The 57671-nt window shown below is 41.6% G+C and carries 44 protein-coding genes and 1 pseudogene; 16 read left to right on the top strand and 29 right to left on the bottom strand.

From position 1 onward, the window contains the following. Positions 1-151 precede the first annotated feature (151 nt). From lon to BM386_RS11450, 3 genes are all read left to right on the top strand, one after another. Entirely contained in the window at positions 152-2629 is a 2478-nt protein-coding gene (lon, locus tag BM386_RS11460; protein WP_091694024.1) for an endopeptidase La, read from the top strand. Positions 2630-2741: 112 nt separating this feature from the next. Then, complete coding sequence (hslU, locus tag BM386_RS11455; protein ID WP_091694021.1) at positions 2742-4136, top strand: ATP-dependent protease ATPase subunit HslU; 1395 nt, start codon at positions 2742-2744, stop codon at positions 4134-4136. Positions 4137-4165: 29 nt separating this feature from the next. Next, positions 4166-4897, top strand: coding sequence for an SDR family NAD(P)-dependent oxidoreductase (locus tag BM386_RS11450; RefSeq protein WP_091694017.1), 732 nt, complete (start codon positions 4166-4168; stop codon positions 4895-4897). A 141-nt stretch (positions 4898-5038) separates the two neighbouring features. Here the strand turns inward: BM386_RS11450 and BM386_RS11445 are convergent, their stop codons facing one another. Beyond that, positions 5039-5530: a SixA phosphatase family protein gene (locus tag BM386_RS11445; protein ID WP_091694014.1), complete on the bottom strand. Its 492-nt coding sequence runs from the start codon at positions 5528-5530 to the stop codon at positions 5039-5041. Positions 5531-5618: 88 nt separating this feature from the next. Between BM386_RS11445 and BM386_RS11440 the strand changes: the two genes are divergently transcribed. Next, positions 5619-5810 carry a cold-shock protein gene (locus tag BM386_RS11440; protein ID WP_057935595.1) on the top strand — a complete coding sequence of 64 codons (192 nt, stop codon included), beginning with the start codon at positions 5619-5621 and terminating at the stop codon, positions 5808-5810. Positions 5811-5850: 40 nt separating this feature from the next. Here the strand turns inward: BM386_RS11440 and BM386_RS11435 are convergent, their stop codons facing one another. Beyond that, positions 5851-8409, bottom strand: coding sequence for a mechanosensitive ion channel family protein (locus BM386_RS11435; RefSeq protein WP_091694011.1), 2559 nt, complete (start codon positions 8407-8409; stop codon positions 5851-5853). Positions 8410-8769: 360 nt separating this feature from the next. Here BM386_RS11435 and BM386_RS11430 point away from each other — a divergent pair, with 360 nt between their 5' ends. Together BM386_RS11430 and BM386_RS11425 are read left to right on the top strand one after the other, a co-directional pair. Beyond that, positions 8770-10269 carry a trypsin-like peptidase domain-containing protein gene (locus BM386_RS11430; protein ID WP_091694009.1) on the top strand — a complete coding sequence of 500 codons (1500 nt, stop codon included), beginning with the start codon at positions 8770-8772 and terminating at the stop codon, positions 10267-10269. 128 nt (positions 10270-10397) lie between these two features. Next, on the top strand, positions 10398-11681 hold the full coding sequence (locus tag BM386_RS11425; protein WP_091694006.1) for a serine hydrolase domain-containing protein: 1284 nt from the start codon (positions 10398-10400) through the stop codon (positions 11679-11681). A gap of 187 nt (positions 11682-11868) precedes the next feature. On the opposite strand, the gene BM386_RS11420 is transcribed toward BM386_RS11425, so the two are convergent. From BM386_RS11420 to BM386_RS11390, 7 genes are all read right to left on the bottom strand, one after another. Then, the gene (locus tag BM386_RS11420) at positions 11869-13398 is read right to left on the bottom strand and encodes a SulP family inorganic anion transporter (protein WP_091694509.1); all 1530 of its coding nucleotides are present in this window, start codon (positions 13396-13398) and stop codon (positions 11869-11871) included. A gap of 195 nt (positions 13399-13593) precedes the next feature. After that, positions 13594-14985, bottom strand: coding sequence for a DUF6600 domain-containing protein (locus BM386_RS11415; RefSeq protein ID WP_091694004.1), 1392 nt, complete (start codon positions 14983-14985; stop codon positions 13594-13596). Positions 14986-15484: 499 nt separating this feature from the next. Further along, a complete protein-coding gene (locus BM386_RS11410) occupies positions 15485-15850 on the bottom strand; it encodes a DUF2200 domain-containing protein (RefSeq protein ID WP_091694002.1) in 366 nt (121 codons plus the stop codon). Positions 15851-15874: 24 nt separating this feature from the next. Further along, positions 15875-16303 (bottom strand): DUF1801 domain-containing protein, encoded by a 429-nt coding sequence (locus BM386_RS11405; RefSeq protein WP_244545511.1) that lies wholly within the window; start codon positions 16301-16303, stop codon positions 15875-15877. A 15-nt stretch (positions 16304-16318) separates the two neighbouring features. Further along, positions 16319-16792 (bottom strand): dihydrofolate reductase family protein, encoded by a 474-nt coding sequence (locus BM386_RS11400; RefSeq protein WP_091694000.1) that lies wholly within the window; start codon positions 16790-16792, stop codon positions 16319-16321. Between the two features lie 114 nt (positions 16793-16906). Then, a complete protein-coding gene (locus tag BM386_RS23805) occupies positions 16907-17110 on the bottom strand; it encodes a hypothetical protein (protein ID WP_091693997.1) in 204 nt (67 codons plus the stop codon). Positions 17111-17215: 105 nt separating this feature from the next. Further along, the gene (locus tag BM386_RS11390; protein WP_244545510.1) at positions 17216-19363 is read right to left on the bottom strand and encodes a family 10 glycosylhydrolase; all 2148 of its coding nucleotides are present in this window, start codon (positions 19361-19363) and stop codon (positions 17216-17218) included. Between the two features lie 301 nt (positions 19364-19664). Here BM386_RS11390 and BM386_RS11385 point away from each other — a divergent pair, with 301 nt between their 5' ends. Beyond that, complete coding sequence (locus BM386_RS11385) at positions 19665-20180, top strand: hypothetical protein (protein ID WP_091693993.1); 516 nt, start codon at positions 19665-19667, stop codon at positions 20178-20180. A 484-nt stretch (positions 20181-20664) separates the two neighbouring features. Then, positions 20665-21106, top strand: a pseudogene (tnpA, locus tag BM386_RS11380) (IS200/IS605 family transposase). A gap of 626 nt (positions 21107-21732) precedes the next feature. On the opposite strand, the gene BM386_RS11375 reads toward tnpA, so the two are convergent. Then, the gene (locus BM386_RS11375) at positions 21733-22143 is read right to left on the bottom strand and encodes a helix-turn-helix domain-containing protein (protein WP_091694504.1); all 411 of its coding nucleotides are present in this window, start codon (positions 22141-22143) and stop codon (positions 21733-21735) included. 241 nt (positions 22144-22384) lie between these two features. Here BM386_RS11375 and BM386_RS11370 point away from each other — a divergent pair, with 241 nt between their 5' ends. Together BM386_RS11370 and BM386_RS11365 are read left to right on the top strand one after the other, a co-directional pair. After that, positions 22385-22642 carry a hypothetical protein gene (locus tag BM386_RS11370; protein WP_091693991.1) on the top strand — a complete coding sequence of 86 codons (258 nt, stop codon included), beginning with the start codon at positions 22385-22387 and terminating at the stop codon, positions 22640-22642. A 286-nt stretch (positions 22643-22928) separates the two neighbouring features. Next, positions 22929-23576: a DUF6266 family protein gene (locus BM386_RS11365; RefSeq protein ID WP_091693990.1), complete on the top strand. Its 648-nt coding sequence runs from the start codon at positions 22929-22931 to the stop codon at positions 23574-23576. A 468-nt stretch (positions 23577-24044) separates the two neighbouring features. On the opposite strand, the gene BM386_RS24140 is transcribed toward BM386_RS11365, so the two are convergent. The 10 genes from BM386_RS24140 to BM386_RS11320 form a co-directional block, all read right to left on the bottom strand. Then, a complete protein-coding gene (locus BM386_RS24140; protein WP_425285310.1) occupies positions 24045-24275 on the bottom strand; it encodes a hypothetical protein in 231 nt (76 codons plus the stop codon). Further along, positions 24235-24861, bottom strand: a complete 627-nt coding sequence (locus BM386_RS11360; RefSeq protein WP_425285309.1) for a KilA-N domain-containing protein — start codon at positions 24859-24861, stop codon at positions 24235-24237. The genes BM386_RS24140 and BM386_RS11360 overlap by 41 nt, the downstream gene beginning before the upstream one ends. Positions 24862-24984: 123 nt before the next feature. Continuing rightward, complete coding sequence (locus BM386_RS11355) at positions 24985-25959, bottom strand: DUF3887 domain-containing protein (protein ID WP_091693988.1); 975 nt, start codon at positions 25957-25959, stop codon at positions 24985-24987. Positions 25960-26399: 440 nt separating this feature from the next. After that, positions 26400-26831 (bottom strand): DUF1801 domain-containing protein, encoded by a 432-nt coding sequence (locus tag BM386_RS11350; protein ID WP_091693985.1) that lies wholly within the window; start codon positions 26829-26831, stop codon positions 26400-26402. A gap of 359 nt (positions 26832-27190) precedes the next feature. Then, positions 27191-27985: an SDR family NAD(P)-dependent oxidoreductase gene (locus BM386_RS11345; protein WP_091693982.1), complete on the bottom strand. Its 795-nt coding sequence runs from the start codon at positions 27983-27985 to the stop codon at positions 27191-27193. 340 nt (positions 27986-28325) lie between these two features. Then, positions 28326-28517, bottom strand: coding sequence for an addiction module protein (locus BM386_RS11340; RefSeq protein WP_091693979.1), 192 nt, complete (start codon positions 28515-28517; stop codon positions 28326-28328). A gap of 144 nt (positions 28518-28661) precedes the next feature. Continuing rightward, on the bottom strand, positions 28662-29663 hold the full coding sequence (locus BM386_RS11335; RefSeq protein ID WP_091693977.1) for a Gfo/Idh/MocA family protein: 1002 nt from the start codon (positions 29661-29663) through the stop codon (positions 28662-28664). A 60-nt stretch (positions 29664-29723) separates the two neighbouring features. Beyond that, a complete protein-coding gene (locus BM386_RS11330; protein ID WP_091693974.1) occupies positions 29724-30233 on the bottom strand; it encodes a heme-binding domain-containing protein in 510 nt (169 codons plus the stop codon). 247 nt (positions 30234-30480) lie between these two features. Next, positions 30481-30714: a sialidase family protein gene (locus BM386_RS11325; protein WP_091693972.1), complete on the bottom strand. Its 234-nt coding sequence runs from the start codon at positions 30712-30714 to the stop codon at positions 30481-30483. Positions 30715-31019: 305 nt separating this feature from the next. After that, positions 31020-32480: a Gfo/Idh/MocA family protein gene (locus BM386_RS11320; protein WP_091693969.1), complete on the bottom strand. Its 1461-nt coding sequence runs from the start codon at positions 32478-32480 to the stop codon at positions 31020-31022. Between the two features lie 588 nt (positions 32481-33068). Here BM386_RS11320 and BM386_RS11315 point away from each other — a divergent pair. The 3 genes from BM386_RS11315 to BM386_RS11305 are packed head-to-tail and all read left to right on the top strand — an operon-like array spanning position 33069 to position 35882. Beyond that, entirely contained in the window at positions 33069-34193 is a 1125-nt protein-coding gene (locus tag BM386_RS11315) for a Re/Si-specific NAD(P)(+) transhydrogenase subunit alpha (RefSeq protein WP_091693966.1), read from the top strand. Between the two features lie 19 nt (positions 34194-34212). Then, positions 34213-34500, top strand: coding sequence for an NAD(P) transhydrogenase subunit alpha part 2 (locus BM386_RS11310; protein WP_086501027.1), 288 nt, complete (start codon positions 34213-34215; stop codon positions 34498-34500). After that, entirely contained in the window at positions 34497-35882 is a 1386-nt protein-coding gene (locus BM386_RS11305; RefSeq protein ID WP_091693963.1) for an NAD(P)(+) transhydrogenase (Re/Si-specific) subunit beta, read from the top strand. The genes BM386_RS11310 and BM386_RS11305 overlap by 4 nt, the downstream gene beginning before the upstream one ends. A 62-nt stretch (positions 35883-35944) precedes the next feature. Here BM386_RS11305 and BM386_RS11300 read toward each other — a convergent pair whose 3' ends face one another. From BM386_RS11300 to BM386_RS11285, 4 genes are all read right to left on the bottom strand, one after another. Continuing rightward, on the bottom strand, positions 35945-36871 hold the full coding sequence (locus tag BM386_RS11300; protein ID WP_091693961.1) for a dihydrodipicolinate synthase family protein: 927 nt from the start codon (positions 36869-36871) through the stop codon (positions 35945-35947). Positions 36872-36889: 18 nt separating this feature from the next. Continuing rightward, positions 36890-37891, bottom strand: coding sequence for a sialidase family protein (locus BM386_RS11295; protein ID WP_091693958.1), 1002 nt, complete (start codon positions 37889-37891; stop codon positions 36890-36892). A 98-nt stretch (positions 37892-37989) separates the two neighbouring features. Further along, positions 37990-38346, bottom strand: coding sequence for a helix-turn-helix domain-containing protein (locus BM386_RS11290; protein ID WP_091693956.1), 357 nt, complete (start codon positions 38344-38346; stop codon positions 37990-37992). Positions 38347-38389: 43 nt separating this feature from the next. Beyond that, on the bottom strand, positions 38390-40186 hold the full coding sequence (locus BM386_RS11285) for a BamA/TamA family outer membrane protein (RefSeq protein ID WP_091693953.1): 1797 nt from the start codon (positions 40184-40186) through the stop codon (positions 38390-38392). 781 nt (positions 40187-40967) lie between these two features. Between BM386_RS11285 and BM386_RS11275 the strand changes: the two genes are divergently transcribed. Further along, positions 40968-44036 carry a SusC/RagA family TonB-linked outer membrane protein gene (locus BM386_RS11275; RefSeq protein WP_091693946.1) on the top strand — a complete coding sequence of 1023 codons (3069 nt, stop codon included), beginning with the start codon at positions 40968-40970 and terminating at the stop codon, positions 44034-44036. Between the two features lie 47 nt (positions 44037-44083). After that, the gene (locus tag BM386_RS11270) at positions 44084-45829 is read left to right on the top strand and encodes a RagB/SusD family nutrient uptake outer membrane protein (protein ID WP_091694502.1); all 1746 of its coding nucleotides are present in this window, start codon (positions 44084-44086) and stop codon (positions 45827-45829) included. Between the two features lie 482 nt (positions 45830-46311). Here the strand turns inward: BM386_RS11270 and BM386_RS11265 are convergent, their stop codons facing one another. Together BM386_RS11265 and BM386_RS11260 are read right to left on the bottom strand one after the other, a co-directional pair. Continuing rightward, positions 46312-48141 carry a metallophosphoesterase family protein gene (locus BM386_RS11265; RefSeq protein ID WP_244545508.1) on the bottom strand — a complete coding sequence of 610 codons (1830 nt, stop codon included), beginning with the start codon at positions 48139-48141 and terminating at the stop codon, positions 46312-46314. Positions 48142-48157: 16 nt separating this feature from the next. After that, entirely contained in the window at positions 48158-49231 is a 1074-nt protein-coding gene (locus tag BM386_RS11260) for a phosphatidylinositol-specific phospholipase C1-like protein (RefSeq protein ID WP_091693944.1), read from the bottom strand. Positions 49232-49483: 252 nt separating this feature from the next. Here BM386_RS11260 and BM386_RS11255 point away from each other — a divergent pair, with 252 nt between their 5' ends. Further along, entirely contained in the window at positions 49484-51298 is a 1815-nt protein-coding gene (locus BM386_RS11255; protein WP_170857084.1) for an alkaline phosphatase, read from the top strand. A 390-nt stretch (positions 51299-51688) separates the two neighbouring features. Here BM386_RS11255 and BM386_RS11245 read toward each other — a convergent pair whose 3' ends face one another. The 3 genes from BM386_RS11245 to BM386_RS11235 form a co-directional block, all read right to left on the bottom strand. After that, positions 51689-52336 (bottom strand): TetR/AcrR family transcriptional regulator, encoded by a 648-nt coding sequence (locus BM386_RS11245; protein WP_091693941.1) that lies wholly within the window; start codon positions 52334-52336, stop codon positions 51689-51691. A gap of 123 nt (positions 52337-52459) precedes the next feature. Continuing rightward, positions 52460-54178, bottom strand: a complete 1719-nt coding sequence (locus BM386_RS11240) for a RagB/SusD family nutrient uptake outer membrane protein (protein WP_091693937.1) — start codon at positions 54176-54178, stop codon at positions 52460-52462. A 13-nt stretch (positions 54179-54191) separates the two neighbouring features. Further along, positions 54192-57500 (bottom strand): SusC/RagA family TonB-linked outer membrane protein, encoded by a 3309-nt coding sequence (locus BM386_RS11235; protein ID WP_091693934.1) that lies wholly within the window; start codon positions 57498-57500, stop codon positions 54192-54194. Between the last annotated feature and the right edge of the window lie 171 nt (positions 57501-57671).

Here is a 57671-nt window from a genome sequence, read left to right as displayed (position 1 = left end):
TTTGATCTCTCTTACTTCAATTATAAACTGCCATTCTGACCACTTCGGTCTCTTGGCATGCACCTTGACCTTTTAGGAAGAACCTTCGTATTTTGAGGGTTCTTCTTTTATTTTAGCATAAAACCGACAGCTTAGCTGTCATTCTGTCTATATGAGCCAATTCGAAAATTCTGTGTTTCAAAACTTAATGGTCGGTGAATTTGCCGGAGAGGGAGATCTGATCCAGTTGATTACCGACGAAGAGGATGATTCACAAGGAAAGGAAGTTCTTGAAGAAGAGATTCCAATACTTACAGTTAGAAACACAGTTCTTTTTCCAGGAGTCGTTATTCCTATTACAGTAGGGAGGCAGCGATCTATTCGTCTGGTGAAAAAAGCCCAAAAGGGAAATAAACTAATCGGAGTTTGCGCTCAGATCAATCCAAACATAGATGATCCAGGATGGGAAGATATCTACCAAGTAGGTACACTCGCCAAGATCATCAAAATGATTGTGCTTCCTGACGGGAACACTACGATCATTATTCAGGGTAAAAAGCGTTTTAAAGTCAGTGAGCAAATCACGGATGATCCTTATTTTATTGCGAAAGCAGAATATCTGGAAGAGAATTTTCCTAAAAGCTCCAAGAAGATTCAGGCGTTAGAAGAATCACTGAAGGAGTCTGCTACGCGTATTCTTCACTTGAATCCAGAGATTCCCCGTGAGGCTCAGGTTGCTTTGGATAATATTGACAACACTGCATTCCTAACTCATTTCCTTTCTTCCAATATCAATGCGCCAGTAGAGTCAAAGCAAAGATTATTGGAAATAAACGATGGCGTTGAGCGTGCGACACTTTTGCTTGAATTCATGATGAAGGACATCCAGATGCTGGAGCTGAAATCTGAAATTCAAAAGAAAGTACATACTGATATCGATCAGCAGCAGCGGGATTATTTCCTTCGCCAGCAGATGAAAGTCCTTCAGACCGAACTTGGTGACGAGGGGCCAGAGAAGGAAGTGGAAGATTTGCGCCTTCGTGGAGCTAAGAAAAATTGGCCTGCAGAGGTGAAAAAGCATTTCGACAAAGAACTGGATAAGATTCTTCGAATTAACCCTTCTGCTGCGGAATATCCGATTGCGCTGAATTATGCTGAGACTATGGTTGAATTGCCATGGAATGAGTTTACGCAGGATAATTTTGATCTGAATCACGCTAAGAAAGTATTGGATGGAGATCACTTTGGTCTGGAAAAAGTCAAAGAAAGAATCATAGAATACCTTGCTGTTTTGAAGTTGAAGAATGATCTGAAAGGTCCAATTCTTTGTCTTTACGGCCCTCCAGGCGTGGGTAAAACGTCACTGGGGAAATCAATCGCCGCAGCACTTGGCAGAAAATACATCCGAATGTCTCTTGGAGGCATGCACGATGAAGCTGAGATCCGTGGCCACCGTAAGACGTATGTTGGTGCAATGCCTGGTAAGATCATTCAAAACATGAAAAAGGTGAAAATCTCAAATCCGGTTTATGTGCTGGATGAGATAGATAAGCTTTCTTCGGACTTTCGAGGTGATCCTTCTTCAGCCTTTTTGGAAGTGCTTGATCCTGAGCAAAACAATGCCTTTTTGGACAATTACCTGGAAGTTGAATATGACTTGAGTAAGGTTCTTTTCATTGCGACAGCCAACTCTTTGGATACTATTCAGCCAGCTCTGCGGGATAGAATGGAAATCATAGAAGTAACGGGCTACACGCAAGAGGAAAAAGTAGAAATTGCGAAGCGCCATTTGGTACCAAAGCAGCGTAAGGAACATGGATTGAAATCCAAGCAGATTACCTTCGAAAAGGCGGCTTTGGTGAAGTTAATCGAAGATTATACCAGAGAATCCGGTGTGAGAAGCTTGGAAAGAGCTATAGGTAAAGTGGTGAGGAATATCGCCAAATCCATAGCGATGGAAGAGGAGTATTCTCCGAAAATCACTGCAGCAGCAGTAAGGAAAATCTTGGGTTCAGAGATCTTTGACAAGGAATCTTACACTGACAACAGCATTGCCGGCGTGGTGACAGGCTTGGCTTGGACTAGCGTGGGTGGTGAGATCTTATTCATTGAAACCAGTTTGAGTAGAGGCAAAGGAAAGCTTACCCTTTCTGGACAGCTTGGTGATGTGATGAAGGAATCTGCAATGACTGCCTTGTCCTATTTGAAGTCAAAAGCTGATAAACTTGGAATCGATCATCGCGTATTCGACCAATATGATCTACATATTCACGTGCCTGCTGGTGCAGTTCCAAAGGACGGCCCTTCGGCTGGTATTACCATGCTGACAGCAATGGCATCTGTTTTTACACAGAGAAAAGTCAAAGCTAAGGTTGCTATGACTGGTGAAATCAGCTTAATTGGTAAAGTGATGCCGGTAGGTGGAATCAAGGAAAAAATCTTGGCAGCCAAAAGAGCTGGGATCAAGGAAATTATCCTGTGCAGCAAAAACAAGCGTGACATCGAGGAAATCGATGAGCAGTATGTAAAAGGCGTTGATTTTCACTTTGTAAATAGAGTGGAAGAAGTGCTTGATATTGCGTTGCTTAAGACTAAAGTGGATCACCCGCTTCACTTTAATCTTCAGTCTGAGAACGGAAAAGAAAACTAAATTTAATAAAAGTGCTTCCTTTTCAGGAGGCACTTTCCTTTAACTAACATACCACAAAGCCTTTGATCGGAAATTAACCACTATCGATCTGAGCGCATTTTAATCTAACAACATGGAAAAAATACTTTCACTTACTCCGAGACAGATTGTCGCTGAGTTGGATAAATATATTATTGGACAGCACGACGCCAAGCGCAACGTAGCGATAGCATTGAGAAACAGAATTCGTCGCTTGATGGTCAAGACCGATATTCAAAAGGATATCGTTCCAAATAACATCCTCATGATCGGTTCTACGGGTGTTGGTAAAACTGAGATCGCCAGAAGATTGGCCAAGGTGGCTCATGCGCCATTTACCAAGGTGGAAGCTTCTAAATTCACCGAAGTAGGCTATGTAGGGCGTGATGTGGAAAGCATGGTTCGTGACTTGGTAGAGCAATCTGTAGCTTTGGTCAGAGAGCAGAAAAATGAGTCTGTAAAAGAAAAAGCAGCCGAAGCCGTGGAAGAACTTATCTTGGATATTTTGATTCCGCCTGTGAAAAGTGCAGGTTTTACCAGAGCAATTCCAGCGGATACAGAAGAGTCAGAACCAAGCAACGATGCTGAGCTGAACGAGAGAACGCGGGAGCGATTCAGAGAGAAGCTCCGAGATGGAGAATTGGATGAACGTAAAATCGAAATCAGTGTGAAAGCTGGTTCTCCGATGGGCGTGGGAATGATTGGAAACGGAATGATGGACGATGCCAGTATGGCAGGCCTTCAGGATATGATTTCCAACATGATGCCCAAAAAAGTCAAAAAACGTAAAGTCAGTATTTCTGAAGCCCGCAAGATTTTGCTGGAAGAGGAGATGTCCAAATTGGTTGACTTTGAAGAAGTAAAGGAAGAAGCCATCAAACTGGCAGAAAATAACGGGATCATATTCATCGATGAGATTGATAAAATAGCTTCCAAGTCTGGCAAAAATGGTGGTGGACCAGATGTAAGCAGAGAAGGCGTGCAGCGTGATTTGCTGCCCATCGTGGAAGGTTCTGCTGTCAATACCAAATATGGTGTGATCAATACCGATCACGTGTTGTTTATAGCTGCTGGAGCTTTCCATGTGGCTAAGCCATCTGATTTGATTCCTGAATTGCAGGGTAGATTCCCGATCCGTGTAGAGTTGCAGAGCTTGACACAGGAAGATTTCTCCAGAATTTTGCGTGAGCCCAAAAATGCACTTACTAAGCAATACCAAGCACTTTTTGAATCTGAAGAAGTATATCTTGAGTTCAATGACGAATCGATTGAAGAGATCGCCAGACTGGCATTTTTGATCAATCAGGAAGTGGAGAACATTGGAGCTAGAAGACTGCATACGGTGATGAGTCACTTGCTAAATGACTTCTTATTTGAAGTTCCAGATACGATCACCGCCAATTCCAAAATCATGGTGACAAAAGAAATGGTGCAGGATAGATTGAGTTCTCTGGTTCAGAACAGAGATTTATCCCAATACATCCTTTAACGCTATCTTGAAATAAAATCCAACAGGAAATGAAGTCGCTTCTCATACTTACAGGTCACAGCAAAGGTCTCGGACGGGCTATTTTGAATACTTATTTGGAGAAAGATGAGTTTGAAATTATAGCAATTTCCAGGACAAGATTGGAATTGAACAAGCCAAACCTCACCGAAATCAGCCTTGATTTCGGTGAATTGGATGTCTTGGAAAATGAACTTTCCAATTTATTTCCATCGGGAGATTTCAACGAAATCATTCTGATCAACAATGCAGGATGGATAGGGGAGATCAAGCCCGTGGGTAGTCTTCAGGTGAAGAGCATGCGAACTCAGATCAATATCAATCTGCTCGCTCCTATGTATCTGACGAATGCTTTTGTTGCGGCTTACAAAGACTCAAAAGCCAAGAAGATTATTTGTAATATTAGTTCTGGTGCAGCTTCCAAGCCTATGGAAGGCTGGGGTGAATATTGCAGCACCAAAGCTGCTATTGCCATGTTTACCAAAGTGGCGGCAAAGGAAAATCAGGATTCTGAATTTAGATTTTTCAGTGTGGCTCCCGGAATAGTGGATACGCAGATGCAGGATGAAATCCGACAAGCTGATGAATTGGATTTTCCACAGATTGAGCGGTTTAAAAGTTACAAGACGAACGGGGATTTGTCTTCACCAGAAATGGTCGCAACCAAGATTAGTTACCTGTTGGAGCATGAAAGTGAATTCCAGGATGTGATTCAGGATGTGAGAAACTTTGATTTGCCTTGATAAGTGTGGAATTATTAACTACGAAGGAAGTAGAATTTTGTGCATAGGGAGCCTTGATTAAAAGCTTCTAATTTCTTCTTGATCGTTTTAATACTTCAAATTTCTCTACTGCGACTGAATACTGTGACTGATTACTAATTTTTAAACTCGTTTCTTCGGATAATCCACAAACCAAGTTTTTATATTATCAGGACGAAGCTGGATCCAATGCTCAGTATCGACTATCCAGCCATATAATCCGGATGTGGGCAAATTATCAAATGTCCCGCTGAAAAAATCTATGAAATCATTCATTCCAGGATTGTGACCTACTACAAAAATCAGTTCGTGTGCATCATCCTGCCGTTGGATATATTTTAAAATCATGCCTGAAGACGCATGATAAAGATTTCTCTCGTAAAGTATTTTTGATTTCGGAATGTGAAGAACTTCTGCAAGGATTTCTGCCGTTTGAGAAGCACGAGTGGCAGTAGAGCTTAAAATAAGATCAGGAACAATTCCTTTTTCTTTCAATCTTAACCCCATTTCCGGTACATCAGTCAGGCCACGATCGGCCAAGGGTCTATCGTGATCACTCAGATTAGGGTTGTCCCAAGCTGATTTTCCGTGTCTCACCAAAATTATTTTCTTCATTTCCTGAAAATAAGAATGATTATTTTGTTTTTTTTAATTGAATATTTACTTTTAACGCTCTTTCAATTCCAATTTATCACAAATTATTATGTTTACCGGAACAGTAAAATTTTACAACGAAGCCAAAGGGTTCGGATTTATCGTTGACGATGAGTCTCAAAGCGAAGTATTCGTACACGCTACAGGCCTAGTGGATCAAGTCGCACAGAATGACAAAGTAACTTATGACATCAAAGATGGCAAAAAGGGACCTAATGCTGTCAATGTCAAAAGAGCTTAAAAAAGATCTTTTTTGCTAGCGAGAAATTATCCCCTGAAGTTTATTCTTCAGGGGATTTTTTGTTATCGTCGGTTGAACCATCATCAGATTCAGAATCTAATTTTTTTGGACTGATGTCTTCACCGGGTTTAGAGATATTTTCCCGCCAGTTTGATGGCACTGATTTTAGGTAGAGATCTCTTTTTGGGAAAGGGATTTCAATGTCATGCTCAGCAAATTTTTCAAAAATAGTACTCATCACCTCACCTCTCACATCGATCCAGATGTCCATACTTTCTACCCAGAAAAGCACCCGGAAGTCCACAGAGCTATCGTTGAAAGTCTGCATGTAAACACGCGGCGCGGGAGCTTTTAGGATTCTCTCTCCTTTCATTACCTCTTCAAGCACAGATTTCACAAGCTTCATATCTGATCCGTATCCCACGCCTATGATCAATTCCACCCTTCGTTTTTTGTCGGAAAGAGTCCAGTTGATCAGACTCTGTGAGAGTAAGTCGCCGTTTGGTACCACGATTTCGGAGCCGTCATAAGCCTGAATTTTACTTGCACGGATACCAACGTCTTTTACCGTACCGGCATTCATCCCCACTTGTATTTCATCTCCGATCTGAATCGGACGCTCGAAGGCTAGAATAATTCCCGACACCAGATTGTTGATAATGGTCTGAAGACCAAAGCCTATACCTACCGATAAGGCACCCAAGACAATGGCTATTTTATCAAAAGGTATTTTGGCTGCGGTCATACCTATCAAAAAACCAATGGTCAAGACTGCAAGCCGGATTAGCAGCACAGAGCTTCCAAGTCGCTGTTTTCTTGATGATGCGTTTTTTTGATCTTTGACTGATGCGAAATAGGCAATGTTATTTGCGAGGAAGGTAGAGATATAAAGAACCGTAATGAACAGGAGGATGCTGCCATATTGAAATACAGTGTCGCCGAGCATTCTATCTTTCAGCAGGAATTCCTGCACTCCTTGATAGGCTTGGTCAAAGAAACCCAGATGCCAGACTAACCCATAAAGCCAAATTGCAGCAGCAAATACGTAAAGAATCCCTTTCATCCTTTTTTGCAAATCCTGAAAATCAAAATAGGAGGTAAATACGTCGCTCTCTTTTTTGCTATGCTCAATGAATAGATAAATGGCCTCTAAAAAAACATTGACAAATAAGAATAAGCCTATGCCTCGATAGAATAGTATTACGCCGGTGACCGAGTAGGTTTTCGAAAGGCTGAATCTCCCTAAAATATTGCTGAAAAAGGCAAAAGCTTCAATGATAATAAGGAATATGGCAAGGTATTTTAAAAAGGTAAACTGCTTTTCTTTATTGGTTAAAACCTCCCTCAAAACTAGAAACCCCATACCTACGAATGCCAACGATGACAGTAAAATGTACGATCTTTCCTGATAAACTACTATCCAATTTAAACTGCTTATTGCCAGTGCTATGTAGGGAGTAAGGAAGCCAAACCATATTTTATTGATTTTTTGACCAAACTGTTCCTTGATTAGAAAACTGGAAGCAATGACTAAGCACAAGGACAAAACAGAAATAAAAACCAAAGGAGGTTTGCTGAAGATTATTAAAAAGATGGGTATGAGGATTATTAGCGTAGAAAAAAACGTGTGCTTATTGAAATACTTCACCCGATCTAGAATGAGGGATGCAAAATCCTTTTGACTGTTGATTTCTTTGATTGTTGATTTGATCTTCCAATAGATCAAACCGAAGATTAGTGTGCAGATTATAAACGTATATAAGTTGCGATCTACATAAGCTTTCATCAGGTCAACGTTAAGCTCAAGGGATCTTTTGGCTCTGGTAGGCAAATCATCAAATACCTCATAGTTCCTTGGTTCCCAGGCATAGTTGATTTCCTTAGTCCAATACTGTCTGTCAAGTTTTTTCTTTGTCTCATTGAGGTATTGCTTCAGAGACAGAAAAGCCATGGCATTTTCAGAAACTTTTGCCTGAAATCTCGCAGCGAGAATCTCCTGCTCTATGTAAATGCTGTCTATATTTCTCAATGATTCTCTGAGCATATTTAGCTCAATATTAATGGCAGGAACCAAGGTGGAATCGCGTAGCGTCATTGCAAATAATGAATCTGACTTGATGGAATTAAGTCTATCTCCCACTGTGTAAAGTTGATCTACTCTGTCTTGGATATTCTTCTGAATAGCCATGTTTTCGTCCACTACAGTGGAAACTAGGTTTTCCATACCCATCAAGTACCGGTGGTTTAGATACCCGGAATCTGATTCAGTTTTGGCTTTGACTCGCTTGGCTACTATGTTGATTATGGTTAGCCTTTCAGACATTGCTGCGGTGTCTAGACTCTCCGCCAACTCTATGTTGAGTTCGCTCAGATCGTAGGCATATCGCTGTGCCTTATTGATTACCTGAGTCAATAGTGCACCGCTGGACTTTGGTTTTGTAGGATTGAGATTTACCGAATCCGAGAAGATAAAAAGACTGTCTATTAATTCAATGCCTGTGCCTGCTTCCGAAGAATTGCTTTCCGAAGTTGTGCCTTGAGCAGCGGCAAAATTTAGTGCCTGCGTGAATAATAGAAGTGCTACCAGTGATTTGTACATAAAGCTGGGTTTGAAAATTTAATATTAACCAAAAAATACCAGTTGAAAGGAGCTAAAACAAGATGAACTTTGAATGAGTTGTTACTTTGGAAATACCCGCGATCAGTTCTTCAACTCCTAAAGAACTGTCAGTCCTGAATTCACGTGTAATCTTATGTCAAAATTTCAGTATTCACGGTACTCTTTGTCTGGTTATAAAGAATCGGCAGGCAAATAGTGGGGGGGAACATAATATTGCTTAATAACTGAAGAAATTGGTTAATTCCTGTTAATTTGGACAGCTAGCCACTTTTCAGGAGTAATATTTGGTTCTTTTCCAACATCACTCAGATAAAATATTAAAAATAAACCTTAAAAAATATGAGCAAAAAACAATTCTTTCTTGGAATGCTTCTTGCCTCTTTGATCGGAGGCATTGTCGCCTTGGCAGGTGTCAGCTTTCTCGTACAACCACAAAATGCCACTAGCTTTGATGAAAAACAACAAGCAAGCTTTGTAAACCTTCTTTCTGGCGAGGATTTCACAGTTCCCGATGGGATTAATTTCGTGGCTTCTGCTGAGGCTGTCGTGCCTGCGGTGGTACATGTAAAAAGTCAAATGACCTACACTGGAAGTAGTAGAGGCAGAAGAGACCCCTTGCAGGAGTTTTTTGGAATACCTCCAAGAGATGATCAAAGAGGTGGCGAAGGTAGAACTATGATGAGCTCCGGCTCAGGGGTGATTATCTCCCCTGACGGCTATATAGTCACCAATAATCACGTGGTGGAAAATGCCAATAGACTGGAGATCTCTCTTGACAACAATAAACGTTATGTCGCTAAAGTAATCGGCACTGATCCCACCACAGATTTGGCTTTATTGAAAATTGACGGAGAAGATTTGCCTTACGTAAGATTCGGAGATTCCGACAAAACAAAAATCGGTGAATGGGTTCTTGCTGTTGGTAATCCCTTTGACCTGAACTCAACAGTAACGGCAGGCATCATTTCTGCCAAGGCTAGAAATATCAGAATTCTGGAGAACGTAGAAAACGGCTTGGCTGTGGAAGCATTCCTTCAGACAGATGCAGTAGTGAACCCTGGGAATTCCGGTGGTGCGCTGGTCAATCTCGCAGGAGAGCTGATCGGTATCAATACTGCCATCGCAAGTAGAACAGGAACATTCAATGGCTATTCCTTCGCAGTGCCAAGCACCTTGGTGAAGAAAGTGATGGATGATCTAATGAAATATGGTACAGCCCAAAGAGCCTTACTTGGTGTGAACATACAGAATGTGAGTCCTGAACTCGCGGATTATTTAGATAAGGAATTTCCTGTAGAGCAAGGGGTATATGTAGGCGGAGTAAATGAAAATAGCGCTGGCGAAGATGCTGGACTTAAGCCTGGAGACATCATTATTGGCGTGGATGGCAGAATGACTAATAATGTCGCTAATCTTCAGGAAATGGTCGCCAGAAAAAGACCTGGTGATGAAATTGAAGTGGAGTATATTCGTGACGGTGAAACTTATAAGGTTAAAGCTACTCTAAAGAACTTCTCAGGTACAACTGATGTGGTGGAAAAAGTGATTCCTAAAACGTATGATTTTCAAGGGGTAACCTTTGAAGAGGTGCCAAGTCAGGTAAAAGAGGCACTTGAGATCACTGGCGGAGCATTGATTTCTGACGTAATTGGTGAGAAGTGGGGTAGAGCCGGTGCTAAGCCAGGATTTATTATTACTTCTGTAATTACCGAAAATGCCAGGATCAGAATTTCTAATGTAGAAAATCTACTTGAAGTATTAAACGAAACCGAAGGTGAAGACATCGTGGTTCTCGGGATGTTCCAGGATGGGACAGAGTATTACTTTGAAGTGAATTGATCCAAAATTAAATAGTAGAATAAGACAGGCCGATGAATTTTCATCGGCCTGTCTTTTTTGATTCATTTGAGCAGGGTAGATTTTTACGAGAGATTTCCTAATTTACTCTTCAATCAAACCCACAACCTATGAAAAAGCACCTCGGCTTATTTAGCTGCTTAATGCTATTGAGCGTAGCTATTTTTGCTCAAAGCCCATCCACTATTCTTACTCCAGTTGGGAAACAACCGCTTTCAGGTGTTTCTGCTGAGCGCTTGGATAGAATTGATCAGATGCTGGATCAAACCCTTGCTGATAATCAGGTTCCTGGACTTGTCGCTTTGATTGTCAAAGACGGCAAGATTGTCTATCATGAGGCGAAAGGTTTGGCAGATGTATCTTCTGGAACCAAGATGGCCAAAGACCAAATCTTTAGAATTGCCTCCCAGTCCAAAGCGATTACTTCTACTGCTGTCATGATGCTGTGGGAAGAAGGTAAATTCAGGTTGGATGATCCTATCTCTAAGTATATTCCTGAGTTTGCCAACCCTCAGATTTTAGTAGGATTTCGGTATGGAGATTCTTCCTATTCTACCAGACCCTCTCCACGTGAAATTACCATCAGACATCTCATTACTCATACATCTGGGATCGGTTATGGGATGATTGATGGGAATGAGCAGATGAAAATGATCTACCAAAAAGCTGGGATCGTTGATCTTTTCACTACAGAGCCTGTGAAAATTGGCGATAACATTAAAAAGCTCGCTAAGTTACCACTTCATCATGAGCCAGGCACCAAGTACACCTACAGTGAAGGACTGGATGTGCTGGGCTATTTCATAGAAGTTGTTTCAGGAATGCCATTTGATGAGTTTCTTCAAACGCGGATTTTTGATCCTATGGGAATGAAAAACACTGGTTTTTACCTCAATGAAGCTCAAGGAAAAAAGCTAGTGACAATTCATAGAAAAGTGAATAATAAGTGGGAGGCTTTTCCGGTGACTTTCTATGATCCTGATTATCCAAAAACTGGTGCAAAGACATTTTTCTCCGGGGGAGCAGGCCTTTCATCTACGGCAGAAGATTATGCGAAATTTCTTCAAATGTACCTGAATGGAGGTTCCTATAATGGTACTAGATTCCTGAGTCCTACGACCATAAAGGCAATAATGAGCAACCAAGTTGGTGATTTGCTCGGAAATGGGGGTAAAGATTATGGGCTAGCGTTTGGACTGGTAGATGAAAATGGTGTAGCTCAGGGAGGAATTGGAAGTCTAGGGACTTTTGACTGGGGAGGATACTTCAATACACAGTATTTTGCGGATCCAGTGACCAATACGATTGGCATTTTGATGAAACAAACCCAAGGTGGTACGGGGGATGAGTCTGGATGGAAATTCAGGCAGATGGTTTTTGCTGCGATTGAATAGTAGGCCGGTTTGGGATTCGAGAATAGGTTTTTTATTCTTAATCCGTTCGTGTGACACGAACGGAGGCTAAAAAAGCAAAAAGGGAAGTCGATTGACTTCCCTTTTTGCTGTTATTAGTTTACCTGCGTATAAGGATACTCGTTCTGTGCCCTCTGCGAAATCCTCTGCGAATCTTTGCGGTTAAAAATCAAACCTTATCAACCGCTAACTTATACGTTGGATCTTCGATCACATTGATGTCGATCAGCTCGTCTGCATTTTCCAAAAGCCTTCTACAATCAGGGCTAAGATGCTTTAGGTGGACTTTTTTGCCAACCTTATGATATCGCTCAGTCAGTTTGTTCAAAGCTTCAATCGCTGACATATCCACTACACGGCTTTCCTGGAAATCAATAATCACTTCTGCAGGATCGTTTAGCACATCAAATTTCTCGTTGAAGGCAGAAATAGATCCAAAGAAAAGTGGACCAAACATCTCGTAATGTTTCACTCCGTTTTCATCGATATTCTTTCTAGCACGGATTCTTTTCGCATTATCCCAAGCGAAAAATAAGGCTGCCAGGATTACGCCTACCAATACTGCCAAAGCTAGATTGTGAAGGAAGGCGGTAATCAGGGTTACCAAAACCATCAAGAATACGTCTGATTTTGGCATTTTAGTGAAGGTTCTAAGACTAGCCCATTCGAAAGTTCCGATAGATACCATGATCATCAAACCTGTCAACGCAGCCATTGGAACCTGCTCGATCAAACTTGAACCAAACATGATAAATACTAGCAACATCACCGCTGCCACAATTCCGGAAAGTCTCGCTCGTGCTCCAGAAGAAATATTGATCAAACTCTGACCGATCATCGCACATCCACCCATTCCTGAGAATACACCTGAAAGCATGTTAGCAATACCTTGAGCTATTGCCTCTTTGTTTCCACGACCTCGGGTTTCGGTGATTTCGTCGATGATATTCAGTGTCAGCAAACTCTCTATCAAACCAACTCCAGCTACGATCGCTGCATATGGGAAGATGATTTGTAAAGTTTCCCAGGTTAAAGGAACCGCAGGAAGGTGAAAAGGAGGGAAGCCACCTTGTATGCTGGCCATATCTCCTACAGTTTTTGTATCAAGATTTAGCAGACTAACTACTCCAAATACCACTAGAATTGCGGTAAGGGAAGAAGGTACTGCTTTGGTGAGTTTTGGTAAACCCCAGATGATTAACATGGTCAGCAATACCAATCCTACTAGAATGTACATGGTATTTCCGGTAAGCCAGTTGCCATTTCCGTCTTTGAATTGATCCAATTGAGACATGAAAATGATGATCGCAAGTCCATTGACAAATCCGAAAATAACAGGATGTGGCACCAAACGCATGAGTTTGCCAAGCTTCAAAGCTCCAGCAGAAACCTGTAAAATTCCTGCTAAAACTACAGCGGCAAATACATATTCCACTCCATGAGTAGCAGCCAAAGTAACGATCACAACAGCGACTGCACCAGTTGCTCCAGAGATCATACCTGGTCTACCGCCGAGAATTGAGGTTACCAGCCCCATCATAAATGCGGCGTAAAGTCCTGTAAGCGGAGAAAGTCCAGCGATAAAAGCAAAAGCTACTGCCTCAGGAATCAAGGCCATGGCTACGGTAAGTCCAGAAAGAACTTCCGTTTTATAATCTACTCTTTGGCTGAAATCGAAAAGGTTGAAGTATTGTTTCAAGGTGTGAATAGGTTTGGCGACTGAAGCCGCGTTTGTTGAAAACAAGCTGCAAAGATAGACAAAAAGCTCAATTCGGAATTTTATTTGGCTAAATGGGTTGTTGTATTCCCTCCAAATATTCTCAAGATGAATAGTCAATAAACAAAAAAAAGGATAGCCATGTGGCTACCCTTTTCTATTAGGTTTGGTTTGAGCTTAATTATTTCCTCTGGAGTTTCCACTGCTTCTAGATGAAGAACTACTGCTTGTTCTGCTACTACTCTTAGTAGGAGTAGAAGATCTTGAAGGAGTACTTTTTACCTGCGGCGCAGATCTACTTGAAGACGGCTGAGTTCTAGACTGCGTAGATCTAGCAGGAGCGCTCTTTACTTCAGGAGCCTTTGATCTAGAAGGAGCAGACTGCGTTCTCGGTTGTGTCGAGCGCTGTGCCGGAGCAGATTGTGTTCTCGGCTGTGTTGACCGCTGGGTAGGTGCAGGCTGAGTTCTAGATTCATTGGATCGTTGAGTCGGAGCTGAGCTCTGGGTTCTCGCAGGCGTTGATCTAGTCTGAGGCTGTCTGCTAGACGGTGCAGTAGATCTGGTTTCAGAGCTTCTGGAGTTGTTCAGAGTTCCTGCGCTTTGTCTAGTTGGCGCCGTAGATCTAGTTTGACTTCCTGAGTAAGGCTCAGTTTTAAACTCTCCACCTCTTGATGAAGGAGTTACAGTTCTCACACCCGAATTATCAGATCTTCCAGATACAGATTCCGTTCTACTGTTTCCTCTTGATGGAACATTTGCAGGTTGAGTTCTAGCTTGTCCTGAAGATAAAACTCTAGAAGGTCTGGCCGCTGTGGTAGTTCCTCTTGCGGTTTGCAAATCAGGTCTGTAAGCACTCACAGCATTTCTTGAAGCTACAGTTCTTCCAGGAGCCCTGCTGTTTTCTATTCTGCGCTCAGGATATGATCTTTTGGTCACACGCTCTATTTCCCTTCGTGCTGGTCCGCCATAGTATCTGTTGTTGTTATACACAATGGTGTTATTAATGATAGTGGTGTTATTATAGATATTCACACGTCTGGCTCTTGGTACGCAATAGCTATAAACATTGTGGTACACGAATCTATTTTGAGGAACAAAAACCCAATAGAAGGATGGCATGTTTATTCTTACGCTAACAGTGAAGCCAGGTCCCATTGGCGCCCAACCGTAGTATCCGCCTCCAGTTCTCCAGTCCACCCAAGCAGGTCCCCAGTCGTAATCCGGAATCCATGCCCAGCTCTGATAGTTGTCATCAAAATACCATCTTCCGTAGTGGAATGCTGCCCAGCCCCAGTCGTAATCAGAGACCCAGGTATTGCCGTAATTAGTCATTACCCAGTGACCGTTTGTTCCATACGGGTGGAATTCATTATGAACCGCTGGTAGCCATACATAACCATACCGGGCGTCTTTCACCCAATCCCCATAAGGCATCAGCTCGTCATAGAAAACTTGAAATGAGACACCGTTCATCTCATCTGCTGAGGCTTGAGATGGGCTAAGCCAAAGCAAAGCGACGAAGCCCATCATCAAGTTTCTCATCCATTGTGGTACTTGTAGCGTTTTCATAATATGTGGTTTTAGTGATTAAATAATTGGTTCGGTACTTCTTTCAGGTAGTTGGCTTTCTAAGGCTTCCTCTTAAGTAGATGCAAATTTCTATAAAAAGGATGCATGCATACTAAAACCAAAACCACGCCAACTTTTAAAGACTTATATCAAAAGAACTAGTCCTTGTGATGCTTTTACGTAAAAAAATAAGGCAATGGTTGCGTTAAATCTTAATAATGTCTTAATAATGCTGATAAAAAATCACTACTTATATAAAAAAATTAATTAATAGCTTTTGAGCTTTTGAATATTTTATCTGATAGTTCTTGGCTTTTGCCAGAAAAACAGACGCAGATCACCAGATTTTTTTCTAGAAAAAAAGTTGCAGTACATTAAAATTATTTTCGAAGGTCTAAAAAATGGTAGGTTAGCCTTGGAGAATTAGTGATTCTGGCTCCGAACTAGCACTTATTTTAATTGGGGAAATATGCTGCTAAAAACAACTGGTTCTACTTACTTATTCCGATCTCAAGATTTTCTCCATTTTTTTGCCTTTTGCCAGCTCATCCACCAACTTATCCAAATACCTGACTTGCTGAGTGAGCGGAGTCTCGATTTCCTCTACACGATAGCCACAGATTAATCCTGTGATCAGGCTTGCATTCCGGTTCAGCTTGGCTTCGGAAAAAAAAGTAGCAAAGGTGACTTTGGCTGTGATCAATTCTTGGATTTTTTTCTCATCAAATCCCGTCAGCCACTCGATGACCTGATGCAATTCCTCTTTGGTTCTGCCTTTTTTTTCAACTTTGGTGACATAGTGCGGATAAACAGAAGAAAAAGTCATTTTGGCCATCCGCTCGTCGTGTTCTGGTGTCGTTACCATAGGTTAAGTTTTAATTTGAACTAGCTATTTGAGCTTCTCAAGAAGCCCTTTTCTTTTTACAATGTTTTTATAATCCCACTGGATATCCCGTGATTTCCTTAGCCAATTTCGTAATTCATTCACTTCAATTTGTTCTACTAAATTATAAAAAATGGAAGCATCTTTGAATTTACCAGTGCCTGCTTTCAGCTTTTTCTCACCAAAATCCGCCCCGCTCCAAAACATCAAACGGATTCCGGCTTTTTGTTTGCTGTATCCCACAATTGGATTTCCATCCAAAAACCAAACGGGATGAGCATGCCAAATCTTGCTTTCCGCATCGCTCAATTCCTCATCCAGAGTTTTTGCCAAAAGATCACAAACCTTTCGATCTTTGGTTGAAAGCTTTTGGTGGTAATCTTGGATCGCAGGATTCATGGTATTGGGAAGTGGGGTTTTATTATGGGGTATCATTCTTATAATCTTTTTTTATTTCTTCTTCAGCATGTATCTCAGGTGTGTGGTAAGATCTGATGGGATGACTTCAGTGATTTCGAAATCATAGATTTCAGGGTTCATTCCCTCAAATAGCCGGATACCTTTGCCTAAGAATACAGGTGCAATATGAATGAAAAACTCATCCACAAGTCCTGCATTCAGGAATTGCTGAATGGTTTCGGCGCCACCTTGAATCCGGATATCCTTTCCATTGGCAGATTGTCTTGCTTTTTCCAACGCGCTATCCAATCCGTCATTGATAAAATAAAACGTGGTTGAGCCCTTTTGAACCCATGGTTCCTGCTTTTCATGTGTCAGTACATACACATCCGCTTCATAAAGATCCTCTGCCCAGACGACCTCGCCTTCTTCAAACATCCGTTTTCCCATAATGTAAGCGCCGGTGCGAGCAAACACCGCATCGATCAGTTCACTGTCCTTGCCGGATTCTGTTCCGCCTTCCATTTTGATGTGTTTCCAAAAGGCCTTTTGTTTATACCCGGACTATGCATTAGGATTCGTAGCGAGGGTTCAAACTGCAAGAAAATCAGTTACTTTGGAGAACGAGTCGTAGCACCGCTACGGCGAGAGCGAAAAGTGAAGCATAGCGACTGATTTTGAAGCGGTTTGAAGCCGTAGTAGATTTGCTAATGCATAATGCGGGTTATGCATCCAACCATGGATTTTCGGAGAGATTCCGCCCATAGGATTGCTTGGGCTTCTGTCTTCCCCTGCAAAAAAACCGTCAAGGGAGATTGCACTGTCAAAGATTACTTTGCTCATGTTGGTGGGTGTTGTTTGTTAAAGATAAAAACAAAACAAATAACGCCGAGGCCTGCGCCTGGTCTATTCTGAGGTTTAAAGTTTCCTAGTACTTAGCTTCTATCATTAACGCTCGATCACGATGCCTTCATAATCTCCCAGTTTTTCCACCTCAAATGAAGTGTAACCATCCTCATAACTGAAGATAATATCGTTCCCATCAATCATACTCCATATCCGGCTGGGTGCAAAGCCGGTTTTAATCTTAAAGTTTGTTTGGTAGATGGGTAATGGGCTGAAATACGTATTGCCACTGAATCCTGTGAGATTAACTAAATGAAGAATCATCCCTTCCATGGTTTCGCTAGCATGATTTTCCGGGATATTCCGGGCATACTCTTGTAATATGGCTTCTACACGTTGATGTGAGTCGGTGACGATCAAGTCATTTACCTCAGGAAAGGTATAGTCAATCAGATCCAATAGAATATTTTTATGCTGCTCATACCCATGTAGATAATACAGTTTACCCAGATTGATCGGCAGAAGAATGGCGTTGCTTTTGGCGTGTTTTTTTATGCCAACTGCATGATAGCCTGAGGGTTCGTGGCCACCGATTTTCTCTGGGGGACCAGGTCTTCCCGGAGTGTAGATAGGCAGTTTTTGCTCATCCGCGGATTCAAAGTCATATAATCCCAGATTGAATTTCCAGAATAGCAGTTCTTGCTGCTCAAATCTGGTGAAGAGTTTTTTGTCTGTGGGATTGAGGTAATAGCCGCTGCCTTCATGATCAAGTTGCTTGATTTTGGCTCCAAACAGACGCTTAAGCGCTTCAGGATGTGCAGACAAAGACCGATTGGTAGCTATCAGATTGGTGCCGGATTCATTGATCCGGATAAGTGCTTCCAAGGATTCTGCATCTAGATCTGTGATTTCGGGCAGGATCAGCAGCTTGTAGGTTTTGAGCTGATCTTCCTGATTCGCAATCTGGCTTTTCTCTACGATATCAAATTGGATATGGGATTCTTTGAGCATCAGCTGAATGCCACGATACTCTTGGGCGGCATCGCCTGAGGGCCATGACCCGGGAGCTATTACTGCTATCTCAGCTGGCGAATTGTAGTTTCCAAAATAGGGCTCATACTTCTTGTGCAGTGCATACACCTTCCGGTATGTATCAAAATTACGCTCATCCTCATAATCACGGAAATCTCCCATAATGCTCATATCCAACCCTGAGCCATTGGCGATATTTTCGTACAACCGGATAGCTACCTCCTCCGGCTCCACGGCATTGTATCTGGACTGAAAGGAAATCTGCTGAATACTGGCATTGCTGACAATATGATCTGGGTAGGAATGGAGGGTGCTGTTCACATTGTCCGAAGCATTGTATGGCCAGTAAGGCAGGGAATTGGTCTGAGACTCATGGCGGATGATATCCACGTAGTTCTCAGAGTAGGTGCAGATGGCGATTTGCTCGTTTTTGGATTTGACTAGCTCATGGACACGGCGTATCAGGTCGTCAGAGGTGTATTGCTTGAACTCTTGATATTTGATATAAACCGGATCGCTGGAGTCTTCCTTTGTTGGCAGCTTCATCCCGTCGCTGTATTCCGCAAAGCGTTTCATATCATAGGGATTCTGATCAATCCCATGATATTCCCCGGTATATGCATTTTTGGTAGCGTATCCCGGCATATTGATAAAAATACCATCGATAGGGTAAAGGTCAATTACTTCTTCGACGATGTTGAATAGCTGCTCTTGCTCATAAGGAGCATTGATGGAGATCACATACATATCGTCATTCACGATCCTTTTACCTTCAGGAGAGAGGTAAAACCAATCGGGTTGCTTATCAAAAATACTTTTATGCGCACGGCTGAAATCGAATCTCACGATCACCTTAATTCCATTTTCATGGCATTTGGCGATGACATCACCCAGCATGTTATCCTTCATGTAGGGATTGGTGTACTGATATTCCAGTTGGGTAGGGTAGAAAGCCATAATTCCCCCCGCATTGATAATAAGCGTGTTGGCAGAGAGGCTTTTAAGATCAGCGATCAGGGAATCCGCATCAAGAGTTTCCGCCTCATAGGAAGGCAGATTGGTCTGAATTACCCGGAGGTTATTTGCCTTCCACCAAGGAATACTGTCAGGCCAGGAAGAGGATTGGGCCAGGGAGCTCAATGGAATCAGTAGAAAAATCAATCCGTAAATCAAGTCTTTACAGACCCGGCGCATCGAAAAATAAGAAATCCGTTTCATTCAGTAGGTTAGTTATAGGGTTGATGAACCAATATACTATCCCGAGGATTAAATCTGCCGTTTTGGTGGGGTCTTTTATGTTTTTACTGTTCTCAGTAGCCAAAAAAAATCCCAGACAATTTCCGTCCACAACATCAAAACTGCTTTTCGTTTTCAGGTAAACTGATATCTTTAGGGGAAAGAATCAAATGAAAAGATTACAAATCAAAATCACCCGCCTCGACTACGAAATCAACATCTTGGTGTATGAGTTGTGTTGCTTGACAGAGGAGAAGATTAGGATAGTGGAAGGGGGTGAGGGATGAGAGATTTTTTAGAAATATTTGTTCCTGTAATTCTTCCAATAGTTTCCCTTTTTATTGGTGCTTATATTCAAAGACAGAGGGATAAACTTAACTTAGAACAGGAGGCCTTTTTCCAGAAAAAAAGAGAGAATTATTTTAATGTTATATCACCCTTAGTTCTTATGATTAGTAATGGGTCAAATAAAAGAGAACAAGAAAAAATTATTACCAAAATTCTTTCAAATGAATATAGGAAAGAAGTACTCGCTTTGAGTTTATATGGAAATGATGAAGTAGTTAAATCATTCAATAACTTATTTCAATTTATCTATAATAGAAATGATATTCCAGATTACACTGATATTATGATGCCTCTTCTTGGTAAAATTCTTCTTGAAATGCGGAAGGAGTTGGGTAATAAAAGCACATCTCTAGATGAATATGGGATTTTAGAATTTTTAATCAAGGACATAAAAGAAGTTAAAATTAAGAGCATTAAAGATTATAATAACTACTTGAAAAATAACTCATAAAATGTTTTTCTAAAGTCTAATAATTGCCCTCGCCACACCTCGAGCTAATCTATTGTCTTTTAGGTTTGAGTGGTGGCTAAGCGTAGTCTGCGATAGCTATCCGGACCATCTACGCTTTTATATCTTTTGGAATCCCGCACAGCTGTAGTGAGTAATTCCTCCCGATTCCTATCGTGGGTCCCACAAGTTCAACCCTTTCAGGGTTGGGACTCACCATTATAAGTAGGTTTCCATTGTCCACGGGTTTCACCCGCGGTTATTGAGAAGTTAGACGGCTTCACCGTCCAAAAATAGATATATCTGATCACCATTTTTTCCAATTGCTGACCACGAAGTGGTCAAACCTCTCAATAACCATGGGTGCAACCCGTGGATCCTGAGCTCAAAATACCTTTATACCTCCCGACCCTGAAAGGGTCGAACTTACCTTGACATCTTTTCAGAAATTCCCGATCTTCCTCTCCTTTACTAAACCCCATTTTTTATGAGCACATATACCCAGTTGATGTACCACATAGTTTTCTCTACCAAGCATCGGGAGCCCACACTAGTACAGGATCAGAAAAAGCGCCTTTTTGCCTACATCCACCAACTTCTGACCAATAAAAATTGCCATCTCCACCGAATCAATGGCGTGGAAGATCATATTCACATATTGACGCATGTACATCCTACGATTGCTATTTCATCATTGGTAAAAGATATCAAATTGGCAAGTGATGATTTTATTAAAAGAGAAAGGCTTTTTCCAAAATTCAAAGGCTGGCAGGATGGCTATGGGGCTTTTTCAGAATCCATCAAAGCAAAGGCTGATCAACTATATCCGAAATCAGGAGGAGCACCATAAGAAGGAAAGTTTTTTGGAAGAGTATAAGAGATTGCTGGAAGAACATGAAATTGCTTTTGATGAGAAATATCTACTCTGAGTTTAATCATAACCTAGACGTATGCTATTCTACAAGTTCAACCCCATTCGGGGTTGGCATGCACATCCTCGTTTACATATTTCCCTAGGTTGCACCTAGGGTTATTGAGAGGTTCGACGGCTTCACCGTCGTTTTTCACTCAGTGATACTTATAGGCAATTTTTCCGACCCCGAACGGGGTCAAACTTCTCAATAACCGCGGGTGAAATCCGTGGATTACGAAATAACGATACGATCCCCACGACCCCGAAGCGACAGTCCCGATAAGCGTAGCGGTTTCGGGAGGTGTCGAACTTTTTCCCGAATAGAATTCCATATCATCCATGCCTACGGCATTTTTAAAAACTATCCAATCCTTCTGATCCAGCCAATGAATTGGCTGGCTATATAATCGGACATGCCTACGGCATTTTTGCGAAAAAAAATTCCTTGGGTTTAATTCCCTTTACAGTCCCATAGGGACGACCCATATTCTTGCCAGCCGTTTTAACGGCTGGATAAAAAAGGATAAGAACTAGTTTGAGAGTCCCGTAGGGACGGGACATATTTCAATCCAGTCATTTCTTTTAAAAATAAAAAGTCCTTCTGCGTCACAGAAAGGATAATATTCAAAAACCGTAAGGATATTATTTATTTAACAACTTCTCCAATCTCCCCATCATCTCATCCTTTTCCTTCAACATCCGCTCGTAAAGGGTGATTTTTTCTTCGTGGAGTTTTTTGATTTCTTCAAGTGGATTGATGTGGAATGTCGGTTTGGAATTACCAACAAAAGCATCCTTTTCAATATTGAAAGTGTTTGCAATTATGTTGACAGCCTGTTCCTCATCAAAATTCTGAAAAGCTTCCACCGGAATCCGAAGAATCTCACCCACTTGACGCAGCAGTTCTTCTTCGACTTCTTCCTTTTGTTCGAGTTGGCTGATCTTCTTTTGCGACCAGTCATCCCCGAGTTCGTGGGCCAAGGCTTCCTGCTTGATGCCCATCATTTCCCGGAATCGCTTGATATTTCTGCCGTGGTGGATTTTCTCGTTCATAGTCTGAATATTGTCATTGGAAAAATAGGGAATTCCCATGAGAAGGAATAAACTAAATTATCCCATTGGATAATATGATCCAAGAGACAGTGAAAATTGCCTGACATTTTTTGTCTGAAAGGTCTCAAGCAGGCCATTCATCAGAATAGTTTATTCCATTTGCCTTTCTAATTCATCTTTTCCTGGAATAGGCTATTCCGCTGATATCCTGGAAATTGGTCTGAAACAAATCAAAAAATCTATGCAACCATTCGTATTTCATCTAGGTAATCTTTGTGACTCTCCTCTCAACATCACCGGAGATATTCATTTCCACCTTTCTGAATCTGATTCCAGGATGATGGACTTGTTGCTGAAATCCCTGGAAATCAACCGAAAGCTCGTTTCGGGATTCTGTTCCCAATGGGAAAATGAAGAAGGACTCTATCGGGAGATTCAAATCCTTATCGAACAGCAAAAAGCGCTTGAACTCCAAGTTGCTCAAACTCTAAAGCCTTAAAAATCCCAAATCCAAGGACTAGGACAACTCAAATCAACATCCCTTGAGCTTGAAAAACTACATGCGTTTTCATCAAAAGGTCTCCCAAAGTAGTGCCAATCCTATGCAAAAAACAGCCTAAATACGGGCATAATTCGGCCTAAATTCAGGCTTTGTACCCTAGTCTCTGGAATTTACCCCGACGCAAAATTGTACAAAAACCGCATATTCCGCACGTTTGGTGGCGGGAAGTACTGTCGTTCTGTTTTTTTAGGTCATAAATATTTGACACTTAAACAGCAGGATTATGGCAAAATTACTAAGTTTTGGAGGGCTCAGACTCCAGGGAAAATCAGGAGGATTTACCTTCTACCAGATGGATGGACAGACCATCATGAGGAAACTTCCTTCTCCCAATCATCGAAACAAAACTCATCCCACACCACTTCAATTGCTCAACAGACAGCGATTCCGGGAAATCAATGCATTTCTAAAGCCTTTCAAGGAAGTCTTAAATTTCGGTTTTCAGAATCAATCTACTAAAAGCAGGAAGGGAATGCATTGCGCTTTCCGGGATTTGGTCAATAAAGGCTACACCTTCGGGCAGGAACCTCGTATTGATCCTGCTTATCTCAAAATCAGCGAGGGACCATTATTGGGACCCGAGGGAGCTCAGGTAATTCGAAGCGGCAAGCTTATCCAAATCAACTGGGGCGATAATTCAGGGCAGGGGAGTTCTTATTTTCCAGACTACTGCATGGTTTTTATCCTCCATCCGGAATCAGGCAAATACTATTGGTTTAAAGAAGCCGGTACCAGATCAGGCTTGCAGGCAGAGATTTCAATTTCAGAAAAGGATTTGGGAAAGACTTGGTGTGTCTATCTAGCGTTTTATCGGAAAAAGGGGGCTAACTCCTGTTTATTCTCAGATTCCAGTTATCTGGGAAGAGTTTGAGAATTCGATATTGGATTCGATACGCTACACAGGACGGGTTGTAAGAGTTCAATCCCCAGCTCGGCGAAGTCTATTGCGCTCTCTGGGTTTAGTAGAAAGTTTGAGGTTTATGCTGGGTGAAGTTCTGGGTGAAGTTTGCAACTTCACCCTTATATTATGATCAATTCCTAATTGATTTTGATACGGATCAGCAATGAGAAATTGGACTGGATATAAAGGTAGGATCGAGCGTTTAAAACAGCTTTAGAAAAGCTGTTTAGTAAGAGGCCAGGATGCAGGGTTGTCAAACTGCGCCTTGCAGCCTTAACGCCTGTTTTACGCTCAGATGGGGGTATTTTATTCCATTGTCGAAAAAACAAGACAGAGGGTGTCGGATGTATTTAGATTGGACTGCTGTAAGAAACTACGTCTAGCTTACGCTCAATGGAGAATTAAGGATTAACACTTAGTATTTAGAGACAGGATGGCTTATTTAAGTTTTTTCATTGAATTACTACTCAGCAATGACTTCATTTGACTAATCGCCATTTTGTTTAATTGTATCAATCGTTCATTTTGGGATAACCCTTGTTCTATAAAAATGGCATTGATGCTTTCCATATTACTCAAAATCACCAATTGCTCAATAGTAGATTGATCTCTTATATTTCCTTTTGCTTTAGGATTTTCGTCTCGCCCACTGCTTGGCGGTTTTTCCAAAAAGTGCCATGTTTAGCATATCAGCTTCATTAGCATACACCAAGCCAGTTTGCGTGTTAGTCAATTCCTTGGGAAGAAGATTCGCTTTGATAGCATCCGTATGAATCACATAATTAACCTTGGCTAAGGTACGTTGCAAATTCCAGTCGAGTTTTAGTCGGTCATTTTCATCCGCTTTAAGTCGTTGGAATTCTTTGATCAGGTAAATTTTGAATTGCGGACTAATCCACATTCCAAACTCAAAAGCAATATCTGGATGGGCGTAAGTTCCACCATATCTGCCTGCGGTGGCTTTCAAACCGATTGCATTTGTTTTTGTCACCCATTCTTTTACACTTAGTTTGTAGCTATTCAGTCCCGCCTGACTTTTAATTGTGGCGAATTCGCCATAATTAAAATCAGAATTATAAACTGATTCCCATATTCCGAGATATTCTACCGTGTTCCTATTCCTTAGCCAATCAGAAATAAAAAAGTCGCCATCTTTGGCTTTAAGCATATCTGTCAGGGAAATAAATTCCTTTTCACCGTCAAAAAGAATGGTTATCTCTTTGCCTTCAACCTGAATCTTCTTGTTCTGTGCCATATTCTTTTGTAAGATACAAATTCGTGAAAAGAACAGACTGATATATTAGCACTTAGGCAGTTTTAGGGATGAACTTGTAAAGAGCTGACTAAAAAGTATCCATGCCTTAGACAGCTTATGGTTTTAAGGATTTTTGATTTTCTCCCCTTTTATGGGTGAGTAATCCGTTTTCAATTCTCCATTCACCATTATTTCCTCAAAAAAGGCTTTCGCTCCGGTAGCTTTGGTCATGTCTTCTACATTCTGTATATGGAAATGTAGGTGGGCTTCTGAAGAATTGCCCGAATTGCCACAAAGACCTAATAACTCGCCTTGTTTTACTTGTTGACCTTGTTTTACTACAATGGAGTTTTGTTTGAAATGTGCAAAGAATAAGAATTCATTGTTTGCAGTCTTTAAAATAACCGTATTACCGGGTATGTAAATCGGATTCAGCTCACCTGGCACATTGTCTTTGACACCATCCACGACCAGCACAACTTCTGCATCTGCAGGAGCAATCAGTTCTTTGCCAAAGGCATAGTAGTCTTCATTTTGCTTCCCGTCTGTTTTATAGGATTTCCCACTTTCGTCTGTGATCAAGATGTCAAAAGCATTTTTCTGAGCGACATTTTCTACATGATAATTCAATTCCTTGGTGTCGCCACCCCAAAACACCGTCCATTCCCCCTTGAATGGCAGGATTAATTGGGTTTCGTTCCGAGCAAGGGTTGGGAGTTTATTTTCTTGATAAGGCTTTACAAACAAGCCATTTATTTTATTATCTCCGTCAACCGAAATATTGACAGCAAAAACGGCTCGCTCAAAATTTGTCTTATACGAAGCATAGGTGCCATTTTCGTACCTGATGAATTCCATCTTTTCAATAGAACCAGCCTGACTTTTGATTCCCTTTACAAATTCTGTGGTCTTCTCTATCGGTAAAGCCGCTTTCATTTGTGAAGAGAATAGGTTAAATATCTTCTGATATTCATCAGCATTAAAATATTGTTCAAATTCAGCCGTTACTTTTCTGTAGGTTTCTTTCTCACCTTGCCCAAAGCTTATAAATGGGATAAGAAAAAATGCTAGTAGGGACAGATTCTTGAGGATGTTCATTTTGAAGTTAGGGATTGTGGAGGTTTAGGCTGGTGTGGATGAGGTTTGGTACGTGTAATGATCTCTTCAAATTACACCTCCTTTTATTATCCTACAAATCTTAGTTAAAAAAGGTAGGGTTTGGAGTGGGGCTGAGTGAAGTTTGAAACTTCACCCCAGCTCGGCGAAGTCTATTGCGCTCTCTGGGTCCAGTAGAGAGTTTGAGGTTTATGCTGGGTGAAGTTGGCAACTTCACCCTTAAATTCTGATCAATTTTTAATTGATATTGACACGGCTCACCAATGAGAAATTGGATTGGATATAAAGGTAGGATCGAGCGTTTAAAACAGCTTTAGAAAAGCTGTTTAGTAAGAGGGCAGGATGCAGGGTTGTCAAACTACGCCTAGCAGCCTCGGCCCCTGTTCTAGGCTCAGATGAGGAAGAGTTGATCTAAATGATTTTTAGCAAGCAGTTTCGGGGTGTTTCTGGAGAAAAGCAATGGCAGCTTTGCAAAGCTGCTCTAGTGCGCCCAAGTCTATATCTGCAAGCTTATTCACATAAATGCAGGCTTTTCCCATCTTGAACTTACCAAGGTTTTTCAAAAGCAATTTGCTTTCTTCTGCGCTGGTATAGATATAAAAGGAGAAGGCTGCTTTGCGCGGTGAAAATGCAATCAATGGCATGTCTCCTTCATGACCGCTTGCATATTTATAGTGATGTGAGCCAAAACCGATGATGCTCGGTCCCCACATTTTAGCTTCATATCCAGACCATTCCTGCATCAGTTCTATAAGCTTGAAGCTGTCGGTTTTCTTTTGTTCGCTTTCAACGAATGATGCTATGAAATCACTTACACTGACTTCTGTTTCTGTGGTTTTGTTTTTTGTTGCCATTATCGAAGATTATTTTGCTCATGTTGTCAGGCATTATATGTTAAAGATAAAAACTTTACAAATACCGATGTGAAGGTTTTGTGTGGTGTTTTTTGGTATTGATGAAGGTTGTAATTTCTCCGAAGGTTTTCTATGTTGTTGAACAGGCGATTCTTTTACTAATGCTCCCCCAGAAGCTGCAAAATGTCGTGAAAAGCAATAACTAGTCAAACCCAGCTTCTGGAGAAGCAGGATATCGGCATTCTCTGCGAAAATCTCCTTGATGATCTTTAATCAAAAAAAGCCCTGCCTCGCAATAAGACAGGGCTTTCCGATTGAAACCACTTTCGGTTTGAAAATGATTTGAGAACTGCGACTCTCTAGATAATAGATTTTACCAATCCTCCTTCAACTCGGATGGCCGCACCGTTGGTTGCTGATGCCAGTGGGCTGGAATAATATACTACGGTATCCGCCACTTCTTCTACAGCAGCGAAACGCTGAATCAATGAAGTAGGTCGCATGTCTTGAAAGAATTCTTCTTCCACTTTTGCAACTGATTTACCACTTGATTCTGACAAGTCTTCAATGAATTTACCAACCCCTTTTGATTTGGTAGGGCCAGGCAAAATCGCGTTTACAGTCACATTTGAGCCCTTAGTTAATTCTGCCAAACCTCTTGATACAGCCAATTGAGCGGTTTTGGTCATCCCGTAATGGATCATTTCGTCAGGAATGAAAACGCCCGATTCGCTGGAAATGAAAATTATTCTGCCCCAGTTCTTTGCAAGCATTTTTGGGAAATACTGTCTGGAAAGACGGATCCCACTCAGAACATTCAATTCAAAGAATCTGAACCAGTCTTCGTCAGGAATTTCAGCAAATGCCTTTGGCTCAAATATCCCGGCATTGTTGATCAAAATATCTACTTCAGGAAGTTGCTTTAGCAAATTGTCCACTTCTTCTACTTTAGAGAAATCAGCAGGTATTCCACTTATTTTATCAGAGCCAGTTTCTGATTTAAGGGCAGCAATTGCTTTATCTACACTTTCTTGAGTTCTCCCATTGATGACTACGGTGGCTCCTTCTATCAGGAACCGCTTTGCGGTAGCAAAACCAATTCCTGCTGTAGATCCACTGATAAATGCTTTTTTGTCTTCTAATTTTAAATCCATTGTTTCTGATTATTAAAAATGACTAGTTGAAAAGCAGTGAGTAGCTGCATGCTAGAGTAAACTGAAGGGGAGGCCAGAAAATTCGAAAGAAGGCTAAAATCTAGAAAAATTATTTGCTGAGATTGCCGCCGTTCGTGTCTCACGAACGGCTTAAGTTTTAAATTCATTTCGGTTTGTGAAGACACAAACCGAGGCGAAGATGACTACTAATATTCCGGTCATTATGAAAAAAACTAGGGAATAATTAAGAAAAGAATTCTTTTTCTCATTCTATAAAAAGTGGATTTGCTTTCCCTAGGGCATCTTCAGCTCGGCTTCGTACCCTTTCTTTTACTTTGTCCTATGAAGAAAATTTCATTTCTCCATTTTTATATTTATCAAGCCTACTGTCCAGCTCCTCAACTTGTTCCACACTTAAATCAAAAGTGCTTTCCTGTTGCTCTTTGAGTCCTTGAAGTTGCTTAAGGATAGACTTGTCCTGAAGTTGGGTAAGCCAATGGATAAGATCAATTTTAATAGATGGTACGTCCATATTTAAATGCTCTTTAATAGGTGTCAGATAAAGTTAACGATTTTTACGTTTGATTAAGTTTCTTATACCTTTCGGTTTGTGAGACACAAACCGAGGCGAAGGAACTGCGCCCTCTGCGTTACTCTCTGTGCTCACCGTGGTAAATTATACTCTCTTCTTCACCAGTTGATCCATCACCCAGTTCGCTCTTGCTCCGCTGATTCCTGTGCTTTGGCAGGTTCCAGTACCAAGTAGATCTGCTACTATAGTTTCGATCAACGGTTGTTGAATGTGCTTAGGAAGTTCAAATGAGAGTTTTTCAGCTGCTTTTCCATCAAGCTCCAACTCAAATTCTCCTTTGCCAAAGGTCTCAAAACTTACTTTTCCCTTACTTCCGTAGATGATGGTTTGATCTAATTCTGCATTTTCAGAAGTTGTAAAGCACCAGTTTCCGGTTCCGAGAACCCCGCTTTCAAACACAAAACTTCCAACGACAATGTCTTCAGCTTCATAGGTTCCTGCTTGATTGGAGCAAAAACCTGAAGCATGGGTAATTTTCCCAAAGAAAAAATCCATTAAGTCAAGCTGATGGGAAGCCAGATCAAAGAAGTATCCACCCCCAGCGAGTTCTGGATCCACCCGCCAATTGGTCTCCACTTTAGTGATTAAAGAAGCATCCAGCTTTTGCTTGAGATTGATATGGACAGAACGGATTTCTCCCAGAGTTCCATCAGTAATTAATTCCTTGATTTTACGGAAGTGAGGCAAAGCTCTACGGTAATAAGCTACGTATAAGGGCACATTTGCTTTTTCACAAACTGCAATCATGTCCAGACATTCCTGATGGGTTCTTGCCATCGGCTTTTCCACATAAACAGGCTTGCCAGCTGCTGCGGCAAGTGATGCCAGTTCCAGGTGTGCACTAGGAGGGGTGGCGATGTAGATCGCATTGACTTTGGGATCGTTGATCAGGTCAGCTGCAGACGTGTACCACTTTGCGATTCCATGCCGTTGGGCGTAGTCTATTACTTTTTCTTCCGAACGGCGCATCACCGCCTCAATTTTACTGTTTGGGATGAGGTTCATGGCAGGCGCTGATTTGACTTCGCAGACATTTCCTACGCCTAGAATTCCCCATCTCACTTCGGTATCTTGGATTTTGCTCATGGTATAAAAATAATGCCTGTGTCCAATATCAGGCTTTTGATGATTTGAATGAATGGCTTGTTAATTAGCCGGAGGAGGGCTTCTTCTTTTCATCACCAAGCTATCCGCAGGGTAAGTAGCCTTGAGGTATGCCATTTGATCTTTTGCCCAATCGATAATCAACTGCCGGTCAGCGTCAGAAAGATTCGCTTCTGGATGCAGTCCAAAATAGGTGTAAGACTCCAAGGGCATCTCTTTTTCCTCTACCATTTCTATGGTTTCTTCCAACTTATGGTTTTGATAAGCTAGCGGTCGATTGGTGAATTCATCAAAATTCAGGTGTCTTTTGCCATCCTGAATGTGTTGATTGAGCCAATACCCCACAGGCTCTATGCTAGCGTACCAAGGATATTCTGATGTGTTTGTATGACAGTTATTGCAGGCATTGACCAGCAACTTGTTCACATTGTCAGGGATATCGTAGCTGCCAGAGATAGGGTGTTCTGCAGGATTTCCCTCGTTTTTTTCGTAGGGAATAAACTGAATAGCTATTAAAACGATTAAAATGACTAATCCGATTTTTTTCAACATGGCTTAAAGAATTTCTTGTCAGTGATGTAATGGTAGAAAAGGTTTAAGTAATGAAGGGTAATATCTTTAAGGTTTAGTTCTTTTTTACCCGGAGTTAAAGTTGGATCAGTCTTTCGTAAGATTTTTATTTCATTCCTACTTATTGTCGAAAGGTTAAAGTAAAGAATGTACTAGTCATATTAATTGGGGGAATTCTCAAAGTCCAAGATTTGACTGCTAAAGACTTAAGAACTTCCGCCAACGATGATTATTTTTTATGCCAGGATTTACCTTTGTTTTTAGAGTAAAAACTTCCTTTAGGGCCTTCTGCCAAAAGTTCTTTGCCTCCATCCGCTAAATCTGAAAATTCACCTGGACTTGCTGGATTTCCCATGTAACGTAAAGACCAAGTTTCTCCCTCATCTACAGAATATTCAAGTTTAAGCGTGTTGGTTGGGCAAATACGTATTAGTTCTTTCCCCTTTTTAATCATTTGTGCCATTTATTAATTATTTAAATCCCGACAATCTAAGAATGCTTGTCGTCTAAAAAAAAACTAAGCAAAGTATTTATGGATAAAATCCAATTTTTTTTAAAACTTCTTTTTAAACTATCTTTTTTGATCTTAACATTTCAATTTCATTTCCCAGCCAAGAATGAACCTCGCAACTCTATTAGTTAGAGAGCGTGCTCGTGCTTGGTTTGGAAAATTATTGTGCAGGATGAATTAGTGTACTTTATTAAAATATCGAAACCCGTCCAACAACAACTTGAACGGGTTTCGAATGATTCAATTATCGGAATAAATTACATTTCCCAACCTTCCCTGTAGGTTCTGCCAACAAATTGGTTGGCGTCTTCGAAGTTTGTAATCAGCAATTTATCTCCATCCCAGAGTAGTTTCTTTCTGCCGTAGAATTCCATCTGTCCTCTGGAGTTTTCTCTGCGGAGCATGTAGCTACGGATAGCAAGATTACCCATCAGTACAGTTTCTGTCATCGGTCCGGCATAGTCGAATGAAGATGTCAAGCCCTTGTGCTCTTCACTTCCGAATCCTGCCTTACATGCATCCACCCATTTTCTCTGGTGGCCATACTCAGGTTCAATGTTTTCTTCAGTTTGTGGGCCAAACTCTTGCGTGCCATCGTTCAGGTATAGTTTTGGCATCAGCGGAGATGAGTCATTGATATTAGTAGCGATGATTCCCTTGTCACCGATGATCAGTACGCCATTTGCTCCGCCACCGATTTCCTGATCTGCAGGAATAATGTCTGGGTGGGCTGGTTTGATACCACCATCCATCCAAGTCATATTGATAGGTGACTTGCTTTTTGGAGTTGCTGCAAAATTCAAGGAAATAAAGGAAGATGCCGGACATCCATCAGGATGATAATCTGGAGTCCACATACCACTGTAAACTGACCCGACGCTACATTCAGCATCTGTTGGATAATGTAAGCCTAAGGTTCTAAATGGAATATCAATTAGGTGGCATCCTACATCACCTAATGCTCCTGTGCCATAATTCCACCAGCCTCTCCAGCTGAATGGATGAAGTTCTGGGGTATAAGGGATCTCCGGGGATGGGCCTAACCACAAGTCCCAGTTCAGCGCATCAGGCTTTGCACTTGGGTTTGGCTTAGGAAAAGCTCCACCTTGAGGCCATACTGGTCTGTTTGTCCACACTTCCACTTTTGAGATTTTTCCGATTTTATCCTCATCCACCCATTTTTGGACAAGTTTCAAGAGCTCGTTCGAACCACCTTGATTCCCCATTTGGGTTACTACTTTCTGGCTTCTTGCCATCTCGGTAAGCATTCTCGCCTCCTTGATGTTATGTGTCATAGGCTTCTGCACATAGACATGCTTGCCACGCTCCATGGCATATTTGGCTGCTGGACCATGCACGTGATCCGGAGTAGAAATGGTCACTGCATCGATGTCCTTTTCTTTATCGAGCATTTCGCGGAAATCAGCATAACGCTTAGCATCTGGGAATCTCTCTACAGAAGCTTTGGCTGAACCGGAAAAATCAACATCACAAAGAGCTGCTACACGTTCTCTGCCGTTTACTGAGGCATTTCTGATATCGCTTGCCCCTTTTCCGCCAGCGCCGATGGCTGCCAGATTCAGTTGATCACTTGGAGAAATAAATCCTACTCCGCCCAGCACGTGGCGTGGAACAATCATAAAAGAGGATGCAATTGCTGCATTTTTGATAAAATCCCGGCGGCTTTGTCCTTCAGGATTTTTCTTAGGGTTTTGCATAAGGTTAAGTGTTTAAGGTCTATTAATCAGTATTCTTATAAGCTTGATTTCAGATGTCAAAAATCCATTTGCATTTAGCGGGAAGATAACTCACCGACGGAAGGCGAAGATGCAAAGCAACCTACTTGCCGAATTGTCTATAATTACCATTAGCTACCTAGTTTAGGAAGTGTTTCTGGCAGAAAAACGGATTTATTTTTTTACTATTCTAAAAATAGGGATTTATTTTTTTGTAATAATCCTGATTGTTTTCGAACGCTCATTATCAAAGGATCAATGGTAATGCTTAAAAAAGCTCCAAAAAACAGTGATTTTATAATGAGGGGTATTGAGCAGGTAGTTCTTTAAAAAAAACGAGAGTAAAGAGGGAGATCTGGGTAAAAATCAATGTGCAATCGATGGTATTATTTGTGATTTCAGTGTTTTTTGGTTTAAGTTTAATTTTACTAAAATATTATTTCGCAATAGAAAATATCATGAAATAGTAATAAATCAGTATAAAGCAGGTAGCCATTGCAAAAAAAAGCCAGTTTCTTTGAATATATTGAAATGCAATAAGCATGAAACAAACAATTCAACTAGCCTGAAATGAAAATAGGAGTTCTAAAGGAAACCAAAGAAGGAGAGAAAAGGGTGGCGCTGAGTCCTGATGTCATCAAGCAATTAATCAAGAAGGAGTTTCAAGTCGCAGTACAGCAAGGTGCTGGGTTAGGATCCAATTTCTCAGATCAAGACTTTGCCGAAGCGGGCGCTGTCATTGGTAGTGAAGCTGAGGTTTTTGACTCAGATATTTTGCTCAAGGTCAACATCTTTACCAAAGAAGAAATAGCTCAAATGAAGACTGGAAGCGCATGCATGTCTATTATGTATGCCTATAACCATCCGGAAATACTTGCGGAATTGAATAAGAAATCCATCACTTCCTTTGCTATGGATGCGGTTCCGAGGATTTCCAGAGCCCAAAAAATGGACTGCTTGAGTTCTCAGGCCAATCTGGCTGGATATAAATCGGTGATTTTGGGAGCGAACTATCTGGAGAAGATATTCCCTTTGATGATGACTGCTTCTGGTACAATTACGCCAGCTAAGGTGTTGATTTTCGGAGCAGGTGTGGCTGGGTTGCAGGCCATTGCTACTGCCAAGCGATTGGGCGCAGTCGTCGAAGTATCTGATGTACGCCCCGAAACCAAGGAGCAAGTGGAATCTCTTGGAGGTAGGTTTTTGACAGTGGAAGGAGCAGAAGAGGTGAAAGTGGAAGGTGGCTATGCTGCGGAGGTTTCTGCTGAGTTTTTGCAAAAGCAGAAAGAACTCATTCAAAGTAAGATCAAGGATTCGGATCTGGTGATTACCACGGCTTTGGTCATGGGGAAAAAGTCTCCGATTCTAGTGACTGAGGAAATGGTGAAAACCATGAAAAAAGGAGCGGTGATCGTGGATATGGCTGTGGAGTCAGGCGGGAATTGTGAAATCTCCGAAAAGGATAAAATCGTGCAAAAGCATGGCGTGACTATTATCGGCGAATCCAATTTGCCTTCGCTTATGTCCACCAATGCCTCTCAGCTTTATGCGACAAACATCAGTACCTTATTGCTGCATTTGGCTAGCAAAGATGGATTTAATCTAGACCGGGAAGAAGAAATCACCAAAGGTGTTTTGATCACTTTTGAGGGTCAGGTGGTGCATGAATTCACCAATAAAATATTAAATAACTAAGAATTAACCTTTTCAACTTATGAGCTCAGAAGCACTGATTATTCTGATTTATATACTTGTACTGGCAAGTTTCCTGGGGTTTGAGCTAATCGCAAAAGTTCCCCCAACCTTGCATACGCCATTGATGTCCGGTTCGAATGCCATTTCCGGCATTACCATCGTGGGAGCGCTTTTAGCCTGTAACGAAATGGGCTACACCACCCTCAGCAAATGGCTGGGAATGGTAGCCTTGGTGCTCGCCACCATCAACGTAGTCGGCGGCTACACTGTCACAGATCGTATGCTTAAAATGTTCAAGAAAAAATGAGTATAGCCATAGAATTAGCCTATTTGATTGCCTCAGTATTGTTTGTCCTGGGGATGAAAATGATGAACAAGACCAAGTCAGCAAGACAGGGTAACCGTCTTTCAGCGCTTGGGATGTTTATAGCCATTTTGGCCACCTTAGTTCAGATTGATGCCATTTCACTGGTTGAGATTTTGGGCTGTATAGTTCTGGGAGCTGCGATTGGCCTTTATTACGCCAATAAAGTTGAGATGACTAAAATGCCGGAGATGGTTGCGATTTTCAACGGTTTCGGTGGTTTAGCCTCCTTCTCCGTAGCACTTTCGGATTATTTCCTTCGTACAGAAGTAAATATGGAATCCATCGAATTGGTGACGGTAATCAGTATTATAGTTTCGGTATTTATAGGCGGTCTGACATTTACAGGATCACTTATCGCCTATCTGAAATTGAATGGGAATATCTCGGGATCTCCTATCACATTCAAAGGTCAGCATGCAATAAACTTAATCTTGTTTTTAGGATTCTTGACAGCTGCAGTCTTTACTGTAATGGACCAAACTGACCCAATGCTGATCATTATCTTGATTGTCATTGCATTGCTTTTGGGTGTTTTGACTGTGATTCCTATAGGAGGAGCAGATATGCCCGTGGTGATTTCCTTACTGAATTCTTACTCAGGAATGGCAGCTTGTGCGACTGGTTTTATCCTAAATAATAATGTATTGATCGTTGCCGGTTCACTAGTCGGAGCATCGGGGATAATCCTCACGCAGATTATGTGTAAAGCCATGAACCGATCCTTGATCAATGTGTTGCTTGGGGGATTTGGACAGACCGTGAATGAGGCACAAGGAGATGGTCCATCAATCACAGTAAAGGAAATTGGAGTAGAGGAAACGGCTATGTTATTTGATGGAGTTTCTTCAGTGATCGTAGTTCCTGGATACGGAATGGCTGTTGCTCAGGCTCAGCACGTGATCCGAGAGTTGATGGAGCAATGTGAAAAGAGAAATATTGACTTCAAATTTGCTATTCACCCAGTGGCAGGAAGAATGCCGGGACACATGAATGTGTTGCTGGCAGAAGCAAATATATCTTACGACAAACTGATCGAAATGGAGTCCATCAACGATGAATTCCCAAACACAGATTTGGTGCTTATCGTGGGAGCAAATGACGTGGTAAATCCAGCGGCTCGAAACAATCCTCAAAGTCCGATTTATGGCATGCCTATCTTGAATGCAGATAAAGCCAGAACGGTAATCGTCTGCAAGAGAAGTATGGGTAAAGGCTATGCGGGAGTGGAGAATGAGCTCTTTGGCTATCCAAATTGCTTGATGCTTTTCGGAGATGCGAAGCAAACTATCACCAAAGTGGTATCCGAAATGAAGGAAATGTAAGTACCAATTTATCTCAAACCTATAGAACGGGGCTATCTGGATTTCCAGGTAGCCTTTATTTTTTAAAGGGAATTTGAAACAGCTTCTTTTACTGCTTCATATTTTTCCTTTAAATCTGCTATTTCAGATTCATTGAAGGCACTTAGCGGCAAGGCTAACACATTTTGGCATAAGCCTTCAAAGGATAATGAGGCTTTCAAACCCTTTAAATAATTTGATTTGTAAGTGCCGTGGCTGTATAGACTCTTGCTAAGAAATTGGACAGTTTCATTAAGGATTTTCATTCTTGCCTTATCCTGATATTCAATCGCTTCAAAAAGTTTGACGTAAAGAGAAGGGAAGAGATTTGCTCCACCGGTGACTCCCCCATGCCCTCCCATGTTCATAGTTTCTACCAATAGTTCCTCTGGGCCTACCAAAACCGTGAATTCTGGGTGTTCCCTGAAGGTGTCGCAAAGGCTTTCAAAGTATTTTTGATCTCCTGAACTGTCTTTGATTCCAATGATATTCGGGTGGTCAACCAGCTGTTTTACAGTTTTCAAATCAATAGTTATCCCGGTATGAGAAGGCATATTGTAAAGAAAAAGTGGCAGCTCCACTTCATCTGCCAACTTGGAAAAGTAGAACACCAACTCCTCCTGCCCAATATTCATGTAATATGGATTGGTCGCAACCAGGATGTCTGCTCCGGCTTCCTTGGCATATGCCGCCAAATCCAAACTTTCCTGAAACGAACAGTCACTTATCCCCACTAACACAGGAATTCGTTGATCAACTTTTTGGCAGGTCACTTCAATCAACTGTTTTTTAACACTAGAACTCATGCTGGCAAATTCACCTGTGGTACCCAAAATAAAAATTCCATGAACCCCGCCGGAAATCATATGCTCAATCAGAAGTCCAAGACTTTTTTCATCCAAAGAAAAATCCGAATTCAGCGGGGTAATCATAGGAGGAATGATCCCTCGAAAAGGTTGGGAGAAGAACATAAAAATAGGGTTGAACGATTATTCCAATTTAAGAGAAACATATTTTATTTTCTCTCTATTGTAGGTGTAGGTTAAGTGAATAGAGCCATCTTTTGCCTGAATGATAGCAGGATAACTGAATTCTCCTTTTGGCTGATCTTCCAATACATAAATCTCTTCCCAATTTACTCCGTCCATAGACATCATCAGGGATAGTTTATTCCTTCCGTCTTTGATGGGATTGCAGAGAAGTAATTGGATGCCACTTTGTAAAGTCACGGCATCAATTCCTGAGTTGTTGTGAATCAAGCCGGTGGATTCTACTTTGGACCAGGTTTTACCTCCGTCCATCGACCAAGTCGAGCCTATCACATCTTCCTGAGTTCGGGCAAGCATTTGGAGCTTGTTGTTTGGATACTTCAAAATAGTAGGTTGAATCGCATGAAACTCTCCATTGTCGATCCCTGTTTTTTTCCAGTTCAGACCTTCTGCAGTAGTAGTTTCCACATGCATGCTCCAGACACCGTTGGTTTCGAAGCTAGATGGGTGAAGAAGAGTACCATCTCCTAAAAGCACTGCTTTGTTTTTCACTGGTCCAAGCATTCCTGGAGGAATTTGAATTGCTTTTGACCAGGTTTTTCCTTCGTCATCAGAAGTTTTATAAAGTCCCCACCATTCTCTTGGGTTTGGCCCTTCTTTGTAAAAAAGGAAGATTTTTCCAGCAGGACTTTTGTATAAAACCGGATTCCAGGTCGGATTTCTAAAGTCTTTGTTTTCTACTCCATCGGCAACCATTTCTGGTTTTGACCACTTTCCATTTGCTAAAAGAGAAGTGTAAATGCTCACATCTGGGTGCCTTTCGTAAGTTCCTCCAAACCAGGAAGCTAAAATTCCCCGATCAGTTTCTGCTAAAGTGGAGGCGTGACAGGAAGGGAAGGGAGCCTCTTCGTAGATAAATCCAGAGGATAGGATTTTCACGGTAGGCGTTTCATTTTTGGGGAAAAAACTGAAGAGAGTAAGGATGAAAAGTAGGGTTTTCATGAATAAGATATCGAATTGGTCATTATAAATTATGCCTTACAAGCATGGTTAGTATCCCGTACTCACCTGTAAGTTGAAAGGAAAGGCTTTATCTAAAATTAAGGTAAAAGAACCTCCGCTGGAATATTTAATTCCTTGTGAAATATTTTGGCAATTTCTAAAGTCATAGGCTTCCTACGATTTAAAATTGATGATATATATCCTTTACTTCCCACTTTACCCACAAGGTCTTTATTTCTCACCCCCATTTCCACCATTTTTTGTTTGATTATCTCTATAGGATCGGGTGTTGGGATTTGGAAATTTTGATCCTCATATTCTTTAATGATCAGTAGAGCAACCTCAAGTTTTTTTCCTTCAGGGGATTCTTTTGAAATCTTCAAATCTAATTGTTCCTCTACCCAATCCAAGTATTGGCTGTATTGTTCGTCTGACTTTATTACACTTAATTCCATCTCTAGTGTTTTTTAGGTTGAATAGATTCTGCCAGCAACGATTCTAATTATAAACAATCAAATTCGGTGCAGTCACAAAGATGTCGGATTTCCTGAATCTCAGATTTTTTCTGAAGCTAAATGCAAATTTGGAATTGCCCTCATCATCGGTAGGCAGGAAAGTTCCTTTCATTTCTATGGTTCCAAATATTAAGTTCTCATTTCGAATTCGCATTCCCAAGCTGATACCCGTGAAATTCTGGTATCTGTCCTCACAGGTATAACACTTGAGTTTGGCCCAATAGAAGGAAGTAAAAGGTGCGATCCTAAAGCCTATCAATGACCAGGGAGTAAAGAGGCTGGATTCAAACCCAAGTGCTATTCTCTGCGTCGCATCCACCTCTTCCACTCGCAAGCCTGGTATCAAATTGCTCCTGATAGTCAACCAGTCGCTAGTGACTCGTTTGTAGAGCTGGGTGTATAGAATGCTCGCAGAATTCCTGATTTTGTAATTCCCCAGGGTAAATGCCTGGGTATAATAGGTGCCTCCAGTCTGAAGTACTGCATCTTCAATTCCTTTTCGCAGATAGCTTGCCCCATTCAAATTGAATTCATAGAAGCTGCCGCTTTTGGAAGCTTTCTTAAAGTTGATGTTGAGATCTCCATAGGGGCGTTTCAAACCCATTGTATTGGTATAGCCCCAGGTGGTGGAGATGTTATAACCCGAGGGGATATCCTCCGTCCGTCCGAAACCATAGACATATTGGGTCTTGAAAAAGTCCTGTTCATATACAGTAAACTCTGCCAAAATCCCCTTGCTGTCGTTGTATCTGCTTTCATCGATTACATTTTCTTGATCTGGCTGGTTAATGAAGTATCCGTCAAAGGCTCTAAGGGCCAGAAACTCTCGCTTTCTGTCTTGCAATGCTTTATTTGAACCGAAGTTATAGCCCATCCAGAAGTCCATGATGTTGTATCTATAGGCGAGAAATACTGAATCCGGTCTAGAATCTACATTTTGTGACCAGTTTTGACTCCATCCAGCGCCCCCTGCAAATTTGGAATATGGGGATACCAGCGGACGCTCCAGGCTGAACCCCGTTGCAAATTCCTTTTCCTCACCTGCGCTGATTCCAGAATTTAACTGAGTGTAATAGGCCGTAAAATCCGCAAAACTTCCTAAAAAGCTACTTTTGGTATATGCCAGCCCAATCCCTACTTTCGGGGTCCGGTCATGATCAAAAAGTATGTCGAATTCAAACCCCTGACCTCTGCCATCCAAATTAGCATTATACACCTTTAATAAAGGGGAAGTGGGAATGGTGCCGCCAAGAGAACCTCCGAAACTGAAAATATCCCGTGTTACTATCGCAAGATCCACAGAGTCTGTTCCCTCGATGGGAGTGACCACGATTCTGCTTTCCAGAATGAAGGATTGATCCCTTAGGTATCGCTCGTTATCGCCGAGTTTGTAAGGATTGAGTAGTTGGTTTGGCTTTATAAAAAGATGTTGACGAATAGTTTTCTCCCGGGTATTGGTGTGAAGCTTGTTTGCGATTCTGCCTACTTTTTGCACGATAGGTTTTTCCGTTCCGTAGATTGAAAACTCAAAACCAAGGTTTTCAACCGTGATATTTCGGATGACTCTACCTTCATAGGGTAGGAACTTCTCCTCCGCTTTTTCTACCAACACTGAATCCCGGTTTGATCGAGTAATCAGATCCATTCCTTTCTCCAAGGCCTTCTTAGTAATAGAGGTTTTAGACGTGTCATTCTCATTTTGGGCAAAAAGATTCACGCAGATACCTAAAAGCATATGTAGGAATAAAATGACGCTGAATGTTAGTTTGAATCTGCTCATGCGATAGTATGGAAAAAAGAGGCGCATCCTGCTGGGATTTTTCGAGCACATAATCTCTTTATCGCATTTTCTCTGCCAATATTATGAAAGTTGTATAAGTTTAACTTAAAATTCTTCAATAGAATGACTAAAACTAATTTAGGATTCACACGAATGAGTTTTTTGATATCAGCCATAGTTTTTCCTTCAAAGTGGTCAGAAGGTATAAGCCTCATTTTAAACAGGTAAAGTTATTGTCCCACGTCATGAAGGCTGCACACCACGTTACAGTTTATAAAGTTCTTTATCAAAAAAAGCATTACCAAGTTTTTACTTGTTCCCTGTGATTTATTTTTATGTTGTCAAATGATTATATTATTTGTTGTAATGTTGTGTATTTATTATTGTTTTGAGAAATACCTTAAAAAGGCAATATAGTTATTTGTTAAAAGCTTATTCTTTGAAAGAATGACTACTTATAAGGTTAATAAATAACTAAGTCATGTGTAGTGTTAAATTTCAAGCCTAAAGCTGATTGGCTTATGGTTTAGGTGTTTTGGTGTTATTAACATATTGATTTATAGTAACTTGATAGTTGATGATCATTGTGGTTCATTTCTACTCTTAAATTAATTTAGAGTTAATTTTTCCTGTTATATATTTAATGTAATCCTAAAGAATACCCCGAGGGATGAGCAGTTTTATATTATACTTTTGTCGCTGGAAATAGTAAGAATAGCCTATTATTCTCTTTTACAACTTAGTATTATGATTTTCTTAGTTACCCAACACTTAAAATTTTATGAATACAAAATTACGATTATCTAAAGTCTTCTTTGCATCTGCATGTATGCTGGCTGTGACTGGGTTTGGTAGTTCTCAAGAGCTGATGGCGACCGGGAACATCCCAGTTAGCAAGGTTACATTTGGGAGTTTGATCTCTGTTATGCCAATTTCCGGTACAGTTACCGATGAAACCGGCCAACCACTTCCGGGTGCCACTGTGCGAATTAAAGGTACAGTAAATGGGACTGTGACAGATCTCGACGGCAAATATTCCTTGGAAGTGGGTGAAGATGCTGTACTCCAAATTTCTTATGTAGGATATATCCTTCAGGAGATTTCGCTGAATGGCCAATCCGTCATAGATGTTCAACTGGTGCCTGATGCTACTCAGCTGGATGAGTTGGTGGTAGTCGGGTACGGTACGCAAAAGCGATCTGATGTCACCGGTGCAATAGGCTCTGTAAAAAGCGAAGACTTCAACCGCGGAGTGATCACTAATCCGGTGGATCTTCTTCAGGGCAAAGTGGCCGGTGTAAACATTACTTCCACAAGTGGTGAGCCTGGTGCAAATCAGAATGTAATTATCCGTGGTATCGGTAGTTTGAGATCTGGTACACAGCCCCTTTATGTATTAGACGGATTTTTATTGGACAATTCAAGTACTGGAGTTGCTTCTAATCCTTTGAACTTCCTAAATCCAAATGACATTGAGAGCATCGATGTGTTGAAAGATGCAAGCGCCACAGCTCTCTACGGTTCGCGTGCTTCCAATGGGGTCATCGTCATCACGACTAAAAAAGGCAAATCAGGGACTTCTCAAGTTAATGTTTCAGCCTCCACAGCCTGGTCCAAGATGTCAAACCAAATTGATGTTTTTAGCGCGGATGAGTTTCGTCGCCAAGTTGTAGCGGTAGGTGGCTCGCTGGAGGATTTCAATGGAAATACCAACTGGCAGGATGAACTGTCTCAGGTTGGTTTCTCACAGGATTACAGCCTTTCTATGAGCGGAGCCAATACAGAAAGATTCTCTTACTTCGCATCCCTTGGCTACCAGAATCAAGGAGGTATCTTGAAAAACAGCAATTTGACCCGTTATTCTGGCAAATTGAACATGAATCAGAAAGCTTTTGAAGGCAGACTAATTGTAGATTACAATCTGACGGCTTCTTTCACAGAAAACCTCAGACCTAGCATTGGATCTACTATCAGTGATATGCTGTACCTGAATCCTACTATTCCGGCCTTTACTGATGGTGAGCCTACACTTCTGAATACCAATGCTCTGAATCCGCTAAAAAGATATGAGCTTTACTCAGACAATGCAGTAAATAATAGAATTTTAGGCACTATTTCTCCTTCTTTTGAAATTTTTGACGGACTGACTTACAAGCTAAATCTTGGAGTGGATTTCTCTAATACCAACAGATTCCAGCAGTACATTCCTTTTACGGAAGTAGTCAATGAATCAAATGTGTCTGATGGAGCCTTGGATGAATTGATCGCATCAAATACCAACAGTCTTGTGGAAAACACCCTGACTTACAATTGGAACAACTACAAGCATAATTTCACTGTTTTGGCTGGTCATTCTTTTCAGACCTTTATGGACGAGTTTAGGAGTACTTCTGCCAGAGGGTTTGCTGCCAATAACATCGAACCAAGGTATCAGGATCATAATAGTACGACTGAGTTCCCAACTACTGTGAGTGCCTCGGCTGTGAAAAATGAGCTTCAGTCTTTCTTTGGTCGATTAAACTACGTTTACGATGAAAAGTACCTGTTCACTGCAACTTTCCGTGCAGATGGATCTTCCAAATTTGGTGAGAATAACAAGTATGGCTACTTCCCATCCTTTGCATTGGGTTGGAATCTGAGCAAAGAAGAATTCATGGCTAATTCAGGTATTGACAATCTGAAACTTAGATCTAGCTGGGGACAAACAGGAAATCAAGAAATACCTTCCAAGATCACCAAAGCTAGTTTCTCAGAAGATCGTTTGGCTACTGGGGCTCAAAGTTTGAATACGTATCCTATTGACACTGATGGTAATTCGATTGACAATTACCCTTACGGAATTGTATTTACCCGTCTCGCAAATCCTGATTTGCAGTGGGAAGTATCCACTCAATTTGACGTAGGCTTGGACTTTGCATTTTTCGATTACCGCTTGACAGGTACCTTGGATTATTTCAACAAAGTGTCCTCCAATATCCTTTTGGAGGTAGTTCCGGCAGATCCGGTTCAGCCAACTTCTACCTATTGGGATAATATTGAAGATATGAAAATCTACAATAGTGGAATTGAATTGGCTTTGAATTACAGCAGTAAGACTGAGTCTGCTTTCTCTTACAACCTTGGTGGAAATATCACCTTTATCCAAAACGAAGTGCGGGATTCCCCTTACTCAGTCCTGACCACTGGAGCGGCACAAGGGGCCGGACAAACCGGCGCAACGATCAACGGGTATATCAACAACCAGCCAATCGGAGCATTTTACATGTTGGAGTTTGACGGAATAGGTGAGGATGGGCTCAATCGTTTTGTGGATAAAAATGGAGATGGTGAAATCCTGGACAATGACCGATCTGTAGTAGGCAGTGCGATTCCAAAAATTATCTATGGTATCAATGCTAATATGAGCTATAAGAATTTTGACTTGGGACTTAATTTCAACGGAGTTTCTGGAAATAAAATCTACAACCATACGACTATGTCCCTTTTCACTAAGGCGCAGCTTTCTAGATCAAATAATACCACTGATTTCGCAGTTCAATTCCCAGAGGAATCCTTCAATAATTCCAACACAGTTTCTACCAGATACTTGGAGAGTGGTTCCTTCTTTAGGTTAAATAATGCAACTCTTGGTTACAATTTAAATTCCGAGCGAATTGGATTGGGCAATGCCTTCCAAAATATTCGTCTTTCGGTCACTGGCCAAAACCTGTTTGTAATTTCTGATTATTCAGGATTTGATCCTGAGATCAATACAGGAACAAGCACTGCCGGTATCCAAACTTTCGGTATAGATCGGTTCACTTATCCTAGAGCAAGGACGTTCATGGTCAATTTGAATCTAACATTTTAAAAAAAACAGGGCAGATGCGTATTCATCTTCCAGAAAATATAAAATATATGAAGACGATCAGTTTTAGAAAATTATTACCAACAGCAGCTTTATTATTGGCATTTCTGAGCTGCACTACCCTAGAGGAAGAGGTTCTGGATGAATCACTGACTGGTACAGGTCAGGCAGAGATTGTGAGCGGATCCATTGCTCCGGTTTACGGAATGCTTCGCCAGGTTTGGCTTCACACTGTTAATTTTGGGCTGCAGGAAGTTGCTTCTGATGAGGCAATCTTACCTTATCGTGGAGGAACCGACTGGTTTGACGGAGGTAAGTTTATCGCAGTACACCAGCACTTGATGACCCCAACCAATAGCTTAGTAGGAGATAGTTGGACATACATCACCTTGAGTTTGTCCCGTGCTGTTGCAGCTGAAGAGCAATTGGGATTGGAAGTGGAAAATGGCAATTCAAATGCCCAAAATCCACTTTACGAAATGGTGGCAATTAAGGCTTATTTGAATATGTTGGCAATGGACAACTGGGGTTTGGTATTCAGAAAAGACCGTTCCGACCAGCAGTCCGAAATCCTAAGAGGTCAGGAAGCTGTTGATTACTTGGAATCTGAGTTACTTTCAGTAGTCAATCTGATCAGCAGTAGTAACGGCCCAGGCCGAATGAACAAGCATGCGGTAGAAGCGTTGCTTGCACGTCTTTATCTCAACTCAGCGGTTTACCGGGATCCTTATGGTACTCCAAACTTCCGACCTGAAGACATGGACAAGGTGATCGAATATACCAACAACATCATCAATGGAGGCTATGCTCTTTCGCCGGAATACTTTGATCTTTTCAATGATGATAATAACAGCAATCCAGAAATCATCTTTTCCCTCGATCAACGTGGCGTGCTTCAGACAGAACATAGCAGATGGCAATATTGGTCTATCTCAGGTGATCAGGTTCCAAGACCTGAATTCCCAAGTACCCGTGGCACAGATGCAGTGGCAGCTACTCCTGATTTTATTCAATCTTGGTACGATGCCTACGGTGATGTAGATCCTGCCGATGCCGATGCACGATTCTTCCAGGAGAATACCATCATCCCCGAAAATCTCCGAGACCTTACAGGTGTTAATCCTACCAATGACGAAGATCATTTTTATACGGTAGAAGCAACTGAGTTTGAGATGGACAGAGGAATACTAAGAAACATCATTTGGGGTCCAAGAAAAGATGGAAATGGAAATATTATGACTGACGAAAATGGTAAAGTCAAAATCTACCCTGTGATCAATAGAAGAAGTAGTGGAGCGGATATACGGTATGTCGATCATACTTTCCAAGTTGATTTCACTAATGAAGGAAGCTTGCATAATACCGGACATAGATTTTCAAAGTATCAGTTTAGCCGTACGGCTCCAAATTGCTGCAGCAATAGCAGCGTGGATATTGTCCTGATCCGATTGGGTGAAATATATCTGATGCGTGCTGAGGCAAAGCTTAGAAAAGGAGATAACGCAGGAGCTTTGGCTGATGTAAATACGCTAAGAACTTCTAGAAATGCACGTCCTGAGCAGACTCCAGCTCCTTTGAACTCCATAGATTTGGATATACTATTCCGTGAGTCAGGATTTGAATTGTATTGGGAAGGATTACGCAGAGTGAATCAAATCCGTTTCGGAAAATACGAGGATAGCTGGACGGAAAAGAATGACAGCGATGTCAACAAGCGACTCTTCCCTATCCCGCAGCAAGCTATAGATGGAGCTTCCAATATTCCTGGATTTCTGGTTCAAAACCCAGGTTACTAAAACCTATTAAACCTTTGATCATAAAAAGCCGATGGGAATATATCTCATCGGCTTTTGTGTTTTACGGCAATTGGAGGGGGTGAGAAAGTAGGCTTATCACTTATCTGTGTACTCCGTTGATGTAGTCCCCGAATTTCGCTGCGCTGTATTCGGGGTTGATACGGTGAATGCCGTTGGCATTCAATAAACACCTATTGAAGGCTCGATCGAATCTCATTGGCCAAAAGCTTGTTAAAGATGCGGTGGATTTTACCTAACTAAACCATCTTAATAGGCACTAGCTGGAAAGTATCTTGCCAAAGGCAAGACCAGTACATGCCCAGAATGCAATTCTGGGTTATGTTAGACTTGTTTTCACCAGAGTGCCAACGGCACGATCGGTATAGTATATATCATTTGTGTGATCACAACTGTCAAAAAAAACATTCCTGAGACAGGAATGTCCGTAAAATGAATAGGGTGAATTTGCTTAAAACTTTAACTCAATCCTCTATTTTCTTGATCGTATTTTTCTTCAGATCGATGGCAAAATGATCGGAAGGATTGGAATGATAAAGCTTTTCGAAAATCCCGAAAAACTGGATCAATTCACTGTTTAAACCCTTCTCTTTGCTAGATGTCTTTTGGCTAAGGGAAGATATCAACTCCTCATAAAAACTGATTCTCTCTTCTGGAATCAGCTTTTTTCCAAGTTCATCACCGTTTTTCAAAAGGTAAAAATCATCGATGATAGCATGATCAGGAAGGGATCTCTTGGATCTTACTTTTAGCTTTCTCATTTTTTCCTGGAGGAAATTTTCACTTTCGGCTTCCTCCATTTTGCTCCAGGCCAAAAGCTCCTCAGGGGAGAGGTTCTGAAGGAGAATGGCGAGATTTTCCGGCCAATCAGAAGGGATAAACCTGGACTTGGTCAATTCACGCAAATGATTTCTGGTGTACTCCAGATAGTCTTTTGACGCTAAAATGCTGCTGTCCCAGATCCCCGGATCCTGCTTTTCCAATAGCCAGCGATGCTCCATTCGGTAGAGATCAAAGAACTCATTCATGTGATCTACCTCGGCAAGAGAAATCGTTTCGATTTCCACAGTGGAGGACTTGGATGTTGTCAGCTTTTTGTAGGCCGGTGGGTAGGCCGCTAGAGAAGGTACTTGAATATTATACATGGTATGGGTGGTTGTTTGGTCTTGATAAATTCCAGTATCATTAATATGCATGTGTCCCGCAAAGTGGATTTTAATTCCCGCCTTCGCGTAGAGACTTGTGGTTTCTGTGGTAGGAACTCTCGCCAACTGAAACTTCTGGGCTCCGAAAAGCGCACTCATTTCATCGGAGGCTCCGTCGTGAAATTCCGCCAGTGGGTAATGGCTAAAGGAAATCAGTGTTTTTCCTCTTTTTTCAGCTTCGGAAGCTACTTTTTTGATCCAGTCTAGTTGGTGTTTTTTGTGGAGAGCAGCTTGGTTAAAGCCTACGGATGATCCTCTCCACTCAGTTCCTGTATAAGTATAAACATTTCCATCCAAAGCTAAAAGCCAAATTCCATCGACGGGCTCAACTACATAGCTGGCGTCGGGTAGGGTTAGTCCTGAATCGCCAGCTTTATAGACCCGATCTTCCAAAGATGAACTGGCTTTTGCTTGTTGGAAATTGTAATTATCCACATCCAATTCCTGAAAGGGATGCGCCCAAAAAAGATCTTTTTCACTAGGGAAAAACCCAAAATCGCCCAAGGCATTGGTGATTTCAGTATAGCCCCAGTAATTGATTTGATCTGAAATGGCTGCCTGCTCAGATGAAAAAACATCTTTTGAACCGGCAATGGCCTGCTCCGAGCCATCAGTTCCAAGGAAATCCCGCTTTCCGGCTTCACCTCCAAAGGGTTTTACTGGATCATGGTTTCCTGTGGTAATGAAAAAACGCATTCCGGATTCTGCCGAATATTGATCCAGAATTTTCTTCAGTGCCAACACATTCATAGGTTGCCCGTCATCGGTAAAATCCCCAGGAAGCACCACGAGTTGGATTCCTCTGTGCTTTAGATCCTCTAGGGCGGCGATAAAGGCAAAGTAGTTTTCATTGAAAAGCCGGGTGGAGTTGATTTGGCTTTTCATGGTGCGGATGGTGGCGAATTTGCCGGTTTTTGGGTTCAGCACACCCTTGAATTCTTCTGAATTCAGCTCGGCATAGACGTCTTGCAGGTGAATGTCAGAAAGAAAGGCAATTTGATTGGTGTCCGCTTGTGCTAGGATACCATGGGAGCTAGCCAGCTGTATCGCCGTCCCGAGTATCCCTGCCAATAAATGTTTTTTGTTCAAAATCAATCCAAGTCAATTAGTTATTATTCAAAACCGGGTTGGGTCTTTCGTACCTGTTTCCTTCGAAATTAACCTTGTAATCCGATTTGAAGAAGGTGGATGGCTGATAATAATCAGTGGAAATGACCTGCGCTCCTGAAGCTTTGGCCTTTTCGAAAGTGGAATAATCTTCCGCCCTGGCTTCTTTGGTGTCAGAATCTGCGCGGGTGCGGATCATGTACCCTTTTTGCACCAAGTCTCTGATATAGTCCTCATCTCTCACTGCACTATTGATGATTCTAAATCCGGCAGTGGAGTTTCCTTCTTTTTTGTTGACAAAAAGCACTGCGTTTTTCAGGTCGGGCTTTGCACTTAGATACCGGTCGATTTTCTCCTCACTTTCATCCAGAACAAAAAGAAATTTTCCTCTAACCTCATCTAACTTTGGCCAGTTTCTGGCTAAAACTGCAGATTCCAGATCAGCATAATCCCCTCTGACCAGATCAGGTGTGATCAGATTTTCCATTCCCAAATGCGTTCGGATCTCCAAGTCTATGCTGTCCAATGCAGTTGCAGTAAAAGGCAAAACAGGTCGGGTGCCGGGGATATTTCCATCCTTGGCATTGATCAAAATAAAGATAGGCGTATGATCGGGGTTGTTTTCACTCCAGTTTTTCAACGCTTTCAAGGCATCTGCGAAAAGCAGGTAATGTGACTGGAAATCCAGATCCTGCACGTGAAATAGTTTCAGCCCCGGTTTGGAAAGTGCGTCATTCGGATCGTAGTCGGGAATTTCTCCACCGGCGCTTTTGATGATTTCCAAGCCTTTGGGATTGGAATATCTTCCGCCTTCAGGGTCGTGAAAAACATCCAGTTCCAGATTTCTCAGTCCCAAATCCAATTGTTCTTCCAATGGAATATGTGCATAGCCGAGACTTTGGGAGGCGGAAGGATTTACCTTGGATAGATACTCCAAGAGCTCCGGTGCCATTTGGCTTTTATAACTGTTATGACTTCCGATGACCTGGATTTCATTGAGTTTTTGGGCGGAAAGCTGCGAGGAAAAGAAAAGACAAAAAGCGCTAAAAGCGTAAGAAAATAGGGTTTTCATAGAAATGAGTTTAAACGGCAATTTCCTGATTTTTTGCCTGGAAATCCCGTAATGTCTTTCATCGTTTTGTTATGATTTTGCGAAGCTACTTGCGCATGGAATGGGAATTAAGTTATTAAAAAATGATGATTTAGAGAGAATTAGGTTTTGCTGGTGATTTGAAAAGTTGCAAGCTGTTTTACCTATGTGTTAAGCCTCTGCTAATTCACGGATTTACATGATTATTTTCTGTTGAATGGGCTATTTTTGGCCATGCTTAAAATCTTTTCACTTTCACTTTGCCTGCTGCTCAGCATTTTCCAACTGGCAGCCCAGGATTCCAAAACCTTCCAACTCCATTCCCATAACGATTACCTGCAGACTGTGCCTTTTTGGACGGCTTATTCTGCGGGAGCCACTTCGATTGAAGTGGATGTGATTTTGCGGGATGGGAAACTCATGGCTGCGCATGAGGTAGAAAGTATCAACCCGAAACGCACGATTGAGAGTTTGTACCTGGATCCCATCGCGGAAGGCTTGAAAAGCGGCGTGATTTCGGAGATTGATTTTCACCTCCTGGTAGATCTGAAAACTTCAGCTTACCCAACTTTGGAAGTTTTGCTGGAAAGCATGAAAGACTATTCAGACATTTTGTTCAGCCAGGAAAATCCTGAAGGACTGAAATTGATTATTTCCGGAAATAGACCAAATCCTGAGGATTATGAAAAGTATCCGGATTGGATGTTTTTTGATTACCAAAGTAAGGTGTTGACTGAGGATTTGCCGTGGGAGAAAATAGGGATGGTGAGTTTGAGTTTTCGCCAGTTTTCTATCTGGAATGGAAAAGGAAGAATGGTGGAGGATCAGCGAAAAGCCGTACAGGATTTCATTGATTTAGTGCACAGTTTCGACAAGCCAGTTCGCTTCTGGGGTTCGCCTGACAGCAAGTCAGCCTGGAAGGCATTTTATGACATGGGCGAGGATTACATCAATACCGACCATCCCATCGCTGCTGCTGAATACCTGAGCAAGTTGAACGAAAACGTCTATCAAAATCCAACCATTCAGGATGTTTATCAACCCAAATTTGAGGTGGACGGGGCGAAAACTCCGGTTAAGAATGTGATTTTGCTGATCGGTGACGGCAATGGTTTGGCGCAGATTTCTTCATCCCTATTTTCCAATGGCAATCAGCTGAACCTGACCCAACTGAAAAATATGGGATTGGTGAAAACACAGGCTGCGGATGATTTTACCACAGATTCTGCTGCCGGAGCGACTGCCTACGCTACTGGGGAGAAAACGAATAACAGGGCCTTGGGTGTGGATCCAGCAGGAAAAGCGCTGAAAAATCTGCCTGATATTTTGGATGGCTACGGTTATTCCAGCGGCATTATTACCACGGATCAGTTGACAGGTGCTACACCGGCATCCTTTTATGCACATCATCCTGAGCGCGATGATTCGAATCAGATTGCTGCGTATTTACCTAAGAGTAAACTGGATTTGTTCATCGGTGGTGGTGGAGCTAAATTTTCCTCAGAGTCGGAAAATCTCCAGGATGCTGGCTTCACCATGGTGGAGAATCTGGGCGAAACATCGGCGGAAAGGATAGGGTATTTTGTTGCAAATGATGCTTTGCCTAAAAAGCTGGAAGGAAGAGGAGAGTATTTGCTAGAAAGCACCGCCTTTGCTCTTGATTTTTTATCGAATAAAAAGTCGCCGTTTTTTCTGATGGTAGAAGCTGCAAATATTGATTCCGGGGGGCATTCCAATAGCAGTTCAATGATAGTTTCGGAAATGCTGGATTTTGATCAGGTGATCGGCGAAGTGATCCGTTTTGCAGATGCGCATCCCGGCACTTTGGTGATCATCACAGCAGATCATGAGACGGGCGGAGTTTCTATACCGCAGGGGGATATTGCATCTTCCACCGTGGAGTTAGCTTATCACTCCGATGATCACACGGGCATCATGGTTCCGATTTTTGCTTATGGCGCTCATGCGGATAAATTTAGAGGGGTATATGAAAACACAGAGGTGTTTCATAAAATAATGAAGTTGGTTCAGCACTATCACGCCAAGTAAGCGACTTTCTATCGCCTGCCTACCAGAGTAAATGGCAGCATAAAGATATTTCGGACCAGGTCAAAGGAAAGATCAACAGCAAACCCCAAAAGTCTAAAAGGAAGTAACAAAAGCCAAACAATAGGGTAAAGGAAAAGTGCGATAATGGCTAATGGCCAGCAAAGGATAAATAGGATGCACCAAAGAAGAAAGCTTAGCATGTAGTTGGATGTATTTTGAGGAGCAAATCGCAAAATATGTTCCAGCATATAAAAATGCCTTCTCCATCTCGGAAAAGGCATTTTTATATTTTATATGTTCATTTTTGAACAGTTCGTCTTAATGAAATCGGGCATTTTAGCTATGCTTAGTCCTAGGCTTAAAAGCCGCAGTTTACCACTGAAGATTTTTTTACGCTTTAGTGTATCCATATTTATCTATCACTCTTCCATATTCAGCCAGTCCTGAAGGGGTTAGGTAAGGTTTCAATAGTATCCAAATGCTTTTTACCATTTCACCTTTTTCCGTGAAATTGTACAGGCTGAGAACTTCACGCTGGGATAGCCAAAACGAAATGGTCATTCGGATGATATGCTGAAGCCGGTCTTCTACTTCTGTATATTCCTCGTTAATGAATTTCTCCGCTTTGAATTTCTCAAACAGCTCTTCAGTCTGATGCTTTCTAGTTTCAAATGTTTTTTGAAGTAGCTTGCTCAGCTCTGGAAATGAGCGGGTGATTTCTAGCACGTCCAGGTTGAAAAATCTATAGCGATATTGGAATTCCTCAAATTGAATAAGCAGTAAATGAAAGTTTTCTAGAGCCGAATAATCCTCCTCCTGACTTTCGTAAAGAGCAGTCATTTCCTTGCGCATTTTCTGATAGATAGCTACAAGTAAATCCTCCTTGGTTTTATAGTGATAGTCAAGATTACCATGGCTGATTCCCATTTCTCCGGCTATATGCCTGCTGGTAATGCTTTGCACACCTTCTTTGTTATACTGCTCTATGGCAGCTAGTATGATTTTGTCCTTTGTTTTGATCTTTGGGGTTTTCTCCATTTTGATTGTTATTAGTGAAAAAGTCAAACTTCTGTCAAGTTATGAGTGAAATAATAAAAAAGGGGATTATCAACCCCCTTTTTTATAGTTACTAGACCAATTTATATAAACCTATGCTAATCTTTATTCCCAACCTGGGTTTTGTCTTAAGTTAGGATTCAGTACTAATTCATCAGAAGGGATGGAAGTAAGGTAATCCTGATCCGGTCTGAACCCGTAGCCATTTGGAAGTTGGGTTTGGAAATAGTCCGTCTGACCATTTGCATCTAATAGGGGAGTAAAGCCCGGAAATTCATCTTGTGCAAATGGATAGCCCTTAGGCCTTTTTCCTACTACCAAGCTGTGTGCTGCCCATCTTCTGAAGTCATCAGGTCTCTGACCTTCCAATGCTAGCTCAACTCGTCTTTCATTCCGGATAGCATAAAGTGCATCATCAATTGCATAGCCGTAATCCATTAGATTTGCTCCATATTCACTTTGCGAAATCACCTCAAATGCAGGCATGCCTACTCGATCCCGAAGTAAATTAAGGGCTTCGAAAGCGATGGTACCGTCTAATTCATATTTTGCTTCCGCATAGTTGAGTAGGACTTCTCCGTATCGGAAGTAAATCCTTCCTGTTTGGCTCAAACCACCAAAGTCTGCTCCTGCCGCAGAAGAAAAAGGATTTGAGAATTTTTTCACCTGAAATCCAGTGGCGCAAAGCTCTTCAGATCCGCCCGTCAAGAATGGTTTGTCAAAGATCTGTCCAGAACTAGCTACTCTTAGGTCACCAGGTATCCACACAGTAGCATGTAATCTTGGATCTGTATCTTCAGCTATTTTCCTTAGAAAATCATTTCCTTTTACCGTTTGAGTCAGTCCAGTATAATCATAGGGTTTGCCGTCTTTGCCTAAGTAAGAGGTAATCATTGACCAAGTTAAGCCCATATCTCGTGTACGTCGGGTAGTATAAAACTGAAGCTCATGACCTAGTTGCTCAGAAGTGCTTGCAATTCGATAAAAAAGCACTTCGTTAATGTCGGACATGTTGTCCTTTCCAAATAAATCGTAATAATCTGATTCCGGCTTTCCTGTGTTATACAAACCTACCGTGTAGCTACCATTCATTAGGGTTTCTGCTGCCTGGACAGCCTCCTGAAAGTACTTGTTAGGGTCTGCTCCACTTGTACCAAATACAGTCCCTGCATGGTACTTTTGCCAAGAACCTTCATAAAGTGCGACCTGAGTTTTGAAGGCAAGTGCAGTTTCTTTATTCAGCCTGGCGTTTCCAACGCTGGCTCTAGCTCCCAAATACTGGAAGGCTAAATCCAATTCAGACAAAATAAAGTCAGCGACTTCAGTTCTAGGGTCTTGAGCTTTGTATAGCCCTTCATCACCTGGTAATAACTGACTGGTATAAATCGGCACATCTCCATATGTCTGTAGCTTTTCGTAATAATACCAAGCTCTGAAGAAATGTGCTTCTCCAAGGAATTGTGCATATGAACTCATATCATCCTGCACATTTTCAAGATTGTCAAACAGAATATTAATACTTCTAATATCATCCCATTCGCCTGTCCACTGTCCATTTCTCGGAGCTCTGGAACCTTGAATTACCGCATTAGGAACTGCTACGATCAGATTGTCTGAACTGGTTTCTGATAAAGGTTGATTTCCCGATCCGTGGGTAGGAAGTCCTGCATAGTACTTCTTTACGTAGTTTTCTATGTCATTCGCAGTTTTGAAGTAGTCTCCAACCGCAATTTGATCTTCAGGTGCATGGTCAATAAAGGATTCGCATCCAAAAGTTCCCGCCAGAAGAATCAAGAGTCCAAATATTGATAGTGATTTTTTCATTGTCTTCGTTATTTTAATAGGAAACTTGTACACCTACTGATATCATTCTATCCGCGCCATAGGTTTTTCCAGCTCCCCTTGAACTTTGTATTGCTATAGGATCGATGCCTACAGGCATTTTAGTGAAAGTAACTAGGTTCTCCCCTGTTACATATAGCCTGAAATTGCTCAAGCGCATCTTATCCAAAGCCGGATCAGGAAGTGTATATCCTAACTGTAGGTTCTGCAATCTCAAATATGTACCGCTCTGCAAATAGCGTGTACTAGTCAATCGGTTCTTGTTGTTCTGTCCATCATTGATATATGGTCTAGGGAAGTAAGAGTCTAAATTGATGTTAGCTTCTCCTTCGTAAAGTCCCGTGTACATATCACCCGGAGTATCTCGGAAGTAGTCCAAATGCTCAGGGAATAGGGATGATTGATTACCTGATCTGAAGCCCCAGAAAATATTCTCTCCCGAGCTAAAAAAGATGTCTCTCTTTCCTACACCTCTCCAGATCATGGATAGATCAAAACCTTTATAAGATGCATTGAGATTAAGGCCATATTGCCATCTAGGAGTACTGTTTCCGATGATGCTCATATCGCCGGGGTTGTCTAGCGTGTTGTCTCCATTATCTACTTTACCATCCCCATTGATGTCTATATACTTCACATCTCCTGGATTCCAGGCTAGGCCTGTGATATCTGAAAGGTCAACCTGTGAAGTATAGGAATCGATTTCTTCTTGGTTTTGATAAAGAGAGTTTGCGGTATAACCCCAGATTTCTCCTTGCTCTCTTCCTTCATACCAGGTGGAAAGCACACCGTTTGGATTAAGATACTCTGTGACAAATGTCCTGCTATCGAAGATGTTGAAACCTACATTAAAAGTCAGCCCATTGGAAAGGGTCTGCCCATAGTTGATGGTAGATTCCCATCCTCTTGTTCTAAGGGTAGCGTTATTGGATTGTGGTACAGTGGCTCCCAATACTCCAGGAGCAGGATCAACAGGGCCGATCATATCAAATGTAGTTCTTTCAAACCAGTCGAATACAAACTTCAAGCGATTTTTCAAGAAGGTCATATCAGCTCCTACGTCTATTGATCTTGCCGTTTCCCATGTAAGGTCTGGACTGATTAATGAAGGTGTTCCTGCAAAACCTATTGGTCTGCTGCCATTCGGTGAAAAAATCCAGTTGACAGCACTACCTGAAAGTGGAATAAGTTGCAAATCCTGATAAGGATCTACATTTTGATTTCCCAATTCACCCCATGAACCACGGATTTTTAAAGTGTTTACTGCCTGACTGATTGGCTCCCAGAAAGATTCCTTGTCCACATTCCATCCTGCTGATAATGAAGGGAAAAAACCCCATCTGTTACCTTCTCTAAATCTAGAGGTACCGTCATATCTTGCATTTACTTCGATCAGATATTTCTCGTCAAAGTTGTAATTGAACCTACCAAAGTAACCTTGTGTGCTTACTGTCAATAGGTTTTCGGTCATTTGGATCTCACCGTCAGCTGTATTCAATGAAGGCACTTCTGGTACCAGTAGGTTGGTTCTAAATCCGGAAAGGTTTCTGTTTTGAGTCTTTTCGAACTGTGTACCCACCATAGCTTTGAAATTGTGTACCTCATTTAGCTGTAGCTCGTAGGAGGTGTAAATGTTAGAAGTCCAATACAGATTACTGTAGTGTGTTCTTCTAGTGTTACTTGGTACGGTGTTTCCACTTGGGATGACAGAGCCATCTACCAAATTATCAAATACGGTAAGTTCATTGCTTCTGAAAAAGATGTCAGTGTTTTTCATGGCAAAGTCACCGTGAATAGTCCAGCCTTCAGCTGGTCTCAAATCGGTAGCGAAAGTGTGCCAGTTTTCTGTGGTTTCAGTGATATCTGTACCTGCGTCATTTACCCATGGGATTTTGGATTGGATCATGATATTTCCGAATCCATCATACATAGCATTTGTCGGCATAGTTCTGGCTATCTGATGGAAAATCAAATCGTAAGCGCCCTGGCGATCCATATTTGGTAGCTCTCTAATCTGCTTCGAGAATCTAGGCTGGTAGGTGAAATCCCAGTTCTTCGTGATGGAAGTGGTGATCTTACCCATGATGTTATATCGATCAAAGGTATCCGTACCGTAGTTCAAAACACCAGACTGACCATAAAGACCTGCTGAGAAATAATATGATGTTTTATCGCTTCCACCAGATAGACTCAAGTCATGTTTTTGGATCATTCCTTTACCGAAGTACTCGTCAAACCAATCTCTGTTTGCATTTCCATTTTGGTCAAAACCCCACTGGTTTAAGTTGTTTGGATTTGGAGTAGTTTCAAAGAAAGTGGCATCGGCAGGGAAATTGGCATTCTCGCGTAAAAAGTCAAAATCACCTCGTTGAAACGCAAGAATATTGTCTATCGTTCGGTTTGAAAAAAACCTTCCACCTGCACCAAACACACCAGCCTCATTGATCACTTTTGCATGATCATAAGAGTTAAGCATGGATGGTAGATTTTGTGGAGAAGCAACACCTACACTTCCAGAATAGCTTGCTTTTAGTTTTCCTCTACCTGATTTAGTAGTGATCACAATAACACCATAAGGAGCACGTGCTCCGAAAATAGCCGAGGCAGCAGCATCTTTCAATACTGAGATCGATTCTATGTCATTCGGATTCAATCGATCCATATCGCCTGGGATACCATCAATAACTACATAGGGAGAGCCACCATTAAGAGACCCCATTCCTCTGATCTGAATATTCATCTCAGCACCAGGTTGAAACCCATTATTTCCCATACTAAAAGTAAGCCCTGGAGAGGTTCCTTGAAGCAATTGGGATACTGAGGGAGAGGGGCGGTCTGCTAAAGACTTACCTTCTACTACATCTACTGCACCAGTTAGGTTAGTCACTTTCTGCGTACCGTATCCTACTACCACCACTTCATTCAGGGATGAAATATCCTCTTCCATCGTGACATCTAACACTGTGCGGCTTCCCACTATTATTTCCTGGGATTGATAACCTATGTAGCTAAATGCCAAAACTGCCTCTGGTCCTGGGACTTGGATGGAATACTTACCATCTCCATCAGTGACAGTACCAGATGTAGTTCCTTTGACTAAAATAGTCAAGCCTGGTAATGGAAGCCCATCAGGATCAATCACAGTACCTGTTACAGTCAGCTGTGATGATTGCTGAGCAAGACCTATCTCTGGGGCTCCCAGAAATAGTAACAGAAAGCAGCAAAAAGTCACAATGCCAGAGCTGTACTGGTTGTTGCGAATTTTGCAGGTTCTGTGTAGAAAATTTGTAATTCTTTTTTTCATACACGCTTAGTTTTAAGATAATGGTAATTATGGGTAGTTTTTTTCCTGAAATCCGCCATACTTAATTGACTTATTTCAAAAACTTGAGGTAAGTTAAAACAAAATAGTGCGTATGTCCTAATAAACAGTTGATAAAATAGGTCTTTAGCACTAATTTACTTTCTTTATAAA

Source organism: Algoriphagus locisalis, from assembly GCF_900116615.1.
GTDB lineage: Bacteria > Bacteroidota > Bacteroidia > Cytophagales > Cyclobacteriaceae > Algoriphagus > Algoriphagus locisalis.
The sequence above is the reverse complement of the archived record's forward strand: the minus strand, read 5'-3'. Positions and strand labels throughout refer to the sequence as shown.

Excerpts from the sequence above, each read along its gene's own strand:
- BM386_RS23805 (WP_091693997.1), bottom strand. The coding sequence starts at position 17,110 with ATGAGCAAAGTAATCTTTGACAGTGCAATCTCCCTTGACGGTTTTTTT.
- BM386_RS11370 (WP_091693991.1), top strand. The coding sequence starts at position 22,385 with ATGCAACCATTCGTATTTCATCTAGGTAATCTTTGTGACTCTCCTCTC.
- BM386_RS11400 (WP_091694000.1), bottom strand. The coding sequence starts at position 16,792 with ATGGAAGGCGGAACAGAATCCGGCAAGGACAGTGAACTGATCGATGCG.
- BM386_RS11430 (WP_091694009.1), top strand. The coding sequence starts at position 8,770 with ATGAGCAAAAAACAATTCTTTCTTGGAATGCTTCTTGCCTCTTTGATC.
- BM386_RS11385 (WP_091693993.1), top strand. The coding sequence starts at position 19,665 with ATGAGAGATTTTTTAGAAATATTTGTTCCTGTAATTCTTCCAATAGTT.
- BM386_RS11345 (WP_091693982.1), bottom strand. The coding sequence starts at position 27,985 with ATGGATTTAAAATTAGAAGACAAAAAAGCATTTATCAGTGGATCTACA.
- BM386_RS11260 (WP_091693944.1), bottom strand. The coding sequence starts at position 49,231 with ATGAAAACCCTATTTTCTTACGCTTTTAGCGCTTTTTGTCTTTTCTTT.
- BM386_RS11295 (WP_091693958.1), bottom strand. The coding sequence starts at position 37,891 with ATGAAAACCCTACTTTTCATCCTTACTCTCTTCAGTTTTTTCCCCAAA.
- BM386_RS11270 (WP_091694502.1), top strand. The coding sequence starts at position 44,084 with ATGAAGACGATCAGTTTTAGAAAATTATTACCAACAGCAGCTTTATTA.
- BM386_RS11435 (WP_091694011.1), bottom strand. The coding sequence starts at position 8,409 with ATGTACAAATCACTGGTAGCACTTCTATTATTCACGCAGGCACTAAAT.
- BM386_RS11410 (WP_091694002.1), bottom strand. The coding sequence starts at position 15,850 with ATGGTAACGACACCAGAACACGACGAGCGGATGGCCAAAATGACTTTT.
- BM386_RS11320 (WP_091693969.1), bottom strand. The coding sequence starts at position 32,480 with ATGCAAAACCCTAAGAAAAATCCTGAAGGACAAAGCCGCCGGGATTTT.
- BM386_RS11275 (WP_091693946.1), top strand. The coding sequence starts at position 40,968 with ATGAATACAAAATTACGATTATCTAAAGTCTTCTTTGCATCTGCATGT.
- BM386_RS11425 (WP_091694006.1), top strand. The coding sequence starts at position 10,398 with ATGAAAAAGCACCTCGGCTTATTTAGCTGCTTAATGCTATTGAGCGTA.
- BM386_RS11240 (WP_091693937.1), bottom strand. The coding sequence starts at position 54,178 with ATGAAAAAATCACTATCAATATTTGGACTCTTGATTCTTCTGGCGGGA.
- BM386_RS11285 (WP_091693953.1), bottom strand. The coding sequence starts at position 40,186 with ATGAGCAGATTCAAACTAACATTCAGCGTCATTTTATTCCTACATATG.
- BM386_RS11355 (WP_091693988.1), bottom strand. The coding sequence starts at position 25,959 with ATGAACATCCTCAAGAATCTGTCCCTACTAGCATTTTTTCTTATCCCA.
- BM386_RS11445 (WP_091694014.1), bottom strand. The coding sequence starts at position 5,530 with ATGAAGAAAATAATTTTGGTGAGACACGGAAAATCAGCTTGGGACAAC.
- BM386_RS11310 (WP_086501027.1), top strand. The coding sequence starts at position 34,213 with ATGAGCTCAGAAGCACTGATTATTCTGATTTATATACTTGTACTGGCA.
- BM386_RS11255 (WP_170857084.1), top strand. The coding sequence starts at position 49,484 with ATGCTTAAAATCTTTTCACTTTCACTTTGCCTGCTGCTCAGCATTTTC.
- BM386_RS11390 (WP_244545510.1), bottom strand. The coding sequence starts at position 19,363 with ATGAAACGGATTTCTTATTTTTCGATGCGCCGGGTCTGTAAAGACTTG.
- BM386_RS11330 (WP_091693974.1), bottom strand. The coding sequence starts at position 30,233 with ATGTTGAAAAAAATCGGATTAGTCATTTTAATCGTTTTAATAGCTATT.
- BM386_RS11405 (WP_244545511.1), bottom strand. The coding sequence starts at position 16,303 with ATGATACCCCATAATAAAACCCCACTTCCCAATACCATGAATCCTGCG.
- lon (WP_091694024.1), top strand. The coding sequence starts at position 152 with ATGAGCCAATTCGAAAATTCTGTGTTTCAAAACTTAATGGTCGGTGAA.
- BM386_RS11290 (WP_091693956.1), bottom strand. The coding sequence starts at position 38,346 with ATGGAATTAAGTGTAATAAAGTCAGACGAACAATACAGCCAATACTTG.
- hslU (WP_091694021.1), top strand. The coding sequence starts at position 2,742 with ATGGAAAAAATACTTTCACTTACTCCGAGACAGATTGTCGCTGAGTTG.
- BM386_RS11450 (WP_091694017.1), top strand. The coding sequence starts at position 4,166 with ATGAAGTCGCTTCTCATACTTACAGGTCACAGCAAAGGTCTCGGACGG.
- BM386_RS11365 (WP_091693990.1), top strand. The coding sequence starts at position 22,929 with ATGGCAAAATTACTAAGTTTTGGAGGGCTCAGACTCCAGGGAAAATCA.
- BM386_RS11335 (WP_091693977.1), bottom strand. The coding sequence starts at position 29,663 with ATGAGCAAAATCCAAGATACCGAAGTGAGATGGGGAATTCTAGGCGTA.
- BM386_RS11235 (WP_091693934.1), bottom strand. The coding sequence starts at position 57,500 with ATGAAAAAAAGAATTACAAATTTTCTACACAGAACCTGCAAAATTCGC.
- BM386_RS11340 (WP_091693979.1), bottom strand. The coding sequence starts at position 28,517 with ATGGACGTACCATCTATTAAAATTGATCTTATCCATTGGCTTACCCAA.
- BM386_RS11350 (WP_091693985.1), bottom strand. The coding sequence starts at position 26,831 with ATGGCAACAAAAAACAAAACCACAGAAACAGAAGTCAGTGTAAGTGAT.
- BM386_RS11325 (WP_091693972.1), bottom strand. The coding sequence starts at position 30,714 with ATGGCACAAATGATTAAAAAGGGGAAAGAACTAATACGTATTTGCCCA.
- BM386_RS11415 (WP_091694004.1), bottom strand. The coding sequence starts at position 14,985 with ATGAAAACGCTACAAGTACCACAATGGATGAGAAACTTGATGATGGGC.
- BM386_RS11315 (WP_091693966.1), top strand. The coding sequence starts at position 33,069 with ATGAAAATAGGAGTTCTAAAGGAAACCAAAGAAGGAGAGAAAAGGGTG.
- BM386_RS11305 (WP_091693963.1), top strand. The coding sequence starts at position 34,497 with ATGAGTATAGCCATAGAATTAGCCTATTTGATTGCCTCAGTATTGTTT.
- BM386_RS11300 (WP_091693961.1), bottom strand. The coding sequence starts at position 36,871 with ATGTTCTTCTCCCAACCTTTTCGAGGGATCATTCCTCCTATGATTACC.
- BM386_RS11375 (WP_091694504.1), bottom strand. The coding sequence starts at position 22,143 with ATGAACGAGAAAATCCACCACGGCAGAAATATCAAGCGATTCCGGGAA.
- BM386_RS11245 (WP_091693941.1), bottom strand. The coding sequence starts at position 52,336 with ATGGAGAAAACCCCAAAGATCAAAACAAAGGACAAAATCATACTAGCT.
- BM386_RS11440 (WP_057935595.1), top strand. The coding sequence starts at position 5,619 with ATGTTTACCGGAACAGTAAAATTTTACAACGAAGCCAAAGGGTTCGGA.
- BM386_RS11360 (WP_425285309.1), bottom strand. The coding sequence starts at position 24,861 with ATGGCACAGAACAAGAAGATTCAGGTTGAAGGCAAAGAGATAACCATT.